Genomic DNA, 55,653 nt, shown 5'->3' with positions numbered 1-55,653 from the left:
GATTGCGCGATGCGTTCCGCGCTTTCGACCTGGTGCGGGATGGGGAAGCGCGCCAGCAGGTCGGGATGCAGCCCGTCGAAGCCCTGGAAGGGCCGCTGCCCCAGGGTCAGGTCCAGGAACATCGGCACCCGGCTCATGCTCTCGACCCCGCAGCCGATGGCGAAATCCGCGTCGCCGCAGGCCACGGCCTGCGCCGCGGCGTGGACGGCGTACTGGCTGGAGCCGCACATCCGGTTGATCGTGGCCGCCGGGACGGCGGCCGGCAGGCCGGCCAGCAGCACGGCCTGCCGGGCGATGTTGCCACCCTGTTCGCCGGCCTGGCTGACGCAGCCTGCCAGCACGTCGCCCACCCGGTCGGCGGGCAGCCCGGACCGGACCAGGGATTCGCGCAGGACCGCGGCCAGCAGTTCGTCGGGGCGCATGTCGCGCAAGGCGCCGTTGCGCCGGCCGAACGGCGTGCGCACGGCCGCCAGGATGACGGCTTCGTCGGGAGAGGCGGGGCGTGGGGTCATGAGCGTCCTTGGGCGTGCGCGCGTTGCAGTTCGCGGGCGATGATGTTGCGCTGGATTTCGCTGGTGCCTTCGTAGATCTGCAGCACCTTGGCGTCGCGGAAAAGTTTTTCCACCGGGTATTCGGTCGAATAGCCCATCCCGCCGAAGATCTGGATGGCTTCCGTGGCGGCCCACATGGCCGCGTCGGCGGCGAAGGCCTTGGCCGCCGACGCTTCCAGGGTGCCGGGCAGGCCCTGGTCGAGGCGCCAGGCGGCCTGGTAGGTCAGCAGTCGGGCGGCTTCGAGCTTCATGCGCATTTCGGCGAGCTTGTGGGCGATGGCCTGGTGCTCGATCAGGCGCTTGCCCATGCTGGCGCGCTGGCAGGCGTAGGCCAGCGATTCGTCCAGGCAGCGTTCGATCAGCCCCACGCCGAAGGCGGCCACCATGGGGCGGGAATGATCGAAGACCTGCATGGCCAGCGCGAAGCCGCCGCCTTCCTCGCCCAGGCGCTGGTCCGGCGCCACCGGGACCCGGTCCAGGAAGACTTCGCAGGTGGGCGCGCAGCGCTGCCCGAGCTTGCCCAGGGGCGGGCCCACGGTCAGCCCCGGGCTGTCGCGGGGCACGATGAACGCGCTCAGGCCGCGATGCCCGGGTTCGGGGCCCGTCCGGGCGAAGACGACGAAGAATTCCGCCAGGTTGGCGTTGGAGATCCAGGTCTTGGTCCCCGAGAGCCGATAGCCGTCCGCGGTCCGTTCGGCCCGGGTCCTGATGCCGGCCACGTCCGATCCGGCGTCAGGCTCGGTCAGGGCGAAGCTGGCGCGCGCCCCCCGGGCCGCGGCGCCCAGATAGCGGTCTTGCTGGGCCTGGGTGCCGGCCAGCAGGATGGGCGCCGTGGCCAGCGCGTCGATGCACAGCGCGGTGCCGATGCCCAGGCAGCCGTGGCAGAGCGCTTCGGTGACCAGCACGAGCTCCAGGCATCCCAGGCCGCCGCCGCCGGCCGATTCCGGCAGGGTGACGCTCGTCAGCCCCAGCGCCCGGGCCTGCTGGTGGACGGTTTCGGGGAATGTCCGGCTGCGGTCGGCCTCGGCGGCGCGCGGCGCGATTTCCCGGGCCGCGAACGTGCGGGCCAGGGTCCGGATCGCCTCCTGTTCGGGACTGAGCTGAAAGTCCATCGGGTCGCCTCCTTGCGTCCGGTCGTCTGTTTTTCTCCCGGAATGGGTTCCCGGGCCGAGGGTGCGGATAGGAATTCCGGCCGGCCCGCGATCCATCCCCGATGTGCCTGAATTGCCAATGCACGGAATCCGTTTCCGGCGGGCCCGCGGCCCGATGGCCGGCCGCTGGAACTCAATCGGTTCCCTTGAATCAGGGGAACATGGGGGTCATGCTAATGGACGAAACCTGCCTTGTGGATGGCAAAATCAGTCTGTTTATTGATGATTTCTGCCAATCCAGCGGATCGGTTCGCCGGGGTCATGCCCAGGCGGATCGGCCGTGCCGACAGGACGATGGCCATGACCTCCCCGACGATGACGGTGCCGATCGGCATGATCACCCAGATGCTCGACCGGCTGGGGCATCCGCCCGGCGCCGCGTCCGAGGCCGTCGCGCGCGCGGGCATCGCTCCCGCCTTGCTGGCGCGTCCCTCCGCCCGGGTGACGGTGGAACAATTCGCCGTGTTCTACCGGGCGCTCGTGGTCCAGATGGACGACGAGACGCCGGGCCTGTTCTCGCGGCCGCTGCGGGGCGGGACCCTGAAGTTCCTGTGCCTGGGCCTGGTGGGCGCGCCCAGCCTGCGGGTGGCGCTGCACCGTTTCTGCTGCTTCTTCCGCCTGGTGCTCGACGACCTGGCGTTCCGGATGACGGCCTGCGAGGGCGTCGAGGGCATCGTGATCGAGGAACGCCGGGACCTGGGCGCGCAGCGCGTGCTGATCCTGGAATTGATGCTGCTGCTGATCCAGGGCATCGCCTCGTGGATGGCGGAGCGCCGGCTGCGGTTCGTCCGGGTGGATCTGGCGTATCCGCCGCCGCCGCACGCGGACGAATACCTGAACATGTATGCCGGGCCGGCCGTTTTCGGGCGGCCGGCGACGATGCTGGTGTTCGAAGCCGGGACCCTGGATCTGCCGGTCCGTCAGGACAAGGCCGCCGTGTCCGCCTTCCTGAGGCGCGCGCCGACGGACTGGATCCGTCCTCCGGCCGGCGAGCGCCTGCTGACCCACCGGGTCAGGGATCTGTTCGAGGCCCGGCTGAGCCGGCCGCCCTCGATCCCGGAAGTCGCGCGTGCGCTGCACCTGTCGCCGCGCACGCTGGCCCGGCGGCTGGATGCGGAAGGCACGCATTTCCAGGCGATCAAGGGCGCGGTGCGCCGGGACGCGGCCATCGTCCGGCTGCTGTGCACGGACCTGCCCATCGCGACGATCGGCGCGCAACTGGGCTTCGAGGATCCGGCCGCCTTCAACCGGGCCTTCCGCCAGTGGGCGGGGATGCCGCCCGGGGGATACCGCAAGGGCCGGCCCTGAACCGCGCTTCACGCGCCGCCCGCCCGTGGACTACACTAGGCGGCAGAACTTCCCAATCCCGCGGGCGTGCGCCCGAACACCATGAATACCTGGCTATCCTTCCTGCAGGGCGGCGTCCTGCAGCTGGGCCCATGGGCCTTGCTGGCGGTCACGCTGGCGCTGACCCACGTCACCATCGTGGCGGTGACCCTGTACCTGCACCGCAGCCAGGCGCACCGGGGGCTGGACCTGCATCCCGCCGTGGCGCATTTCTTCCGTTTCTGGCTGTGGCTGACCACCGGCATGGTGACCCGCGAATGGGTCGCCATCCATCGCAAGCACCACGCCCGCTGCGAGCGGGAAGGCGACCCGCATTCGCCCGCCGTGTTCGGCCTGGCCCAGGTCTTCTTCCGCGGGGCGGAACTCTATCGCGACGAGGCCCGCAACGCCGAAACCCTGGCGCGCTACGGCCACGGCACGCCCGACGACTGGATCGAGCGCACCCTGTACAGCCGCCACAACCTGCTGGGCGTGGGCCTGATGCTGGTCCTGGACCTGGTCCTGTTCGGCGTCGTGGGCCTCACGGTCTGGGCGGTGCAGATGGCCTGGATCCCCTTCTGGGCGGCCGGCGTGGTCAACGGTCTGGGCCACGCCTGGGGCTACCGCAATTTCGTCTGCCCGGACGACAGCACCAACGTGGTGCCCTGGGGCCTGCTGATCGGCGGGGAGGAACTGCACAACAACCACCATGCCTACGGGACCTCGGCGAAATTTTCCTCCCGCTGGTACGAGTTCGACCTGGGCTGGGCCTACATCCGCATCCTGCAGGCCCTGGGCCTGGCCCGGGTGCGCCGGGTCGCGCCCCGGCTGCGGCTGCGGGCGCCGGAAGCCGCCGGTCCGCTCGGACTGGACCAGCTCCAGGGCATCATCGTCCACCGCTACGAAGTCCTGGCCTGCTATTCCGGGGTGGTCAAGGCCGCCGTCGCGCACGAACTCAAGGCCCTGAAGCTGCGCCACCGGCGCGGCGAGCGCCTGTTGCTGCGGCGCTGCCGCAAATGGCTGGTGCGCGACGCCGCCGCGCTGGCGCCCCGCGAACAGGCCCAGGTGGAGCGCGCCCTGTCGCTGGCGCCCGCGCTCTCCACCGTGGTGCAGATGCGCCGCGAACTGGCCGCCCTGTGGGAATCTTCCAGCGCCAGCAGCGAGCAGTTGCTGGCCGACCTGCGCGCCTGGTGCCTGCGCGCCCGCGCCAGCGGCATCGAAGGCCTGGAACAGTTCGCCCTCCGGCTTGGACGCTACGCCGCATGACCCCTGCAATGCTCGAAGGACTGAATCCGCAGCAGCGGGCCGCCGTCACCTTGCCCGCCGAACACGCCCTGGTGCTGGCCGGCGCGGGCAGCGGCAAGACCCGCGTTCTGACCACCCGCATGGCCTGGCTGATCCAGACCGGGCAGGTCGGCCCCCACGGCCTGCTGGCCGTCACCTTCACCAACAAGGCCGCGCGGGAAATGCTGACGCGGCTGTCCGCGCTGCTGCCCATCAACACCCGGGGCATGTGGGTCGGGACCTTCCACGGCCTGTGCAACCGGCTGCTGCGCGCGCACCACCGCGAAGCCGGGTTGCCGCAGGCCTTCCAGATCCTGGACAGCGCCGACCAGCTCTCGGCCATCAAGCGCATGCTGAAGGCCGCCGGCATCGACGACGAGCGCTTCCCGCCGCGCGACGTGCAGCGCATGATCAACGGCGCCAAGGAAGACGGCCTGCGCCCGGGCGACCTGGACGCGCGCGACGCCCACGCCCGGCGGCTGGCGGACCTGTACCAGCGCTACCAGGACCAGTGCGAACGCGAGGGCGTGGTCGACTTCGGTGAACTGCTGCTGCGCGCCTACGAACTGCTGCAGCGCGAGGCGCCGATCCGCGAACATTACCAGCGCCGCTTCCAGCAGATCCTGGTCGACGAATTCCAGGACACCAACGTCCTGCAGTACCGCTGGCTGATGCTGCTGGCGGGCGCGCATACGCCGGTGTTCGCGGTGGGCGACGACGACCAGTCCATCTACGCCTTTCGCGGGGCCAACGTCGGCAACATGGCCGACTTCGAACAGCGCCACGCCCAGGGCCGAGTCATCCGGCTGGAACAGAACTACCGTTCGCACGGCCACATCCTGGACTCGGCCAACGCCCTGATCGCGCACAACAGCAACCGCCTGGGCAAGAACCTGTGGACCGACGCGGGCGAGGGCGAGCCCCTGCGCGTGGTCGAGCAGGCGTCCGACGCGCTGGAGGCGCAGTGGCTGGTGGACGAGGTCCGCGCCCTGATCCGCGAGGGCCGCCCGGCCCACGAGATCGCCATCCTGTACCGCAGCAATGCCCAGTCGCGCCCCATCGAGCACGCCCTGTTCTCCGCCCGCGTGCCGTACCGGGTCTACGGCGGCCAGCGCTTCTTCGAGCGCCAGGAGGTCAAGCACGTCCTGGCCTACCTGCGCCTGATCGACAATCCGAACGACGACACGTCCTGGATGCGGGTGGTGAACTTCCCCACGCGCGGGATCGGCGCGCGCACCCTGGAACAGCAGGCCGACATGGCCGCGCAGCAAGGCACCAGCCTGGCCGGCGCGGTCGCCTTCGTGCCGGGCAAGGCGGGCGCCAGCCTGGCGCGTTTCGCCACCCTGATCCGCGAACTGGCCGAGGAGGCCCGCACGCTGGACCTGCCCGAACTGATCGGCCACGTGGTGCACCACAGCGGCCTGGAAGCCCATTACCGGGCCGACCGCGAAGGCCAGGACCGCCTGGAAAACCTGCAGGAACTGGTCAACGCGGCCGCCGCCTTCGTAGCCGAGGAAGGTTTCCAGGGCCTGCCCGCCGGCCGGATTCCCGAGAGTGCGGCCATCGCCGCCGAGCCGGCGTCCGGCCCGGATCAGGATCCGGACCCGGCCTTCGGCGCCGGCGCGCAGCCATCGCCCGCCGTCATGTCGCCCCTGGGGGCCTTCCTCAGCCACGCTTCGCTGGAGGCCGGCGACAACCAGGCCCAGGCCGGCGAGGACGCCGTGCAGCTCATGACCGTGCACGCGGCCAAGGGCCTGGAATTCGACGCGGTGTTCATCACCGGGCTGGAAGAGGGCCTGTTCCCCCACGAAAACAGCCTGCTGGACCCGGGCGGCCTGGAAGAGGAACGCCGCCTGATGTACGTGGCCATCACGCGGGCGCGCGAACGCCTGACGCTGACCCTGGCGCAAAGCCGCATGCTGCACGGCCAGACGCGCTACGGCATGCGCTCGCGCTTCCTGGACGAGATCCCGGAAGAACACCTGAAATGGATCACCCCGCGCCAGCGTCCGGCCGCCGCCCAGCCGCCCTGGAGCGGCGCCTTCCGGCGCGGCCTGGGCGGCTGGCAGGGCGAGGCGGGCAGCACCTTCGCGCCGCGCGCGCCCCGCGCCCAGGCGGCCGGCGTCACGGTGGGCGAGCAGTGCTTCCGGATCGGCATGGGCGTGCGCCATGGCCGCTTCGGCGAAGGCACCGTGGTGGCGCTGAGCGGCAGCGGCGCCGACGCCCAGGCGCGCATCGAATTCCGCGACGCCGGCACCAAGACCCTGGCCCTGGGCGTGGCGAAGCTGGAAGTCATGGACTGAAACCGGGCTTCCTCGGCCGTCGCCGCCGGACTGGCGGTTTTCCTTGCGGGTGGACCCAATGACTAGGGAAATCCCCAGGGCGAGGTCTATACTGATCCTGGAAATTCGACTGCGGATTCGCCATGGGGTCTTTCAAGTTCGAACAGCATCCAGCGATGTATTTTGCGGATTTCGTGCTGTATCCGCTGGCGATCGCGGGCGGGTCGGCCGTGCTGGTCTGGCATTCGCACGGTTCGGCCGGGGCGCTGCTGGCGGCCGCGGTCCTGGGCTTCCTGGCCTGGAGCCTCGTCGAGTACGCCCTGCATCGATTCATCCTTCACGGGCTGCGGCCCTTCAAGAACTGGCACGAGACGCACCACGAACGTCCCTTCGCGCTGATCGGCTCTTCCACGCCGGTCAGCATGGCGGCGTTCGCCGTATTGGTGTTCTGGCCCTTGTCCGCCGCCGCCGGGCTGTGGATCGCCCTGGCGGCGACGCTGGGCATGACGGCCGGCTATCTGCTGTACGTGGTCGTCCACCACGCCACGCATCACTGGAAGGCCCGGCCGGGTTCCTGGATGCTGGCCCGCAAGCGCGACCATGCCCGGCACCATCGGCCGGGCGCCGAGGGCTGGTACGGCGTCACCACGCCGTTCTGGGACCATGTCTTCGGGACCGATGAATCCGCGGGCAAGTCCTGACGCACCGTCCCGGACCGGCGCGCACCGGGCGCTTCCACGGCCGTTCCGGATCCTCGGGGCCGGGCTTGCCCGGCCGGCCGGTCAGCGCCGGGCCCAGCGCCGGTGCAGCCGCTGCGCGGTGGCGTCCAGCAGGAAGCCCAGCGCCCCGATCAGCACGATCACGGCCATCAGTTCGGAATAGGCCAGGCGATCGCGCGTGTCCAGGATGAAATAGCCCAGGCCGGAACTGACGCCCAGCATCTCGCAGGGCACCAGGATGATCCAGACGATGCCGATGGCCAGGCGCAGTCCGGTCAGCATGTGGCCCAGGGAGCCGGGAATCACGATCTTCCAGAGGATCTCCGAACGCGTGGCGCTCAGGCTGCGCGCCAGCATCAGCCAGCGCGGATCCAGCTGCCGCACGCCCGCGCTGGTGTTCAGGATGATGGGCCAGACGGCGGCGAAGCTGAGCAGGAAGTAGATCGGCGCGTCGCCGATGCCGAACAGCATCACCGCGACCGGCATCCAGGACAGGGGCGAGACCATGCGCAGGAACTGGAAGGCGCCGCTGGTGGCCAGCTCCAGCTTCTGCGAGGCGCCGATGGCCAGCCCCAGGGGGATGCCGAACACCAGCGCCCAGAACAGGCCCACGGCCACGCGCCGCAGGCTGACCAGGGTGTGCATCGTCAACTGATTGTCCAGCACCAGGTGGACCAGGCTGGGCAGGGCCTTGAGCGGCGAGAACAGGCCGGCCATGGCCGTTTCCTCGCCGATCATGCCGATGCCGGCGGCCCAGAGCAGCAGCAGGACCAGCAGCCCGCCCAGGCTCAGGGCCAGGCGTCTGTGGGCGGGCAGCGGAGAGGTGCGCGTTTTCATGGGCTCGGGGTCCGTTCGGGCCGGTCTAGGCGACCGAGAAGGTTTCCGTGCGCGTGTAGCCCTCGATGCCGAAGGCGGCCGGCCCGCCCTGGGCCTCGATGGCCTTGCGCACGTAGCGGTCGTCCACCAGGTCGCGGGCGACCTCGGCGGGATCCAGGTCCTTCAGGAAGGCGTTCTCGCCCAGCACGTAGGTGGTCTTCAGCAGCTCCACCAGCTTTTCCGTGTAGCTGGGGAAGGGATAGGGCTGGAAGTCGATGCGCTGCTCCTTCCAGCCGGTGTGGCGGATCGCGCCGCTGCGGGCGTATTCCGCATCGCGCTCGGGCGAGGCCAGCAGCACTCGCGCCAGCGTCGAATGCTCGTGCGGAGTGTAGTCGGCGGGGTTGCCGCGTTCCAGGATCTTCACGGTCTCTTCGCGGTGGCCGCGCGTCCAGGCTTGCGCCTCGACGATGGCGTCGACGACCTTCTGCGACCATTCGGGGCGTTCCTGCAGGTCGCGCTCGTGCATCGTCACCACGCAGCAGGCGTGGTTGCGCCAGACGTCGCCGGTGAAGCGCCAGACCTTGCCCACGCCCAGCTCCTCGGCCTTGGCGTTGAACGGCTCGGCCACGATGTAGCCGGAAATCCGCTTCGAACCCAGGGCGGGCAGCATGTCGCCGGGCGACATGACCACCAGCTTGACCTGCTGCTTCGTCGGCTCGCCGTCGCTGATGAATTCCAGCCCGGCCTCGCGCAGCATGGCCTGCAGGACGATGTTGTGCACCGAATACCAGAACGGGATGGCGACCGTGGTGCCGCCCAGGTCGGCGAGACCGCCGATGTCGGGCCGCACGGTCAGGCAGGAGCCTTCCATGTGGTTCCAGGCGACCACCTTGGCCGGGGATTTGCTGCCGTAGCGCGACCAGATGGTCATGGGCATGAGCAGGTGGACCACGTTCACCTGGCCGCTCAGGAAGGCCTCGACGATCTGCGACCAGCTGCGGAAGCGGCGCGGCTTTTCCACCCGCAGTCCGCGCTTCTCGAACAGGCCGTTGTGATGGGCCACCAGCAGCGGCGTGGCGTCGGTGATCGGCAGATAGCCGATGCGCACCGGCGCGTCGGGCTCGGCGGCGCGGGCCGCCCGCCCCGCCTGCAGCAGCGGCAGGGCGCCCGCCATCGTGAACAGCGAGGACAGTTTCAGGAACTGCCGGCGGCCGGCCAGGGCGCTGGCGGCGGCGCCGCAGCAGGGATCGATCGGTTTCAGGGTCATGATGCCAGGTTGGGTTTGGGAGGGCGGGCGGCGCGCAGGGCCTGCAGGATCTCGACGCGCAGCGCGGTGAGGCGGGGATCGGTTTCGTCGCGGGGGTGGGGCCGGCCGGGCCGCCATTGGCCGATCAGGCGGCCCGGCTGGCCGCCCAGCAGCAGGATGCGGTCGGCCAGCAGCAGGGCCTCGTCGATGTCGTGGGTCACCAGGATCGCGGCGGCGTGGTGGCGTGCGCTGATTTCCAGCAGCAGGGTCTGCATTTCGCCGCGGGTGACTTCGTCCAGGGCGCTGAAGGGCTCGTCCAGCAGCAGGATCTCGGGCGCGCGCGCCAGGCTGCGGGCCAGGGCGGCGCGCTGGGCCATGCCGCCCGACAGCTCGTCCGGATAGCGCGTCCGGGCCTGCGCCAGGCCGACCTCGGCGATGGCCTGCTGCACGCGCTGGCGGCGCAGCGCCTCGTCCAGCCGGGGCTGGTGGTGGAAATCCAGGCCGAAGGCGACGTTCTCCTCCAGCGTCAGCCAGGGCAGCAGGCAGGGATCCTGGAAGACGAAGCCGACGTCGGGGGCGGGGCCGGCCAGGTGCCGGCCGCGCAGGCGGACCTGTCCGGCCAGCGGCCGCTGCAGGCCCGCCAGCACCCGCAGCAGCGAGGACTTGCCGACGCCGCTGGGGCCCAGCAGGGCGACGATCTCGCCCGCCTGGAGCTCCAGGGAGAAATCCTGCAGGATGCGATGGGAGCCGGCGCCCGGCCGCGCGTAGCCCAGGGCCACGCCCTCGGCGCTGAGCACGCCGGCCTCGGCGGTGGCGGGCTCGGTGATCGGGTCGGGAAACGCCGTGGCGAGGCTCATCGTTCAGGCCGCCTGCTGTTCGAGCGCATGGATTTCCTTGCGCAGGTGCTTCAGGGCCGGCGTCACGATGGCGACGAACAGGGCTTCGCGCAGGCGGCGCTGGGCGGGATGGCTCATCAGGTAGCCGGCGGCGCCCGCGTGCAGGGCGGCCGACTGCGTGGCCCGCAGGCCCAGTTCGGACGCCCGGGCGCGGGCGCGCAGGATGTCCAGGAGCAGCGCGTCCCGGTCCAGGCGGGCCAGGCGCGCGGTTTCCGCCAGCAGGGCCTGGAGATCCCGTTCCAGCGTGTCCTCCTGGTCGTCCAGGTAGGTGTTGACGTGGCTCAGGCGCTGGTTGGTCGCGCGGATGGTTTCCAGGCTGGCCCGGACCAGCCCCAGGCCCATGCCGATCTGCATCAGCAGGAAGCCGGGCTTGATGCGGCCGATGTAGTCCTCGAAGGCCGCGGGCTCGGCCAGCACGTCCTGCGGAGGAATCCAGGCGTTCTTCAGGTGCACGCCGTAGGTGCCGGTGCCTTCCATGCCGGCGAAGGCCGGGCAGGGGCGCAGCGTGAGCGCGGGCGAACCCGGCGGCACGGCGAACATGATGTAGCCGCCTTCTTCCACGGCCGCGGCGGCGATGACCAGGTGGTCGGGCCCCAGGTTCGAGACCCAGGGCAGGGCGCCGCTCACGCGGTAGCCTTCGCCGTCGCGCCGCGCGCGCAGGTTGATGCGTTCGATGCCGGCGAGATGCTTGACGCAATTGGACATGCCGGTGCCGGCCAGGACCTCGCCCCGCGCGATGGGGGCCAGGTAGCGTTCGCGCGCGGCGGCATTGTCCGTCTGCTGGAAATACCAGGCGCAGGCCGACTGGCACCAGGCCAGGAAGGCGGTGGAGCCGCAGACGCGCCCGACTTGGGCGATGATCTCGATCTGGGCCGCGAGGTCCAGGCCCAGACCGCCCGATCCGGCGGGCAGCGCGGCGCCGAAGCCGCCCAGGCGGCCCAGCGCGCGCATGAAGTCGCCCGGATACCGGCCCTGGTCGATGGCTTCCGCCTGGGGCGCCAGGGCGTCCCGGATCAGGGCGTCGATGCCATCGCCATGGACGGCGGGCAGCAGGTCGGTGGACATGCGGGCCTCCAGGATCAGGCGTAGGCCTGCAGTTCCGGGTTGATGGGGGTGCGGGCCAGGTTGTTGGCGTAGTTGCACAGCGTGGCCAGGCTCACGCCCAGCACCACGTCCAGCGCCTGGGCGTCGCCGTAGCCGGCCGCGCGCAGGTCGGCCAGGGCTTCGTCGGGCACCTGGCCGCGGTGTTCCAGGACCTGCAGCGTGAATTGCGCCAGGGCGTTGAGCCTGGGGTCGGACAGGGCCTGGGTGCCGCGCAGGGCCTCGACCAGTTCCTGGGGCAGCTGCAGCTTCTTGTAGGCGAGCTTGGTGTGGCCGGCCACGCAGAAGCCGCAGCCGTTGTAGGCGGCGGCCGTGATCTGCACGACTTCGCGTTCGGTGGGGGTGAGGCTGTTGCGGCCGTTGATGGCGCCGACGACCTGGTAGGTTTCCAGGGCGGTGGGCGCGTTGGCCAGGACGCCCAGCAGGTTGGGCAGGAAGCCGTTGGCCTGGGCGGCGGCGCGCAGGCGGTCCTGGGCTTCGGCCGGGGCGGATTCGACGGATTGGATGGGGAGGCGGCTCATGGCGGCGGATCTTCTGAACGGGAAGTTATAAGACCCGTCCATTCTAAGGATCGCCGTTCACATGCCGAACGAATATAAGAGTATTAAATTATTCAGCCTTGGAATATGTAGGAAATCAGGGCTTCCCGGACTCGCCCAGCGCCTCGATCTCCGTCTGCAGGTCCAGCCAGTCTTCCTCGTGGCCTTGCAGGGCCTTGCTCAGTTCGCCGTGCTCGGCCATGAGGCCGGGGCGGGCGTCCTTGTGGGCGTCGGTGTAGAAATCCGGATCGGCCATCAGCGCGTCCAGTTCCGCCAGCCGGGCCTGGGCCTGGGCCATCGCGTCCTCGACCCGCTTCAGGCGCGCCTCCAGCGGCTTGCGGCGGGCGGCCAGTTCCTGCCGCGCCTGGGCCTGCTCGCGGCGCTGCGCCTTGCGGTCCTGGCTCGGGGCCGGCGCCGCCGCGCGCGCGACCTGGTTGCGCTGCGTCTGGCGCTGCTGCAGCCAGTCGCGGTAGTCCTCCAGGTCGCCGTCGAAGGGCTGGACCCGGCCGTCGGCGACGATCCAGAAGCTGTCCACGGTGGTGCGCAGCAGGTGCCGGTCGTGGGACACCAGCAGCACGCTGCCGGGGAATTCCGCCAGCGCGCGCGCCAGGGCCTCGCGGGTGTCCACGTCCAGGTGGTTGCTGGGCTCGTCGAGCAGCAGCAGGTTGGGCTTGCGCCAGACGATCAGGGCCAGGGCCAGGCGCGCCTTCTCGCCGCCGGAAAAGGGCGCCACCGGCTGGCTGACCATGTCGCCGCCGAAGCCGAAGCCGCCCAGCATGTTGCGCAGTTCCTGCTCGCGCGTGTCGGGGGCGATGCGCACGAAGTGCTGCAGCGGGCTCAGCTCCGGGTCCAGCACGTCCAGCTGCTGCTGGGCGAAATAGCCGATCTCCAGGCCCTTGGCCGGGCGGTAGCCGCCCGCCAGGGGCGCGAGTTCGCGGGCCAGGGTCTTGACCAGGGTGCTCTTGCCGGCGCCGTTGACGCCCAGGATGCCGATGCGGCTGCCGCCGCGCACCATCAGGCTCACGTCCTCCAGGATGGTGCGCGCCGCGCCGCCGCCGTCCGCCGGGTAGCCGAGGGCGGCGTCCTCCAGCGTCAGCAGCACGTCGGGCGTCTGCGCGGGTTCGGGCAGGCGGATGTCGATGCCCGATTCCACAGCCAGCGGCGCCAGGGTCTGCATGCGCGCCAGGGCCTTGACCCGGCTTTGCGCCTGCTTGGCCTTGGTGGCCTTGGCCTTGAAGCGGTCGATGAAGGACTGCAGGTGGGCCGCCTCGCGCGTCTGGCGCTGGATCGCCAGGCGGTTCTGGCGCAGGCGCTCGGCGCGCTGTTCCAGGAAGGATTCGTAGCCGCCCTTGTAGCGCACCAGCGACTGCTGCTCGAAATGCAGGATGACGCGCGCGACCGCGTCGAGGAATTCGGTGTCGTGGGAAATCAGCAGCACCGTGCCCGGATAGCCGGCCAGCCAGCGCTCCAGCCACAGCATGGCGTCCAGGTCCAGGTGGTTGGTGGGCTCGTCGAGCAGCAGCAGGTCGGACGGCGCCATCAGCGCGCGCGCCAGGGCGATGCGCATCTGCCAGCCGCCGGAAAAACTGGCGACCGGACGGGTCCATTCGTCGGGGGCGAAGCCCAGGCCGGCCAGCAACTGCTCGGCGCGCGAGGGCGCGCTCCAGGCCTCGGCCTCGACCAGGGCGGCCTCCAGCTCGGCGATCGCCTGGCCCTGGTCGGGGCCCAGGGCGGCGCGGCGCGCCTGCAGTTCCCGCAGGTGATGGTCGCCGTCGATGACGAACTCGCGCGCGGGGCGGCCGGTGTCGTGCAGGATCTGCTCGACGCTGGCCAGCCGCCAGGATGCCGGGATGTCCAGCGTGCCGGCGTCCGGATCGATCTGTCCCTGCAACAGCGAGAACAGCGAGGACTTGCCCGCGCCGTTCTTGCCGACGATGCCGACGCGCTCGCCGGGATGGACGACGAATTCGGCGTTTTCCAGCAGGACCTTGACGCCGCGCCGCAGGGTCAGGCCGGCGGCGCGGATCACGGGGCCAGCTGCGCGCGGCGCAGCAGCAGGATCTGGCCGGTGGTGGCCGCGGTGTCCAGCCAGACGGGGTCCAGTTCGGGGAAGGCGGCCTCGAAGTGCGCCCGCTCGTGGCCGATTTCCAGCACCAGCAGGCCCTCGGCCGTCATGAAGCGGGGCGCATCGGCCAGGATGCGGCGCACCAGGTCCATGCCGTCGGCGCCGCCCGCCAGCGCCAGCCGGGGCTCGTGCCGGTATTCGGGCGGCAGCGCCTTCATCGACTGCTCGTTGACGTAGGGCGGATTGCAGACGATCAGGTCGTAGCGGCGGTCCGCCGGCACCTGGGCCAGCAGATCGCTGCGCAGCGCCTGGACGCGGTCCCCCAGGCCGTGCAGTTCGATGTTGGACTGCGCGACCGCCAGGGCGTCGGCGGACACGTCCACCGCGTCCACGGCGGCGTTGCCGAAGGCGTGGGCCGCCAGGATCGCCAGGCACCCCGAGCCGGTGCACAGGTCCAGCACCCGGCCGACCGCGTCCGGATCGTCGATCCAGGGCGCCAGGCCCTCGGCCAGCAGCTCCGAGATGGGCGAGCGCGGCACGATCACGCGCTCGTCCACCAGGAAGCGCTCTCCCTGCAGCCAGGCCTCGCCCGTCAGGTAGGCCGCGGGCTTGCGCGTGTTGATGCGCTCGTGGATCAGGTCGACGCAGCGCAGCCGCTCGCGTTCCAGCAGGCGCGCGTCCAGGAAGGGGTCGAGCGTGTCGGGCGGCAGGTGCAGGCCGTGCAGCAGCAGGTAGGCGGCCTCGTCCCAGGCATTGTCGCTGCCGTGGCCGAAGACCAGGCCGGCGGCGTGGAAGCGGCTGATGGACCAGCGCAGCAGGTCGCGCAGGGTCAGGAGTTCGGTGTGTGGGGAGGGCATGGTGTGCGTGAGGGAGATGATCGGCCGCGCCCGTCCGGCGCGCGGACCGGGACGGACGAGGGTCAGGCCAGCAGCTTTTCCAGCGTGCGGCGGTAAATGTTCTTCAGCGGCGCGAGGCTGTCCAGGGGGATGTGCTCGCCCGTCTGGTGGATGGTCCGGTTCAGCGGGCCGAATTCGACGACTTGCGGACAGATCCGGGCGATGAAGCGCCCGTCCGAGGTGCCGCCCGTCGTGGACAGTTCCGCCTGGACGCCGGCTTCCTCGGCGATGGCGGCCCGCAGGGCGTCGCACAGTGTACCCCGGGGGGTCAGGAAGGGCAGGCCGCCGATCGTCCAGTCGATGCCGTAGTCCAGGCCGTGGCGGTCCAGGATCTCCGCCACTCGCGCCCGCAGCCCCTCGGGCGTGCTGGCGGTCGAGAAGCGGAAGTTGCAGTCGATCGTCGCGGCGCCGGGGATGACGTTGCCCGCCCCGGTGCCGGCGTGCAGGTTCGAGACCTGGAAGGTGGTGGGCGGGAAGTATTCGTTGCCTTCGTCCCAGCGGGCGGCGGCCAGCTCGGCCAGGGCGGGCGCCAGTTCGTGGATCGGATTGCGGGCCAGGTGCGGATAGGCCACGTGCCCCTGGACGCCGCGCACCGTGATCCGGGCCGACATCGAGCCCCGGCGGCCGTTCTTGATCGTGTCGCCCAGCGCCTTCGCCGAGGTCGGCTCGCCGACGACGCAGAAGTCGGGCCGCTCGCCGCGCGCTTCCAGGACGCGGCAGACGTGGACGGTGCCGTCGGTCGCCGGGCCTTCCTCGTCGGAGGTGAGGAGCAGGGCGATCGAGCCCGGATGGCCGGGATGGGCGGCGATGAATTCCTCGACCGCGACCACGAAGGCGGCGATCGAGGTCTTCATGTCGGCGGCGCCCCGGCCCGTCAGCATGCCGCCGGCTTCCGTGGGGACGAAGGGCGGGCTGGGCCATCCGGCTTCGGGCCCCGGGGGCACGACGTCCGTGTGGCCCGCGAACACCAGCAGCGGCGCCCCGGCGCCGCGCCGCGCCCAGAGGTTGCTCACCGGGCCGCTGGGCAGCGATTCGCAGGCGAAGCCCAGCGGCCGCAGGCGTTCGGCGATCAGGTCCTGGCAACCGGCGTCGTCCGGCGTGACGGAGGGGCGGGCGACCAGGGCGCGGGCCAGGTCGAGGACGTCGGTGTCGGCCATGCGTGCGATTCCTTGAACCGTGTGGACGGGCCTCAGGCCCGCAGCAGGTCGTTGATGCTGGTCTTGGCGCGGGTCTTCGCGTCCACCCGCTTGACGATCACCGCGCAGGCCAGGCTGTGGCTGCCGTCGGCGGCGGGCAGGGAGCCGGGTACCACCACGGACCCGGCCGGGACCCGGCCGTAGTGGATCTCGCCGGTGGCGCGGTCGTAGATGCGCGTGCTCTGGGAAATGAAGACCCCCATGGCCAGCACGGAGTTTTCCTCGACGACGACGCCCTCGACGATCTCGGAGCGCGCGCCGATGAAGCAGTTGTCCTCGATGATGGTGGGGCCGGCCTGCAGGGGTTCCAGCACCCCGCCGATGCCCACGCCGCCCGACAGGTGGACGTGGCTGCCGATCTGCGCGCACGAGCCCACCGTCGCCCAGGTGTCCACCATCGTGCCTTCGCCCACGCGCGCGCCGATGTTGACGTAGGAGGGCATCAGCACCGCGTCGGGCGCGATGTAGGCGCCGCGCCGCACCGTGGCGGTCGGCACCACGCGAAAGCCCCCGCGCTGGAAGTCGTCCGGGCCGTAGTCCTGGAATTTCAGCGGCACCTTGTCGTAGTACAGCTGGGGCGCCTGCCCCATGACGCGGTTGTCGGCCAGGCGGAAGGACAGCAGCACGGCCTTCTTGATCCATTGATGGACCCGCCACTGGCCGTCGATCTTTTCCGCCACGCGCAGCGTGCCGTCGTCCAGGCCCCGGATCGCTTGTTCGACCGCGTCGGCCAGGTCGGAGGGGAACTGGCCGGGACGCAGCGATGCCCGGTCTTCCCAGGCGGTTTCGATCAGGTTCTGGATGGCGGTCTGCATGGTGGGCGGCTCAGGAAAAAAATTGAACCGGAAATTTTAACAGCGTGCGGTCCGCCCGTCGCAAGACCCGTTCAACCGCCTGTCAACAGGCTGGATTTGAATCGGTGGTCCATATTGCATGGTGTGCCGCGCGGAAGCGGCGGCCGTGGGTCCGGCGGCGCGCGGAAGCGGCTTGATGTAGGATGGGGGGGCGCAAGGGCCCGCGGCGCCGTGGTGCGAACGGAGAGACTTGAACTCTCATGCCTTGCGGCGCCAGAACCTAAATCTGGTGCGTCTACCAATTCCGCCACGTTCGCCAGGCAAGCTGATCATTATAACGTGATTCGACCGGGCGCCCTTGGGGCCGGGCGGAAAGCGGGCGCGGCCGGCGCGGAGGATCCCGGGACTTCCCGGGCTTCTACGGGGCGCCCCACTTTCCGCTAAAATACCCCGTTTACTATTCATCTTTCAATAGGTTCCGAATGCAGCCCGTGGTTGAAAAATTGTCCGGCCTGGAGCGCCGCGTTGATCTGACCGTCTCGGTCGCCGACATCGAAAAGGAAGTCCAGGCGCAGCTCAAGCGCGTCGCCAGGACGGCGAAGGTGCAGGGCTTCCGTCCCGGCAAGGCGCCGCTGTCCGTGATCGAACGCAGCCATGGTCCGTCGGTTCGCTATGACGTGATCAACACCCAGATCGGCAAGTCCCTGGACAAGGTGATCGCCGACGCCAACCTGCGCGTGGCCGGCACCCCCAGCCTGGAGCCCAAGGTCGAAGGCGCCGAAGACGGCGTGATGGCGTTTTCCGCCACCTTCGAAGTCTATCCCGAGATCCAGCTGCCGGACCTGTCGTCCCTGAAGATCACCCGCAACACCGTCCAGGTGGGCGACGCCGAAGTGCAGCAGACCATCGACATCCTGCGCCGCCAGCGCACGGTCTTCAAGCCGGCCGCCGACCGCGCCGCCCAGAGCGGCGACCGCGTCACCCTGGACTTCGTCGGCACCATCGACGGCGTGGCCTTCGAGGGCGGCTCCGCCCAGGACTTCCCCTTCGTGCTGGGCCAGGGCCGCATGCTGCCCGAATTCGAAGCCGCCGCCACCGGCCTGAAGGCCGGCGAGACCAAGACCTTCCCGCTGGCCTTCCCGGAAGACTACGGCAGCCCCGCCGTGGCCGGCAAGCAGGCTGAATTCACCATCACCGTGAAGGAAGTCGCCGAACCCGAACTGCCCGAGATCGACGCCGACTTCGCCCGCGCCCTGGGCCAGGCCGAAGGCGACGTGGACGCCCTGCTGGCCGACGTGCGCGCGAACGTGGAACGCGAAGCCCAGGCCCGCGCCAAGAACCGCACCAAGGCCAGCGTCATGGACGCCCTGGCGGCCGCCTGCGATTTCGACCTGCCCAAGGCCCTGGTGGACAACGAAGTGGCCAACCGCACGGCCGCCGCGCGCGAGGAACTGAAGCAGCGCGGCCTGCCCAACGCCGACAGCATCCCCATCCCGGAAGACACCTTCCGCCCGGAAGCCGAGCGCCGCGTGCGCCTGGGCCTGCTGGTGGCCGAGCTCATCAAGTCCGCCGACCTGAAGGCCAAGCCCGAACAGGTCCGCGCGCGCATCGAGGAATTCGCCAAGAGCTATGAGCAGCCCGCCCAGGTCGTGGCCTACTACCTGTCCGACCGCCAGCGCCGCGCCGAGATCGAATCGCTGGTCCTGGAGGACAATCTCGTCGAGCACGTCCTGGCGTCCGCCCAGGTCACCGACGAAGCCGTCGATTTCGATACTTTGATGGGTGCCCGCTGACATGAACCGGTTCACCGATTTCTACGCGTCGATGTACGGCGGGGACTCGGTCGTCCCCACCGGCCTGGGCTACGTGCCCATCGTGATCGAGCAGTCCGGCCGCGGCGAACGATCCTACGACATCTATTCGCGCCTGCTGCGCGAACGGGTGATCTTCTTCGTCGGCCAGGTCAACGACCAGTCGGCCAACCTGGTCGTGGCGCAGCTGCTGTTCCTGGAATCGGAGAACCCTGACAAGGACATCTCGCTCTACATCAATTCCCCGGGCGGCTCGGTCTACGCCGGCATGGCGATCTTCGACACCATGCAGTTCGTCAAGCCCGAGGTCTCCACCCTGTGCACCGGCCTGGCCGCCAGCATGGGCGCGTTCCTGCTGGCCGCCGGCGCCAAGGGCAAGCGCTACGCGCTGCCCAACTCGCGCATCATGATCCACCAGCCCTCGGGCGGCGCCCAGGGCCAGGCTTCGGACATCCAGATCCAGGCCAAGGAAATCCTCAGCCTGCGCGAGCGCCTGAACGGCATCCTGGCCGAGCGCACCGGCCAGGACATCGAGCGCATCGCCGTGGACACCGAACGAGACAACTTCATGTCCGCCGACGACGCGCGGGAATACGGACTGATCGACAAGGTACTGGTTTCGCGCACCGACGAAGCCAAGTGATTGGATAGCCATGACCGAAAAAAAGGGTTCCAGCGAGGACAAGGCGCTGCACTGCTCCTTCTGCAACAAAAGCCAGCACGAAGTCCACAAGCTGATCGCCGGGCCTTCCGTCTTCATCTGCGATGAATGCATCAGCCTGTGCAACGACATCATCCGCGAAGAGTCCCAGGACGCGGCGCGGGCCGCCGTGCGCAAGGAACTGCCCACGCCGCAGGAAATCAAGTCCTTCCTGGACGGCTACGTCATCGGCCAGGAAACGCCCAAGCGCAACCTGGCGGTGGCGGTCTACAACCACTACAAGCGCATCCGCTATCAGGACGCCAAGGACGGCGACGTCGAGCTCTCCAAGAGCAACATCCTGCTGATCGGGCCCACCGGCTCGGGCAAGACCCTGCTGGCCCAGACCCTGGCGCGCATGCTGGACGTGCCTTTCGTGATGGCCGACGCCACCACCCTGACGGAAGCCGGCTACGTCGGCGAGGACGTCGAGAACATCATCCAGAAGCTGCTGCAGAACTGCAACTACGAAGTCGAAAAGGCCCAGCGCGCCATCGTCTACATCGACGAGATCGACAAGATCGCGCGCAAGTCCGACAATCCGTCCATCACCCGCGACGTCTCGGGCGAGGGCGTGCAGCAGGCCCTGCTGAAGCTCATCGAAGGCACGGTCGCCTCGGTGCCGCCGCAGGGCGGGCGCAAGCATCCGAACCAGGATTTCGTCCAGGTCGACACCACCAACATCCTGTTCATCGTGGGCGGCGCCTTCGACGGGCTGGAAAAGATCATCCGCGACCGCAGCGAACGTTCCGGCATCGGCTTCGCCGCCACGGTGCGCGCGCGCTCCGAGCGCGGCGTGGGCGAACTGTTCGCCGAGGTCGAACCGGAAGACCTGATCAAGTTCGGCCTGATCCCGGAACTGGTCGGCCGCCTGCCGGTGGTCGCCACCCTGGAAGAACTGACCGAGGAAACGCTGGTGCGCATCCTCACCGAACCGCGCAACGCCGTGGTCAAGCAGTTCCAGAAGCTGTTCGAGATGGAGGACGTCGAGCTGGACGTGACGCCCGAGGCCCTGACGGCGATCGCCCGCCGGGCCATCAAGCGCCGCACCGGCGCCCGGGGCCTGCGCTCCATCATCGAGCAGGCGCTGCTGGGCACGATGTACGAACTGCCTTCGCGCCAGGACATCAACCGCGTGGTCCTGGAAAAGGACGCGGTCGAAGGCCGGACCACGCCGACCCTGATCAAGGGGCCCCGGCCCGACCGCCAGACGGAAGACAAGCCCCTGCGCTCCGCCGCCGCCTGACCGCGCACCGGGGCGCGGGTCCCGCTCCCTCGGGAGGGCGCTGGGCCGGGCGCGGCGGCTCGCGGAATGCTCCGGACCCGTCCGGGGACCGGTTCCCGTATACTGGCGATGTGCCCCCGGCTCTTGAAAAGTACCCGCGCGGCGCCATATTCATCAGCAGGCACTATGCGAAAAAGGAAGCCCGCGCTTCCTTTTTCTTTCAGATTCAATCGCTTGAGGAATCAACCATGTCTGCTAGCCAGATTCTGACCCAGGAACCTGTGGAACTGCCGCTGCTGCCGCTGCGCGACGTCGTGGTCTTTCCCCACATGGTCATCCCCCTGTTCGTGGGACGGCCGCGTTCCATCAAGGCGCTCGAGCTGGCGATGGAAGCCGGCAGCAGCGTGATGCTGGTGGCCCAGAAGTCCGCCGGCAAGGACGAGCCCACGCCCGACGACCTGTACGAAATCGGCTGCGCGGCCAACATCCTGCAAATGCTGAAGCTGCCCGACGGCACCGTCAAGGTGCTGGTCGAAGGCCTGCAGCGCGCCCGCGTCCATGAAGTCACCGACGCCGAATCGCATTTCTCGGCGCGCGTGTCCGGCATCGACGAGGACCAGTCCGACCAGGCGGAAGCCGAGGCCCTGCGCCGCGCCGTCGTGGCCCAGTTCGAGCAGTACGTCAAGCTGAACAAGAAGATCCCCCAGGAAATCCTGACTTCGCTGTCCGGGATCGAGGACGCCGGACGCCTGGCCGACACCATCGCCGCCCATCTGCCCCTGAAGATCGAGCAGAAGCAGTCCCTGCTGGACATGCCCGGCGCCGCGCGCCGCCTGGAAGCCCTGCTGGCCCAGCTGGAATCGGAAATCGAGATCCTGCAGGTCGAGAAGCGCATTCGCGGCCGCGTGAAGAAGCAGATGGAGAAGAGCCAGCGCGACTACTACCTGAACGAGCAGGTCAAGGCCATCCAGAAGGAACTGGGCGAGGGCGAGGAAGGCGCCGACATCGAAGAGCTCGAACGCCGGATCGCCGCGGCGCACCTGCCCAAGGAAGCCCGCAAGAAGGCCGACGCCGAGCTGAAGAAGCTCAAGCTGATGTCGCCCATGTCGGCCGAGGCCACCGTGGTGCGCAACTACATCGACACGCTGGTGGGCCTGCCGTGGCGCAAGAAGAGCCGCGTCAACAACTCCCTGAAGAACGCCGAGGAAGTTCTCGACGCCGACCACTACGGCCTGGAAAAGGTCAAGGAGCGCATCGTCGAGTACCTGGCGGTGCAGCAGCGCGTGGACAAGCTCAAGGCCCCGATCCTGTGCCTGGTCGGGCCCCCGGGCGTGGGCAAGACCTCGCTGGGCCAGTCCGTGGCCCGCGCGACCAACCGCAAGTTCGTGCGCATGGCGCTGGGCGGCGTGCGCGACGAGGCCGAGATCCGCGGCCACCGGCGCACCTACATCGGCTCCATGCCGGGCAAGATCCTGCAGAACATGGCCAAGGTCGGCGTGCGCAATCCGCTGTTCCTGCTCGACGAGATCGACAAGCTGGGCGCGGATTTCCGCGGCGACCCGTCCTCGGCCCTGCTCGAAGTGCTCGATCCGGAACAGAACCACACCTTCCAGGACCACTACATCGAGGTCGATTTCGACCTGTCGGACGTGATGTTCGTGGCTACCAGCAACACGCTGAACATTCCGCCGGCCCTGCTGGACCGGATGGAGGTCATCCGCCTGTCCGGCTATACGGAAGACGAAAAGGTCCACATCGCCTTCGACCACCTGCTGCCCAAGCTGATGAAGAACAACGGCGTCCAGGAAGGCGAGCTGAGCATTTCCGAAGACGCCATCCGCGACATCGTGCGCTACTACACGCGCGAGGCCGGGGTGCGCGCGCTGGAACGCGAAATCTCCAAGATCTGCCGCAAGGCCGTCAAGCGCCTGCTGGCCGCCAACCCGGTCGAACGGGGCCGGAAGGCCAGCATCCAGGAAACGATCGTGGTGAATGCCGCCAACCTGAATGATTTCCTGGGGGTGCGCCGCTTCAGTTTCGGCGTGGCCGAAAAGGAAGACAAGGTCGGCCAGGTCACCGGCCTGGCCTGGACGGAAGTCGGCGGCGACCTGCTGACCATCGAGGCGGCCGACATGCCGGGCAAGGGCGTGGTCCTGCGCACGGGCTCGCTGGGCGACGTGATGAAGGAATCGGTCGAGGCCGCCCGCACGGTGGTGCGCGCCCGCGCCCGCAAGTGGGGCATCGCCGACCAGGCCTTCGAGAAGCGCGACCTGCACATCCACTTCCCGGAAGGCGCCACGCCCAAGGACGGCCCCTCGGCCGGGGCCGCGATCACCACCGCCATGGTGTCGGCGCTGACGGGCATTCCGGTGCGCGCCGACGTCGCCATGACGGGCGAGATCACCCTGCGCGGCGAGATCCTGGAAATCGGCGGCCTGAAGGAAAAGCTGCTGGCGGCGCATCGCGGCGGCATCAAGACCGTGATGATCCCCGAGGAAAACGTCAAGGACCTGGCGGAAATCCCGGACAACGTGAAAAACCACCTGGAGATCATCCCGGTGCGCTGGATCGACCGGGTGCTGGAAGTCGCCTTGCAGCGCATGCCCGTGCCCCTGTCCGACGAGGAAGTCGCCCGCCTGGCGGCCGAGGCGGTCGCCGCCGCCAAGCCGGCCGAGGCCGGCAGCGGCGGGGTGATGAAGCACTGAGACGGACCTGGCCTCGGGCCGGTCCCCGCGCGGACCGGCCCGTGCCCGGCGGGTCGGAACGACTTCTTATCCGTGCGCGGCGCGGTCCAGTGGCCGGCGAAACGACCAAGGGCTCCCCGAAAGGGAGCCCTTGTCGCTTCTGGCTCGGATGAACGCAGGGAGGGGCGCCGGCGTTTCAGTGCAGCGCGGTGGTGCGGATCAGGCCGACGGCGATGCCTTCGATGGCGAAGTCGTCGCCCGGTCCCACGTCGATGGGCTGGAAGTCGGGGTTTTCGGGCAGCAGGCGGATGCGGCGGCCCTGGTGGTCCAGGCGCTTGACGGTGACGTCGTCGCCCAGGCGGGCGACCACGATCTGGCCGTGGCGCGCCTGGGGCGTGCTGCGCACGGCCAGCAGGTCGCCGTCGAGGATGCCCGCGTCGCGCATGCTGCTGCCGCGCACGCGCAGCAGATAGTCGGGCGCCGCTTCGAACAGGTGGGGGGCCAGGGGGATTTCGCGTTCGACGTGCTCGGCCGCCAGGACGGGGCTGCCGGCGGCTACGCGGCCGACCAGCGGCACCAGGCGGCTGTCGGACGGCGCGATCCAGGCCGGGGCGCCGGGCAGGGGGCCGGGCGCGTGCGCCGGGGCGCCGCCTGACGCGGGAGGCTGGCCGGCGGCGCGAGCGCCCGACGGATCGGTGTCGGCGGCGACCGCCCGGGCCTGCTCGGTGAGCTGGATGCCGCGCGAGGTGGCGGCCGACAGGCGGATGTAGCCTTTGCGCTCCAGCGCGCGGAGGTGGTCTTCGGCGGCGTTGGCCGAGCGGAACCCCAATTGACGGGCGATTTCGGCCCGGGTGGGGGGGCGGCCCGCCTGCTGGACAGCCTGCCGGATGATGTCCAGGATCTGGGATTGCCGGGCGGTGAGTTTCAGGGCCATGTCGCGTTACTGGATGGAAACACAGCCCGTATTGTGACGGAAGGGCGCGGACGGCGCAAGCGGAAAAGGCCGTGCGCCGGCGGAAAACCGCGGCGGCGCCGAAACGGCGGCGCCGAAAAACGGCGACGGGGCCCGAAGGCCCCGCCGCATGCCGGTCCGGAACGCCTTCCGGTGGAAGGCGGCGCGGACGGGATCAGTTCTTGATCACGTCGGCCACCGCGCGGGCGACGTAGTCGATGTTGCCGCTGTTCAGGGCGGCCACGCAGATCCGGCCGCTGCCGACGGCATAGATACCGAAGTCCTCGCGCAGGCGTTCCACCTGGGGCTTGGTCAGGCCGGAGTACGAGAACATGCCGCGCTGGGCCTTGACGAAGCTGAAGTCCTGGTCCACGCCCTGGGCCTGGATCTTTTCGACCAGCTGGTGGCGCATGGCGCGGATGCGGTCGCGCATGCCGGCCAGTTCCTCGGCCCACAGCTTGTACAGTTCAGGCGTGTTCAGCACGGTCGAGACCAGGGCGCCGCCATGGGTGGGCGGGTTGGAGTAATTGGTGCGGATGACGCGCTTCAGCTGGCTGAGCACGCGGGTGCTTTCCTCGTCGCCGCCGGTCACCAGGGTCAGGGCGCCGACGCGCTCACCGTACAGCGAGAAGGACTTGGAGAACGAGGAACTGATGAACATGGTCATGCCCAGATCCGCGAACAGGCGCACCACGGCGGCGTCTTCCTCGATGCCGTCGCCGAAGCCCTGGTAGGCGATGTCCAGGAAGGGCACCAGCTGGCCGGCCTGCAGCGCGCGGGCGATTTCCTGCCATTGATCCAGGGTGGGATCGACGCCGGTGGGGTTGTGGCAGCAGGCGTGCAGCACCACGATGGTGCCGGCGGGCAGGGCGCGCAGCGAGGCCAGCATGCCGCCGAAGTCCAGGCCATGCGTGGCGGCGTCGTAGTAGTCGTAGCTGACGACCGGGAAGCCGGCGGCGGAGAACAGGGCTTCGTGGTTGGCCCAGCTGGGGTTGCTGATGGCGACCTTGGCGTCGGGCAGGATCTGCTTGAGGAAGTCGGCGCCGACCTTCAGCGCGCCGGTTCCGCCCAGGGTCTGGACCGTCAGCGAGCGGTGCTCGGCGATCAGCGGCGAGCCGGCGCCCAGCAGCAGGGTGCGGGCGCCGGTGTTGTAGCCGGGAATGCCGTCGATCGGCAGGTAGTTGCGCGGCTCGGCCTGCTCGAACAGGCGGGCTTCGGCCTGGCGGACGGCCTTCAGCAGGGGGATGTGGCCCGCGTCGTCGTAGTAGACGCCGACGCCGAGATTGACCTTGGTGGTCCGGGTGTCGGCCTTGAATTGTTCGTTCAGGCCCAGGATGGGGTCGCGCGGAGCGAGTTCGACGGATGCGAAGATGGAGGACATGGTTACCGGGAGGACGATAAGAGGGGAGTCTTGGGAACCTCTGAACCAGTCATCGCGCCGCGTGCATCTGCGGATTCGGGCGGCCTGCTGCGTTGCTCATCCTCGCGATAGCTACGGCTATCGCTGCGGTTCGCGCCTTGCATTCCATCCCGAACCACAGCGCCCGCTTTCCGCTTGACTGGTTCAGAGGTTCCCTTGGTCACGTGGGCCAACAGTGTGATAATAAGGGGTTTACCCGAACAGTGTCCAGTTGAGTCCCATGTCCAGTCAGGTCAAATTGCAGACCGAATCCGCGCAGGCCGCGCCCGCGTCCGGGCCGGGGTTCGTCCAGTATCCGGACAGTCCCTTCCAGCTCTTCCAGCCCTATCCGCCGGCCGGCGACCAGCCGGCCGCGATCGACGCGCTGGAAGAGGGCGTGCGCGACGGGCTCATGTGCCAGACGCTCCTGGGCGTGACGGGCTCGGGCAAGACCTACACCATGGCCAACCTGATCGCCCGCACCGGGCGGCCGGCCATCGTGCTGGCGCCCAACAAGACCCTGGCCGCCCAGCTCTACGCGGAAATGCGCGAATTCTTCCCCCGCAACGCGGTGGAATATTTCGTGTCCTACTACGACTACTACCAGCCCGAGGCCTACGTGCCTTCGCGCGACCTGTTCATCGAGAAGGACTCGTCCATCAACGAGCACATCGAGCAGATGCGCCTGTCGGCCACCAAGAGCCTGCTGGAGCGCCCCGACACCATCATCGTGGGCACGGTGTCCTGCATCTACGGGATCGGCAATCCGGGCGACTACCATGCGATGGTGCTGACGCTGCGCACGGGCGACCGGGTCGGCCGCCAGGAGATCCTGGCGCGGCTGGTGTCCATGCAATACGAGCGCAACGACACGGAGTTTTCCCGGGGGACGTTCCGGGCGCGCGGCGAGGTCATCGACGTCTTCCCGGCCGAGCACGCCGAACATGCCCTGCGCATCACGCTGTTCGACGACGAGATCGAGTCCCTGGACCTGTTCGATCCCCTGACGGGCAAACCGGTCCAGAGCCTGGTGCGCTTCACGATCTTCCCCAGTTCGCACTACGTGACGCCGCGCGAGACCGTGCTGCGCGCCATCGAGACGATCAAGGAGGAATTGCGCGACCGCCTGGCCGAACTGACGGCGGCGGGCCGGCTGGTCGAGGCCCAGCGGCTGGAACAGCGCACCCGCTTCGACCTGGAAATGCTGCAGGAACTGGGTTTCTGCAAGGGCATCGAGAATTATTCCCGGCACCTGTCGGGCGCCCTGCCGGGCGAGCCGCCGCCGACGCTGATCGACTACCTGCCGGCCAACGCCCTGATGTTCATCGACGAAAGCCACGTCACGATCGGCCAGCTGGGCGGCATGTACCGGGGCGACCGTTCCCGCAAGGAAACCCTGGTCCAGTTCGGCTTCCGGCTGCCCTCGGCGCTGGACAACCGGCCCCTGCGGCTGGAAGAGTTCGAGGCGCGCATGCCGCAATGCGTGTTCGTGTCCGCCACGCCGGGCCCCTACGAGGCCCAGCATGCGGACCAGGTGGTCGAGCAGGTCGTGCGCCCGACCGGCCTGGTGGACCCGGAGGTCGAACTGCGTCCGGCCGCCACCCAGGTCGACGACCTGCTGGGCGAGGCCAAGCTGCGCATCGCGCGCCACGAGCGGGTGCTGGTCACCACCCTGACCAAGCGCATGGCCGAGGACCTGACCGAATACCTGGGGGAAAGCGGCCTCAAGGTCCGCTACCTGCATTCCGACATCGACACGGTGGAACGGGTCGAGATCATCCGCGACCTGCGCCTGGGCACCTTCGACGTGCTGGTCGGGATCAACCTGCTGCGCGAAGGCCTGGACATCCCGGAAGTCTCGCTGGTGGCGATCCTGGACGCCGACAAGGAAGGCTTCCTTCGTTCGGAGCGCAGCCTGATCCAGACCATCGGCCGGGCGGCGCGCAACCTGAACGGGCGCGCCATCCTGTATGCCGACCGGGTGACCGATTCCATGCGCCGGGCGATGGACGAGACGGCCCGGCGCCGGGAGAAGCAGCAGGCCTTCAACATCGAGCACGGCATCACGGCCCGGGGCGTCAGCAAGGCGGTGCGCGACCTGATCGACGGGGTGGCCGTGCCGGCGGCCTCGGCGCCCGCCGCGGCCGGGTACGACGAATCGGCCCTGCACGACGAGAAATCCCTGGCGCGGGAGATCCGCCGCCTGGAGCAGCGCATGAACGAGCACGCCCGCAACCTGGAATTCGAGCAGGCGGCCTCGGTGCGCGACGCCCTGCGCGCCCTGAAGGCCCGCGCCTTGATGGAATGAGCCCTGGTGGAATGAATCCTGGCCGCCGGCCGGGTTCCCGCCCCGGGCGGGCGCATCCGGGCCTGTTGTCCGACCGCTTCGGAAGTGCTTCAGATGTCAGGTTTTTTTGCGGTTTTCCACAGAAAATGCTTGCCAATTTCCGGGTTTTCCCGCACACTTTCACCCATCATGCATAAGGTACTTTTTGTCTGTACGGGCAATATCTGCCGTTCCCCCACCGCCCAGGGTGTGTTCCAGCATCTCGTCGACGAGGCCGGGCTGTCCGACGCCATTGCCGTCGATTCCGCCGCGACCCATCACTTCCACGTGGGCGAGGCCCCGGACGCGCGCGCCCAGACCGCCGCGCGCAAGCGCGGCTACGACCTGTCGGCGCTGGTGGCCCGGCAGATCCGCGCCGACGACTTCCGCGACGCCGACCTGATCCTGGCCATGGACTGGGAAAACCTGTCCGCGCTGCAGCAGCAGTGCCCCAAGATCTACCAGCACAAGCTCATGCTGCTGATGCGCTTCTCGAACGAGTTCGAGGAAGCCACGGTGCCCGATCCCTACTACGGCGGTCCCGAAGGTTTCAACAAGGTCCTGGACTACATCGAAGATTCCTGCCAGGGCGTCCTCGAACTGGTGCGCAAGCGCGCGCTGCAATACCAGGCCGCCTGATTCCTTCCTTCTTCATGCCGGGGCGCCCACGGGGCGCCCCTTGCATTTCTGGCGGGGGGTGGGGCGGGGCGATGTCCCTGCAATGCGGTCGGAATTGACAACCATCAAGTTCCGTCGATTTTCCCGATCTAAAACCGAGTGTTTTAGTCGGGTAAAGGGGTACACTTGACTCAAATAGTCGGGTATTAGCCATGCCCGGGAATTCTCCGCACCCACAGAGGACTTCACCATGCGTTTGACGACCAAGGGACGTTTCGCCGTCACGGCAATGATCGATCTGGCCCTGCGCCACCACAGCGGGCCGGTCACGCTGGCCGCCATCAGCGCCCGCCAGAACATTTCCCTGTCCTACCTGGAACAGCTGTTCGGCAAACTGCGCCGGCACGAGCTGGTCGACAGCGTGCGCGGTCCCGGGGGCGGCTACACGCTGGCCCGGCATGCGCGCGACGTTTCCGTCGCCGACATCATCTTCGCCGTCGACGAGCCGCTGGACGCCACCAGCTGCGGGGGCAAGGAAAATTGCGACATCGGCCGCAACGGCCACAGCGGCAAGTGCATGACCCACGACCTGTGGGCGACTTTGAGTCGTAAAATGCTGGAATACCTGGACTCGGTCTCGCTGCAGGACCTGGTCGATCAGCAGCGCTTGCGCGAATGGCAGGAATCCGGCCAGATGCGCAATGGGCGCGCGACGATCCCGATCACGCCGGTGGCGGCCGATTCCCGGGCCCAGGAGCCCGTATCGGCCTGATTTACCGGAGTTTCGATGCCACAGGATCCGTCCCCGATCTATCTGGACTATTCCGCCACCACGCCCGTCGACGAACGCGTCCTCCAGGTTCTGCTGCCCTGGCTGACGGAACGCTTCGGCAACCCCGCCTCGCGCAGCCACGCCTGGGGCTGGGACGCCGAGGAAGCCGTGGAACGGGCGCGGGCCCAGGTCGCGGGGCTGATCCACGCCGATCCGCGCGAGATCGTCTGGACCTCCGGCGCCACCGAGTCCGATAACCTGGCGATCAAGGGCGCCGCCCATTTCCATGCCGGCCGGGGCAGGCACGTCGTCACGGTCCGCACCGAACACAAGGCGGTGCTGGATCCCTGCCTGGAACTCGAACGCCAGGGCTTCGACGTCACCTGGCTGGACGTGGACGCCAACGGCCTGGTCGATCCGGCCGCCCTGGCCGCCGTCCTGCGCCCCGACACGATCCTGGTATCGGTGATGCTGGTGAACAACGAAATCGGCGTCATCCAGGACATCGCCGCGCTGGCGGCGCTGTGCCGCGAACGCGGCATCCTGTTCCATACCGACGCCGCCCAGGCCACCGGCAAGCTGCCGATCGACGTCCAGGCGCTGGGCGTGGACCTGATGTCCCTGTCGGCGCACAAGACCTACGGCCCCAAGGGCGTCGGCGCACTGTACGTGCGCCGCAAGCCGCGCGTGCGCCTGGAGGCCCAGATCCACGGCGGCGGCCACGAACGTGGCCTGCGCTCGGGCACGCTGCCCACCCACCAGATCGTCGGCATGGGCGCGGCCTTCGCCCTGGCGGGCGAGCTGATGGACACTGAAATTCCCCGCATCCGGGCGCTGCGCGACCGCCTGTGGGACGGCCTGCGCGACTTGCCGGACGTCTATCTCAACGGCGATCCGGACCGGCGCGTGGCGCACACCCTGAACATCAGCGTGGCCCACGTCGAGGGCGAGGCGCTGCTGATGTCGGTGCCCGAACTGGCCGTGTCCTCGGGTTCGGCCTGCACCTCGGCCAGCCTGGAACCGTCCCACGTGCTGCGCGCCCTGGGGCGCAGCGACACTCTGGCGCACAGCTCGCTGCGTCTGACCCTGGGACGCTACACCACGCAGGACGAGGTGGACCGCGCCGTGCGGCTGCTGCGCGCCCAGATCGGGCGGCTGCGCGAACTGTCCCCCCTGTGGGAAATGCGCCAGCAGGGCACCCTGGGCGCCTGGGCGGAGCATTGCTGATGGCGGGTCCGTCGTACGGGCCGCAGGTCCTGGAACACTACCTGCATCCGCGCAACGTCGGCTCTTTCGATGCCGACGACCCCCGGGTGGGCACCGCGCTGGTGGGTTCGCCCGAGCTCGGTCAGATCCTGAAACTGCAGATCCGCCTGGATGGCGCTACCATAGAAGCCGCCCGCTTCCGGGCCTTCGGCAGCGGCGAGGCCATCGCGGCCGGATCGCTGGCGACCGAATGGCTGCGGGGGCGCGATCTGGACCAGGCGCTGGCCATCGCCAGCCAGGACATCGTCCAGGCCCTGGATCTGGCGCCCGACAAGCTGCACTGCGCGCTGCTGGCCCAGGACGCCATCCGCGCGGCCGTGGCCGACTACACCGGCAAACATCCGTCTACACCGACCAACACCGTTCCTGAGGCACATCATGGGAATCACGCTGACACAACAGGCCGCTGAGCACATCCAGCGCCATCTGGCCAAACGCGGCAAGGGCCTGGGCCTGCGCCTGGGGGTCAAGCCCTCGGGCTGCTCGGGCATGTCCTACCACCTGGAATACGTGGACGATCCCGTCGCCGGGGACCAGGTCTTCGAGCAGTTCGGCGCGCGCGTGTACGTGGCGCCCGACAGCCTGCCCTACCTGCAGGGCACGGAGCTGGACTACGCCCGCGAAGGCCTGAACGAGGGCTTCCGCTTCAACAATCCCAACGAAAAGGCCGCCTGCGGCTGCGGGGAATCGTTCTCCGTGTGACGTCCGGCCGCGCGGATATTCTCCGCGCGCGCAGCACGCAAAACGAAGAAGGCCGGTTCGTGTCCCGAACCGGCCTTCTTCGTTGCGGCGCCCGAGCGGGCGCGTCCGCGTCCTAGTCCTCGCGCCGCAGGTGCGGGAACAGGATCACGTCGCGGATGTTGGGGCTGTCGGTCAGCATCATCACCAGCCGGTCGATGCCGATGCCGCAGCCGCCCGTGGGGGGCATGCCGTATTCCAGGGCGCGCACGTAGTCCGCGTCGTAGTACATGGCTTCTTCGTCGCCGGCGTCCTTGGCGGCCACCTGGGCCTGGAAGCGCGCGGCCTGGTCCTCGGGATCGTTCAGCTCGGAAAAGCCGTTGGCGATCTCGCGTCCGCAGGCGAACAGCTCGAAGCGTTCCGTGATGCCGGGCTGGGCGTCGGAGGCCCGCGCCAGCGGCGAGACTTCCACCGGATAGTCGATGATGAAGGTCGGGTGCCAGAGCTTCGCTTCGGCGGTTTCCTCGAACAGCGCCAGCTGCAGCGCGCCCAGGCCCGCGTGGGCCAGGGTCGGACCGTCCACGTCCGCGCCCAGGCGGCGCAGCTCGCCGCGCAGCCAGGCTTCGTCCTGGAGCTGGGCGGGGGTGTAGCCGGGAGCGTGCTTCAGGATGGCCTCGGCGATGGTCAGCCGGTCGAAGGCGCGCTCCAGGTCCAGGGGCTGGCCCTGGTAGGTCAGGGAAGCGGTGCCGCACACGCGCCGCGCGGTCTCGCGGATCAGGGACTCGGTGTAGTCCATCAGCCAGCGGTAGTCCGTATACGCCGCATAGAATTCCATCATCGTGAATTCGGGATTGTGGCGCGGGCTGACGCCCTCGTTGCGGAAATTGCGGTTGATCTCGAACACCCGCTCGAAGCCGCCCACGATCAGGCGCTTCAGGTAGAGTTCCGGCGCGATGCGCAGGTACATCTGCATGTCCAGCGCGTTGTGGTGGGTGATGAAGGGCTTGGCCGCCGCGCCGCCGGGGATGGGGTGCAGCATCGGAGTCTCGACTTCCAGGAAATCGGCCTCCGACATGATCTGGCGGATCGCGGTGATGATGCGGCTGCGCGCCAGGAAGGTATCGCGCGTGCCCTCGGTCATGATCAGGTCCACGTAGCGCTGGCGGTAGCGCAGTTCCTGGTCGGCCACGCCGTGGAACTTGTCGGGCAGGGGGCGCAGCGACTTGGACAGCAGGCGCAGGGACTCCACGCGCAGGGACAGCTCGCCCTTGCGCGTCTTGAAGATCTCGCCCTCGGCACCGACGATGTCGCCGATGTCCCAGGACTTGAAGGCGGCGTAGGCCTCGTCGCCCAGCACGCCCCGGTCCAGGTACAGCTGCAGGCGGCCGGTGGCGTCCTGCAGCGTGGCGAAGCTGGCCTTGCCCATGATCCGCTTGAGCATCATGCGTCCGGCGACGCGGGCGCGCCGGCCCAGGGCCTGCAGGGCGTCCTCGTCCAGTTCGCCGAAGTTCCGGTGGAGTTCGGCGGCGCGCGCGTCGGGGCGGAAGTCGTTGGGGTAGGCGGGGCCGGCCTGGCGCAGCGCATCCAGCTTGGCGCGGCGTTCGGCGATCAGGCGGTTCTCGTCGGGGGCTTGGGGTTCGGTCGAAGTCATGTCGTGCGATCGGTGATGGGAAGGCGGGGGCTCCGGCCGCGGACGCCCCCGCGCCGGGGCTAGACGCCCTGCTTGAGGCTGGCCGTGATGAAGGGGTCCAGGTCGCCGTCCAGGACCTTCTGGGTGTTGGAGATTTCCACGCCGGTGCGCAGGTCCTTGATGCGGCTCTGGTCCAGGACGTAGGATCGGATCTGGTGGCCCCAGCCGACGTCGCTCTTGGCGTCTTCCAGCTTCTGCTGCTCGGCCATGCGCTTGCGCATCTCCAGTTCGTACAGGCGCGACTTCAGCATCTGCATGGCCTCGGCGCGGTTGCGGTGCTGGGAGCGGTCGTTCTGGCACTGCACGACGATGCCGGTGGGCTGGTGGGTGATGCGCACGGCCGAGTCGGTCTTGTTGATGTGCTGGCCGCCGGCGCCGCTGGCGCGGTAGGTGTCGATGCGCAGGTCCGCCGGGTTGATGTCGATCTCGAAGGAGTCGTCGATCTCCGGGTAGACGAAGACGCTGGCGAAGGACGTGTGCCGGCCGTTGGAGGAATCGAAGGGGCTCTTGCGCACCAGGCGGTGCACGCCGGTCTCGGTGCGCAGCAGGCCGTAGGCGTATTCGCCCTCGAACTTGATGGTGGCCGACTTGATGCCGGCGACTTCGCCTTCGGATTCTTCCAGGATCTCGGTCTTGAAATCCTTGCGTTCGCCGTAGTGCAGGTATTGGCGCAGCAGCATGGAGGCCCAGTCCTGGGCCTCGGTGCCGCCGGCGCCGGCCTGGATGTCGACGAAGCAGTTCAGGGGATCGGCCGGGTTGTTGAACATGCGGCGGAATTCGAGCGCCTCCAGGCGCTCGCCCAGGGCGGCGCAGTCCTGCTCGATGGCGAGCAGGGTGGCGTCGTCGTCATCGGCGCTGGCCAGCTCGAACAGATCGCGCGCGTCGTTCAGACCGTTTTGCAGGTCGGTCAGCGTGCCGACGACGGTTTCCAGGGATTTCTTTTCGCGGCCCAGTTCCTGGGCGTGCTGCGGATCGTTCCAGACGTCCGGGCTTTCCAGTTCGGCGTTGACGACGAGCAGGCGTTCGGCCTTGGCATCGTAGTCAAAGATACCTCCGGAGCAGGCCCTGGCGCTCGGCGTAGTCGTCGATGCGGGCGATGATCTGGTTCTGGCGTTCGGCTTCCATGGAAATGTCCTGTGTCTGTGCGGCGCGGCGGGACGCACGCCGCCTCAGCCGGCGGGAGCGCCCCGATTTCATTCGCGTCGAATTATGAGGATAATCTGGCATTTTAACGCGGTCGCGCAAACGGACATGGGTCCGGGGACCGCATGGGGGAGGACGGGCATGGACAGGACTTCTTCGGACGACGCGCGCCGGGTGCCGGCGTCGGCCGCGGCCACCGCGCTGCGGGCCGGCGGCACGGCGCCGCCGGAAGGTTGGCGCGCCGCCCTGGCCGGCTTGTCGCCCGCCTACTTCGGCCTGGTGATGGCGACCGGGATCGTCTCGCTGGGCGCGGGCATGATGGGCCTGCCGCTGGTGTCGCGGCTGCTGTTCCTGCTGAACGTGGCGCAATATGCCGTGTTGTGCGTGCTGTACGCGCTGCGGGCGTTCCACCATCCCCGCCGCTTCTTCGGCGACATGGTCGACCACCTCAAGGGGCCGGGGTATTTCACCACGGTGGCCGGCACCGGCATCCTGGCGAGCCAGTTCATCGTGCAGACCGACAGCGTCCGGATCGGTTTCGTCCTGTGGGCCGTGGCGGTGGTGCTGTGGCTGGGGCTGACCTACACCATTTTCACCGCCTTCACCGTCAAGCCGGACAAGCCCACGCTGGACAAGGGGATCAGCGGCGCCTGGCTGCTGGCGGTGGTGGCGACCCAGTCGCTGGCGGTGTCCAGCGCGCTGCTGGCCGCGCGCATCGGCCAGCCCTTCCGGCTGGAACTGAATCTGATGGCGCTGTCGATGTGGCTGTGGGGCGGGATGCTGTACATCTGGATGATGTCGCTGATCTTCTACCGCTACGTGTTCTTCCGCTTTTCGCCCGACGACCTGTCGCCGCCGTACTGGATCAACATGGGCGCCATGGCGATCTCCACCCTGGCCGGTTCGCTGCTGATCCTGAACGCGCCCGACGCCCCGTACCTGGTGTCGCTGCTGCCGTTCCTGAAGGGTTTCACGGTGTTCTACTGGGCCACAGGCACCTGGTGGATCCCGATGCTGCTGCTGCTGGGGATCTGGCGCTACGTCTTCCAGCGCTTTCCGTTCCAGTACGATCCCCTGTACTGGGGCGCGGTGTTCCCGCTGGGCATGTACGCGGCCTGCACCTGGCAGATGGACCACGCCATGGGGTTCGGTTTTCTCGCCGCGCTGCCCCGGGGATTCCTGTACGTCGCGCTGTTCGCCTGGGTGCTGACGTTCGCCGGGATGGTCCGCCAGGTGGCGCGGATCGCGCGCGCCCCGGGACGCGCCGGACCGGCCTGAGGCCGCGGGGCGAAGGCGGCCTCAGGCGGCCAGCCGGGACGGAACGTCCAGGGCTCCGGCGGCCTCCAGCCTGAATTGCGTCAGCGTCCGGCGCAGGTCCGTGACGCGGGAACGCTGCTCGGCCACCACCTGCGACGCGGCCTGGGCCTGCCGCGCGCCGCGCGCGCCGATGGCTTCCAGGCGGCGCGCCGCCTGCGCCGTTTCGTGGATGGCCAGGGCCTGGGATTCGGTGGCGGCGGCGACCTCGTCCATGATCTGGCGTCCGCGGCCGGTGGCCTGGACGACCCGGTCCATGGCCTGGCGGGCCTCGGCGGCCAGTTCGGCGCTCCGGCGGCTGTCGTGGATGGCTTCCTCGATCGTGGACTGGATGAGTCCGGCGGTCTGGTCGCAGCGCTGGGCCAGCGACCGGACCTCGGCCGCGACGATGGCGAAGCCGCGCCCATGGGCGCCCGCGTGGGCGGCCTCGACGGCGGCGTTCAGGGCGAGGATGTTGGTCTGGAACGCCAGTTCGCCGATCTGGCGCGCGGCCTCCTCGACGCGCAGGCCGCCTTGCGCGATGCCGTCCATGGCCCGCGCCAGCCGCGCGACGGCCTCGGCGCCCGTCCGGGCCTCGCGGTCGCTCTGTTCGCTCAGGCGGCGGGCCTCGACCGCCCGGCCGTGGTTGAGGCGGACGGTGTCGTCTAGGCCGTCCATGGCCGAGGACATCTGCGCCGCCATGGCGCATTGGTCGTGACTGTCCCCGAGAGCCTCCTCCTGGCCGGAGGACAGGACGTCCACGCCGGCGTTGACGTGCGCGAAGTGGTCCGCGACCCGGCAGAGGGTGCGGTTCAGGCCCTGGCGGATCCCCTCCAGGGCGTGCATCAGGCGTCCCATCTCGTCGCGGCCCCCGCCTTCGATGGGGATGGACAGGTCGCCCGCCGCCAGGTGGCCGGCCAGCGCCACGCCACGGTCCAGGGGCCGCTTGACCGAGCGGTACAGGCTGCGCAGGGCCAGCATGCCGCACAGCAGCAGCGCCAGCACCGCGCCGATGGCGATGCGTCCGGCCATCGCGCCGTCCGCCGAGGCCTGGTCGACCCGCTGCTCCATGCGCAGGGCCTGGCGGGCGTCGAAGGCGTCGATCAGGGCGCTGATGTCCGCTTCCGCCCGGGCGTACTGCTGGCTGAAGACCAGCGCCTTGGCGAGCAGGGCGTTGGGCAGGGCGATGCGCACGCCGCCCTGGCCGTCGTCCAGCTCGCCCTTGGCGGTGCCGATGGCTTCGCGCTGGGTGGCCGCCAGGGCCAGCAGCCGCGCGTGGGCGTCTTCGAACAGGGCCAGTTCGTCTTCGTCGAGGCCCGCCTGCCGGAAACGGGCGCGGGCATCGGCCCGGATGCCGCGGGCGTCGGGCGCGCGGCCTTCCAGGACGGCCAGGTGCTCCTGGTAGCGCTGCTCGAATTCCGGCTGTTCGCTGGCGACGAAGGCGGCGGCGTCCCGGGACAGGGCGGTGGCCTGCGCCCGGTACCAGCCCGCGAGCTGGCTGGCCCGGTAGCGCGCGGCCTCCGCGTCGCGCAAGGTATCGGTCGTGCGCCGCAGATGGGCGACGGCGCCCATGACCAGGCCGGCGCACAGCGCCAGCACGGTCATGAACAGGATGAAACGGGTCTTGAATGTGAACGCGAACCGCATGCGGCAAATCCCCCGGGTCGAAGCGTCCGGGCCTGGCGGCCCGGGCTTGCGCGGGGATTATGGCGGCCGCGTGTGACAGCCGTGTGTCGGCTCGGGGGTGTGCGTCATCGGGCGCCGGCACCGAGCCGGGCGCAGTCGGCCGCCAGTTCGTCCAGGGCGGCGTCGTCCAGCAGGCGGGCGGCCATGGGCAGCAGTTCCTCGTCGGCGCGCGCCAGCCAGGCCAGATAGTCGCCGGTCCAGGCGGCGAGGGCGCCTTGGGCGGCCGGGTCGGCGGGCCCTTCCAGCGCGGGGCGGACGGCCTGGCGCCAGCGCCGGTCCAGATCGGCGCGGCCCCGGGCCAGGCCGCCGGTCATGCCTTTCAGGCACACGGCGTCGGACCCCGCCATGGATTCGATCAGCGCGGGAAACAGGCGCCGCTCCAGGATGTCGTGCGCGCCGCGCGCCGGGCCGTCGATCCAGGCGATGGCGGCGGGCGAGGCGGACGCCTGGCCGGCGGCGAGCGCCTGGAGATGCCGCCGGGTCTCGGCGTGGACGGCCAGCAGTCGGGCAACCGGGTCCGGGAAGGAAGGACTGGACATGGAGGCTCCGGAGTGGGGGATGCCCTATCGTAGCGCTCCGGCCCGGTGCCCTTCCAGCCCGGGCCCATTCTTTATATTTCTAAAAGAAATAAAGAAATGGTTAACTAATTGTTGTTGCTCATTAAGCAGGATCGTTAAAGTATCGAACATCCTTGATACCGATTTCTTTCCCGCCGGCCCCGCATATGAATCTCTCTTTCAAACAGGTTGAAAAGCATTTCGGCGACTTGCGGGTGGTCGAAAGCTTCGAGCGCGACATCGCGCCGGGCGAGCTGGTGGCGCTGGTCGGGCCGTCCGGCTGCGGCAAGTCCACCCTGCTGCACATGGCCGCGGGCCTGGAAAAGCCTTCGTCCGGCCAGGTGCTGGCCGACGGCCGGCCGGTGCGCAAGCCCGATCCCAGCCGCATGCTGATGTTCCAGGAAAACGCGCTGTATCCCTGGCTGACCCTGGCCCAGAACGTGGCCATGGCCCTGGAGCTGCAGAAGGTCGGCCGGGCCGAGGCCCGGCGCCAGGCGCTGCTGTGGCTGGACAAGGTCCGGCTCAAGGGCTTCGAGGACTATTTTCCGCACCAGGTCTCGGGCGGCATGCGCCAGCGCTGCGCCCTGGCGCGCGCCTTCATCACGCACCCCGAGGTGCTGCTGCTGGACGAGCCCTTCGGCGCGCTGGACGCGCTGACGCGCATGACGCTGCAGGACGCCCTGCGCACCCTGATCCGCGAAACCCGGCCCACGGTGCTGCTGGTGACCCACGACGTGGACGAGGCGCTGTTCCTGGCCGACCGCATCCTGGTCTTCAGTGCCCGGCCGTCGCGCGTGCTGAAGGAATTCCACCTGTCGGACACCGAAAAGACCCACGACCTGTCGAACTTCGCCGCCATGCGTCGGGAAATCCTGGGCCTGCTGGGCATCGTCGACGACACCGAACATCCCACTTCCATCCCCGAGGAACTCGCAGCATGAAATTTCTGATCCCCCTGCTTGCCGCGCTGACGCTGGCGTCCCAGGCGCAGGCCGCCGAGCCCTTCAAGGTCGGCTACATCCGCGTCATGGACGACGCCCAGGCCATCGCCGCCTACGAGGGCAAGTTCTATGAAAAGCAGGGCCTGGACGTGCAACTGGTCGAGTTCAAGTCGGGCACCGACCTGATCAAGGCCATCGTCGGCGGCCAGCTCGACACCGGCGTGCTGGGCTTCACCAACGCCGCCTCCTGGTCCTCGCGCGGCGCGGACTTGAAGGTCGTCGGCGGGGCGCAGCGCGGCTTCCATGCGCTGGTGGTGCGCGAGGACACGGGCATCGAGGACGTGGCCGGCCTGAAGGGCCATACGCTGGCCTCGCAGAAAGAGGGCAGCACGGCCGATACGGTGCTGCGCGGCGTGGTGCTGAAGAACGCCGGCCTGGCCCCCGAGGACGTGACGGTCCTGGGCGTGAGCCCGCAGGTGGCCGTGCAGTCCCTGGTCGGCAAGCGCGTGGACGCGGCCTTCCTGTTCGAGCCCCAGGCCAGCATCGCCCAGCTGATCGCGCCGGTGAAGCAGATCTACGAGATCGGCGAAGTCTGGCCCTTCCCCTGCATGGTGACGATCACCTCGGGCGAAACCCTGAAGAACAGGAAGGAACTGGTCTGGAAGTCGCTGGACGCCCAGCGCGAGGCCATCGAGCTGCTGCAGAAGAAGCCCGACGAGGCCGCCAAGCTGATCGCCGGCTACTTCATCTCCGAGCCGACCCTGAAGACGCTGAAGCAGGGCGACGTGCCGCGCGAGCAGGTCATCAGCAAGGCGATCCAGACCCAGACCTTCAGCGCCGCGCTGACGCCGCAGGACCTGTCGCGCATGCAGGAAGTGGCCGACATCATGCAGGCCCAGGGCGCATTGAAGACCAAGGACGGCAAGCCCTACGAGGTGAAGTCCATCGTCGACCTGGACTGGCAGAACGCCCGCAAGCTTTGAGGGCGCGGCCGGGTGCGATAATGGCGCCCCGCTCCCAGGGCCTTTGACGCGGCCCGCGGTTCGCCGCGGCGCGTGAACAGGCTGAAATCCTGATGGCCGGGCTTGCGCTCGGCCATGCCATGTCCGGAATCCATGAGTAAGAAACGACGCCTTTCCCCGGCCGCGCGCAAGCTGGCCATGCTGATCGCCATCGCCGCCATCCTGCTGTTCTGGCAGATGGCCGCCTGGACCCTGCCGGACTTCCTGATGCCGGGCGTGCCCATCGTGCTCGAGCGCGTGTGGCACGACATCCAGACCGCCGAATTCCGCGCCATCCTGGCAGGCAGCATGGGACGGCTGGGCGTCGGCTACGGCTTCGCGCTGCTGTTCGGCATCGGCTTCGGTCTGGCCGGGGGACTGCTGGTGTTCTTCCGCGAAGTCCTGAAGTCCGCCATCATCGTGCTGCAGTCGATTCCTTCGATTGCCTGGGTGCCGCTGTTCCTGATCCTGATGGGCTTCGGCAACGTGCCCATCATCGTGGTGATCGCCCTGGCCGCGTTCTTCCCGGCGGCCCTATCGGTCATGAACGCGACCGAGAGCGTGCTGCAGACCCACGTATCGGCCGCCCGGGTCATGGGGGCCAATCCCTGGGACATGCTGCGGCGCGTCTACCTGCCCGCCGTCATGCCGGAACTGATCACCGGCGCCCAGCTGGCCTTCGGCAACGCCTGGCGGGCGCTGATTTCGGCCGAGATGCTGATCGGCTTCGGCCAGGGGCTGGGCCGTTCGCTGGCCTATGCGGGCGAGACCGCGGACATGGTGGGCGTGATGGCCAACATCCTGACCATCGCCATCCTGGCCACGCTGATCGACCAGGTCTTCCTGGAAAACATCAAGCGCAAGGTGCTGCGCTATCAATACGTGTGAGGCCCGGCGGACGGCCGGGGCGTGCAAAGCCATGAAGGACACTTCGCATCCATTCCTCCGGACCGGCCCGCTGGCCGTGCTGCTGGCCGGGGCGCTGGCGCTCCCCGGGACCGGCGCGGCCGCCGCCGGGAGCGCGCCGGGATCGGCCGCCGCGGGCGATGGCTGGATCCTGGGCGTGGAGGATGTGCCGGCGCCTCAGGCGCCGGGCGCCAAGGTCCGCACCACGGCCCGTATCGAAGTCCTGGCGGGACGCACGGGGCGGGGCGCCGCGCCCCTGCGGGCGGTGGACGCCGGGCAGGCCGCGCGGCAGGTCGCCGGGGGCGAACTGGATGCCTGGGTGGGGGTCTGGCTCGGCGAAGGCGCCGCGCCGCCGGAGGGCGTGCGCGCCACGGCGCTGGCCTGGTCGGCCGGCCCCATGGCGATCATGCGCACCGATACCGACATCCATGCATGGTCCGACCTGGGCGGACGGACCGTGTGCCTGAGCGCGGACGGCCGCGTGTCCGGTGAGCTGTCGGCCCGGTTCGGCGCGATCGAGCAGATCTACGCCTCGGCGGCCGACGCCCTGCTGGCGCTGCGGATCGGCCAGTGCGACGCGGCCGTGCAGGACGAGGACTTCATGAAGCAGCTGCTGGCGTTTCCCGAGTGGAAGAAGTTCTCGGCGCGGCTGGCGCCCTATCGGACGCAGGCGTTGACGCGCCTGGTGCGGGAGGACCTGCCGGCGCCCCGGAAGGCGGCCGTGCGCCAGGCCACGTCACCGGAGCGGCTGCGTGAACTGGCGCGCGGGCAGGCCCGCGACGTCGCGTTCGAAGTCTACCTGGACCAGACGGTGCCGGACTGCCACTGAAGTCTTGGGAAGAGGGGGGGCGGGCTGGCGCCGCGGCGCCGCCCGGAGTCGCCGGTGCGAGGCCGGGATCGGCCGCGCCGGACGGGACCGGTCAGTGCGAGCGTCGGCGGGGCGCCGGCGCGCTGCCGGCGCCGGGGCCGCGGTTCAGGTGGCGGAAGGTGATGCGGCCCTTGCTGAGGTCGTAGGGCGACATTTCCAGCGTGACCTGATCGCCCGCCAGGATACGGATGTGGTGCTTGCGCATCTTGCCGCCGGTGTAGGCGATGACCGGGTGCCCGTTGTCCAGGGTCACGCGGAAACGGGAATCGGGCAGGACTTCCGTCACGGATCCATGCATTTCGAGCAGTTCTTCTTTGGCCATTGTGGTGCGCTCCGGTGAGTGGGACAAAGGATCAGCGGGCATGCGCCGCTTCTGAGGCGCTACATGCGGGTGGGGTCGCAGGGGCGATCGAAATCCGGGCAGGGGCGCGAAACCCCCGAGGGGACGGCGGAACGAATACCGCGTAGACTGGCAAGAGATGCAGCCAGAATTGAAAACCGCTGATTATCAAGCACTTATATGGTAGTGCTTGAAGCATCTTATGTCAAGAACGAAAGACCCTCGATTTCGTCCCGTGCCGGGATGCGCGGCCGGTGCGGTTAGAATCCCCCGCTGACCTCCCGTTTTCCGATCTCGAATGAACGAACGACTGAGCCCCGGCACGGTGGCCCTGCTGCTGATTCCGCCCCTGTTGTGGGCGGGCAACGCCGTCGTCGGCCGGGCGGTGGCCCAGATGGTTCCGCCCCTGACCCTGAATTTCCTGCGCTGGGCCCTGGCCCTGATGCTGCTCTTGCCCCTGGGCTACCGGGTGCTGCGCGCCGGCAGCGCCGTCTGGCGGGAATGGCGGCGCTATGCCGTGCTGGGACTGCTGGGGGTGGGGCTCTACAACTCGCTGCAATACCTGGCGCTGCATACTTCGACGCCGGTGAACGTGACGCTGGTGGCGGCCAGCATGCCCGTCTGGATGCTGATCGTGGGCCGGGTGTTCCACGGCGCGGCGATCCGGCCGGCCCAGGTGGCGGGTTCGGCGCTGTCGCTGGCGGGGGTGGCCGTGGTGCTGTCCCAGGGCGAATGGGGCAAGCTCATGGCCCTGCATTTCGTGGCCGGGGACCTGCTGATGGTGCTGGCCACTATCCTCTGGGCCTTCTACAGCTGGCAACTGACCCGGGTGCCGGCCGATGCGCCGGTGCGGGCCCATTGGGCCGGCTTCCTGCTGGGGCAGGTGGTCTACGGGGTGGCCTGGTCGGGCCTGTTCGCCGCGCTCGAGTGGAGCCTGACGGACTGGCGGATCGACTGGGGCTGGCCCCTGGCGCTGACCATCGCCTTCGTCGCGGTGGGGCCGGCGGTCATCGCCTTCCGCTGCTGGGGCGCCGGGGTGCAGCGCGTCGGCCCTACGCTGGCGGGCTTCTTCAACAACCTGACGCCGCTGATCGCGGCCCTGCTGTCGCTGGGGCTGCTGGGCGAAAGCCCCCGGCTCTTCCATGCGCTGGCCTTCGCCCTGATCATCGGCGGCATCGTGTTGTCGTCGCGGCAGCCGCGGGCATGAGCCAGGGCGCGCAAGAGGGCGGGGCGCCGCCGCTGCTGTCCTACGGCAGCCTGGCGGCCAGCATGTTCGTGGTCGGCGCCTGCGTGGCCCTGAGCAAGCCGCTGGCCGCCGTGTTCCCCGTGTTCCTGCTGGGCTGGCTGCGCTTCGGGATCGGCGGCGCCGGCATGCTGCACTGGCTGCGCCGGCCGGCCGCGGAGCCCCCGCCCACCCCGCGCGTGCGCCTGCTGGTGTTCCTGGAAGCCTTCATCGGCAGCTTCCTGTTCACGGTCTTCATGGTGCTGGGCGTCAGCTACAGCGGCGCCGTGGCGGCCGGGGTCGTGATGTCGGCCATCCCGGCCGTGATCGCGGTGCTCAGCCGCGTCGTGCTGCGCGAGGCGATCCGCCCCCGGGTGCTGGCGGCCATCGTCTGCGCCGTGTCCGGCATCGCCCTGCTGGCGCTGGTCCGGCCGGGGCCCGGGGAAATCCCGGCGGACGGCGGCGGGGGCGACCGCTGGCTGGGCTACGCGCTGCTGGGCGGCGCGGTCCTGTGCGAGGCCTGCTATGCCGTGATCGGCAAGCGCCTGACGGCCGTCCTGTCGTCGCGGCGCATCAGCGCCCTGATGAACCTGTGGGGTTTCGCGCTGATGCTGCCGGCGGGGGCCTGGGCCGCCCGGGGTTTCGATTTCGGCGCGGTGTCCTGGCCGGTGTGGGGGCTGCTGCTGTTCTACGGGCTGGCATCGAGCTGGACCGTCTGGCTGTGGATGACGGGCCTGCGCCGGGTGCCGGCCTCGCGCGCGGGGGTGTTCACCGTGATGCTGCCGGTCGGGTCCGCCTGCGTCGGCGTCTGGATGCTGGACGAGCCCTTCGGCGTTCCGCAGGCCCTGGCCTTCGGCCTGGCCCTGGCGGGCCTGCTGCTGGCGGCGTGGCCGACGCGCTCCGGAGCCGCGCGGGGCTGAACGGGGCGCCGCCGGCGGCCTTGGCCGTGGCACGGTCCGCGCCGTCCTCAGGCCGCGTCCCGGGCGTCCTCGATCAGCAGCTGTACGCTGCTGCGTCCTCCCCAGGTGTTGCAGTCCAGCCGGTAGACGGCCTCGATGGCGTCGGACAGGGGTTCCGCGTGATTGAACCAGATGGCGTCCAGGCGCAGGCCGTCGCGCTCCAGGAACAGCTTCAGGTGCCGGTCCTTCAGCAGGCGCTGGTGCAGGACGCGGAAATGGTCCTGGAACAGCGGCGGCGGAAATCCGGCGCCCCAGATCTGGTCGGCCAGTAGGCTGGCCGTTTCCACGGTCAGGTAGTCCGGTTCCAGCGATCCGTCGGTGTCCAGGCGCGGCTCGAAGGATTCGCGCCCGCCCAGGATGCGCACCGCGTCGTCGAATTGCGCCGAAAAATCGTCGAAGGCGGAGGCCCTGAGGGTCAGTCCGGCCGCCATGGCGTGGCCGCCGAACTGCAGGATGGCGCCCGGCAGGCGCTTGCTGACCAGGTCCAGCGCGTCGCGCAGGTGGACTTCGGGGATCGAGCGGCCCGAGCCGCGCAGGGTGTCGCCATCGTCCGGCGCGAAGGCCAGGGCGGGACGCCAGTAGGTTTCCTTCAGGCGCGAGGCCACCAGGCCGATCACGCCCGGGTGCCAGCCGGGCTGCCAGACGCAGACGCTGGCGGCGCGGGCCTGGGCGTGCGCGTCCAGGTGCGCCAGGGCTTCGTCGCGCATCACGGTTTCCCGGGCGCGGCGTTCGCGGTTGATCTCGTCCAGCGCCCGGGCCAGCTCCAGGGCGCGGCCGGGGTCGTCTTCCAGCAGGCAGTGGATGCCCAGGCTCATGTCGGCCATGCGGCCGGCGGCGTTGATGCGCGGCCCCAGGGCGAAGCCCAGGTCGTCCGTGCCGGCCCGCGCCGGATCGCGGCCGGCGATCTCGAACAGGGCGGCCAGCCCGGCCTGCATCCGTCCCTGGCGGATGCGCCGCAGCCCCTGGCCGACCAGCAGCCGGTTGTTGGCGTCCAGGCGCACCACGTCGGCCACCGTGCCCAGGGCCACCAGGTCGGCGTAGGCCTCGAGTTTGGGTCCGCCCTTGGGGGGCAGGGCGCCGCGCGCCCGCAGCGCGGCGCGCAGGGCCAGCATGACGTAGAAGATCACCCCCACGCCGGCCAGGTGCTTGGAGGGAAAGCCGCAGTCCGCCTGGTTCGGGTTGACGATGGCCAGGGCGTCGGGCAGGTCGGGGCCGGGCAGGTGGTGATCGGTGACGATGACCTCGATTCCGGCCGCGCGCGCGGCCGCGACGCCTTCGATGCTGGCGATGCCGTTGTCCACCGTCACCAGCAGGTCCGGCTTGCCGGACGGATGGCGGCAAGCCAGTTCGACCACGGCCGGCGACAGGCCGTAGCCGGTCTCGAAGCGGTTGGGAACCAGGAAATCGACCCGGGCGCCCATGTCGCGCAGGGCGCGCACGGCCACGGCGCAGGCCGTGGCGCCGTCGCAGTCGTAGTCGGCCACGATCAGCAGCCGCCGGCCGGCCTGGATGGCGTCGGCCAGCAGTTCGCCCGCCCGGTCGACGTGGCTGAGCCGGTTCGGGGGGATGAGGGCGGCCCATTCGGTCGGACCGGCCTGCTCCAGCCCGCGGGCGGCCCACAGACGGGCCAGCAGGGGATGGGCGCCGGCCGCCACCAGGGCCCGGGTCCGGGCCGGATCGGCGGCGCGCGCGAGGATCAGCGGCCGCACCACCAGCGCCTCCAGTCGAGTGGCCGCAGGCGGCGCAGCCAGCCCGCGCGCGCGTCCAGTTCCACGGTGCGCTCGCGCCCGGTCAGCACCAGCGTGGGCGCGGCGCCGGCCAGGGGCGCGAAGCAGCGCCGTTCCAGGTCCGCCAGGGCTTCGATCCAGCCGCCCCAGTCCTGGGCGACGGCGTGGGCTTGCAGCGCGGCCTCGATGCGCAGGTCGTCCGGCAGCGGACGGCCCAGCTGGCTGCGGCGCGCGCCGCCGTACAGCCACAGGCTGTTGACCGGGGCGAGGCCATCCCGCTGGCGCCGCTGGTTGACCGGGTGTTCGTGCCAGGCCATCTGCAGGCCGTTGACCAGGCGCCGCCAGGGCCTCGCGGCCGGGTCCTGCGGCCACCAGTCGTTGACGGCGCTGACGGCGACCAGCGCCGGGCTGGCGCAGGCCAGGCGGACGGGTTCCGGCCAGCGCACCCGCCAGGTGTCGGGGGTTTCCGGCGTCAGTTCGATGCCGCTTTCGGCGATCAGCTCGCGGGCGGCTTCCATCAGGGCGGCGGACTGCCCGGCCGTGATCGCCAGCGTGTCGGCCGGCAGCAGGGCCGCGCCGTCGCGCGAGGGCGCCATGTGGATCAGTTCGGCCAGCCAGACGGGTTCGTCGTCCGCGCCGGGCAGGCGCAGCGGCCCCAGACCTGCGCTAATATGCTCGTCTTGTGCCGGCGTGAATTCGCTTGCGCGGAGCAGCCAGTGCTCCAGCGGCGTGCACCAGGCGTCCGAGGCCGGACAGGCCGCCGTCCGGGGCGTTCCAAGGCCCAGCCAGCGGGCCAGGGTGGGGGCGCGTTGCGCCAGATGGGGCGCCAGTTCGGCGGCCACCTCGGGTTCGGGCAATGCCCCGGGAATCACGATGTGCATGGCGGAATTGTAGGATCAATCGGACGAGGATGACGATTCGCATGGCGTATGAATGGTGGATAGGGGCGCGCTACGCGGGCCTGGCCCGAGCGGGGCGGGGCGGACGCCGGGGCGACCGCTTCGTGTCCTTCGTGGCGGCGAGCTCCATGGCCGGCATCGGCCTGGGGGTGGCGGCCCTGATCATCGTCCTGTCGGTGATGAACGGCTTCCAGACCCAGGTGCGCGACCGCATGCTGTCGGTGCTGCCGCACATCGAGCTGTACGTGCCGGGCTCGGACCACGAGCAGGTGCTGGAGCACTGGCGCGACCTGGCCGACGCCGCCCGGCGGGATCCGGAGGTCCGGGGCGCGGCCCCCTTCGTCGCGGCCCAGGGCATGCTGGCGCGCGGCCAGGGCCTGAGCGGCGTGCAGGTGCGCGGCATCGACCCGGCCATCGAGCCCGAGGTGTCCGACCTGGCCGGCCAGATGGCCTCGGGCAAGCTCGACAGCCTGACGCCGGGCTCCTTCCACATGGTGGTGGGCAGCCAGATCGCCCAGTCCCTGGGACTGATGGTGGGCGACACGGTCCTGCTGCTGGCGCCTCAGGGGTCGATCTCGCCGGCCGGTTTCACGCCGCGCATGCGCCAGTTCACGGTGTCGGGGATCTTCTCCTCCGGTTATTACGAATACGACGCCTCGCTGGTGTTCATCGACGTGCAGGACGCCGCCCGGGTGTTCCGCGACAGCGGCGTGAGCGGCGTGCGCCTGCGCATCGCCGACATGCAGCGCGCCCCCCAGGTGGCCCATGCCTTGCTGGGCCGGATGCCGGCGGGCGTGCGGGCCACGGACTGGACCCAGAACAACCGCACCTGGTTCGCCGCCGTGCAGACCGAAAAGCGCATGATGTTCCTGATCCTGACCCTGATCGTGGCGGTGGCGGCCTTCAACCTGCTGTCCTCGCTGGTGATGGCGGTCAAGGACAAGCGCTCGGACATCGCCATCCTGCGCACCCTGGGGGCCACGCCGGCCGAGATCGCGCGCATCTTCCTCATCCAGGGCGCCCTGATCGGCGTGGTGGGCACGCTGGGGGGCGTGGCGCTGGGCACGCTGGTGGCCTACAACGTGGATGTGATCGTCCCCTGGATCGAGCATTTGCTGGGCATCCAGTTCCTGCCTCAGCAGATCTATTTCATCAGCGAGCTGCCGTCCAATCCCCAGTTGGACGACATCGCCGTGATCGGCGGGACGTCGCTGGTCCTGTCCCTGCTGGCCACGCTGTATCCCAGCTGGCGGGCCTCCCGCCTGCAACCCGCCCGAGTGCTGCGCCATGACTGATCCCGCCGCTCCCGCCGACGCCGTGCTGCGCGCCGAGCACCTGGCCAAGACCTATGACGAGGGCGCCGGGCGGGTCGAAGTCCTGCGGGACGTCAGCCTGTCGGTCCATGCCCACGAAATGGTCGCCGTCGTCGGCGCCTCGGGCTCGGGCAAGAGCACGCTGCTGCACGTGCTGGGCCTGCTGGACGAACCGGACGCCGGGCGGCTGTGGATCGCCGGCCAGGCCGCCACGGGGCTGGACGAGCGGCGCCGCAGCCGGCTGCGCAACCAGGCCCTGGGCTTCGTCTACCAGTTCCATCATCTGCTGCCGGAATTCACCGCGCTGGACAACGTCGCCATGCCGCTGATCGTGCGCCGCTGCACGCGGGCGCAGGCCCGGGAGCAGGCCGCCGCGATCCTGGACCAGGTCGGCCTGGCGGACCGGGCCGCGCATTTCCCGGGCCAGCTCTCGGGCGGCGAGCGCCAGCGCGTGGCCCTGGCGCGGGCCCTGGTGACCCGGCCCGCCTGCGTGCTGGCCGACGAACCGACCGGCAACCTGGACCGCCACACGGCCGACGCCATGTTCGCGCTGCTGGCGCGGATCAACCGCGAACTGGGGACGGCCTTCGTCATCGTCACCCACGATCCGGCGCTGGCGGCCCTGGCGCACCGGCGCTTCCACATGCAGGCGGGGTTGTTGGCCGAAGACACGGAAGAGGCCGGCTGACGCGCCGCATTCGGCCGCTTGCGGGGCCGCGCGGCGGCTCCCCGGCCGAGCGACCGCCAGGCGGACGTTCGAACGGAGGATCCATGCTGATCGACACCCACTGCCACCTGGATGCGCCCGAGTTCGACGTCGACCGGCCGGCCGTGATCGAGCGGGCGCGCCAGGCGGGCGTGCGGAGCATCGTGATCCCGGCCGTGGCGCGCGCCAATTTCGCGGCCGTGCGGGATCTGGCGCATGCCACGCCGGGCGCCTGCTATGCCCTGGGCATCCATCCGCTGTACGTCGACCGGTCCGGCGAGGAAGACCTGGACGCGCTGGATGCCGCGCTGGCGGCGGCGCGGGACGATCCCCGGTTGGTGGCCATCGGCGAAATCGGACTGGATTTTTTCGTGCCGGCCGTGAACACGCCGGAACTGCGCGCGCGCCAGGAGCGGTTCTACACGCGCCAGCTCGACCTGGCGCGGCGCCATGACCTGCCGGTCCTGCTGCACGTGCGCCGGTCCCAGGACACCCTGCTCAAGCACCTGCGCCGCCGCCCGCCCATCGGCGGCATCGCCCATGCCTTCAACGGCAGCTTCCAGCAGGCCGGACAGTTCATCGCCCAGGGCTTCGCGCTGGGCATGGGCGGGGCCATGACCTTCGAGCGTGCCTTGCAGATCCGCCGCCTGGCGGCTGAATTGCCGGCCGAAGCCCTGGTGCTGGAGACCGATGCGCCCGACATCCCGCCCGCCTGGCTGGGGCGCGGCCCCGGCGACCAGCCGCAACCGGCGCGCAACGAGCCGGCGGAAACGGCCGGCATCGCCCGCGTCCTGGCCGGACTGCGCGGCCTTGATGCCGAGGCGCTGATCGCGCAGTGCGCCGTCAATGCCCGCCGGGTGCTGCCCCGGCTGGCGCGCGCCTTGGGTGAGGCGGATGGCGCGTAGCTATTCGTGCTGAAGAATATTGACGAGCGTACCGAGCGGGTCCCTGACGTAGAACCGGCGGACGCCCCACGGCTCGTTGGCGGGACCGTATTCCACCCGGATCCCGCCTTTCCGCACGCGTTGCAAGGCCTCATCGAGGTCATCCACCTCGATGGACAGGTCCGGTACGGGCGTGTCGGAACCGCCCTGGCTTGCGAAGCTGACCTGGACCGTCATCTTGCCGGGGCCGGCGTACGTGCGAAGCCAGCCGTGGTCCATGGCGAGTTCGAGATCCAGAATGTCCCGGTAGAACGCATCCACCGCGGCGGGTTCGGGTGTCGGGATGTTGGCGACGATTCGTTTGACCTTCATGGGATCTCCGGATGTGCGGGTTGCCAATCCGACAGCTTATTGAAGCCGGACGCTTTTCCACAAGCGGGTCTTGCCAGGCACTACGTGGTTTCCCGCCTGGACCGGAATGCGCGTGAGGCGTTCCGGCGGCCCATTCACCCCCTAAGCTGAAGGATGATTCGTTTTCGGGGGAAGGCATGCTCGGGCGTGCGATGGTGGCGGCGGGACTGGGCGGCGTGCTCGGCGTCCATGGTCTGGCCGATCTGCCGGGGAGCGGTAAGCTGGCGCTGGCATCCGGTGTGCTGGGGCTGGCGGGGTGGGGGGTGTGGCGTGCGAGCGCGCGCGGGGCGGGACGGTCCGGTGCGGCCGGTCATCGCGATGTGTTGGCGGGGACGGGCCGGACGCGTGCCGCCACCCTGTTGCGCGGCGCGGCGCTCTGCCTGCTGGGCGCCTGGGCCGGCTTCACGTTCACCGTGCTGTGCGCCCAGGCGCGCCTGGGCCAGACGCTGGCCGACGGCAATGTGGACCGGGTGTCGCGCGTCACGCTGCGTGTCGACGGCCTGCCCCGGCTCCAGCCGGACCGTCTGGCTTTCGAGGCCGTGGTGCTGGATGCGCGTCCCGGCGGCGTGCCGGAACGCATCCGGGTGCGCTGGCCGGCCGGCGGCTGGCGCGGTCCCTATGCGCCCGCGCGGCCGCCCGATCCGCCGTTTCCCGAAGTGCGCCCCGGCCAGGTCTGGCGCATGGCCCTGGTGCTGCGGCCGGTCCGCGCCGCGCAGAACCCGCATGCCTTTGATTACGAGGCCCATGCCTTCGCCGCGGGCATCCGCGCGCAGGGCACGGTGCGGGGCACGCCGGAATGGCTGCGCGACGAGGACTGGGCGGGCCTGTCCGTGATCGCCGGGCGCGCGCGCCATGCGGTGCGCGAGGCCATGGCGCCTTACCTGGAGGACATGCGCTACGGACCGGTGCTGCGGGCGCTGGCCATCGGCGACCAGGACGGAGTGGACGACGCCGACTGGGCCGTCTTCAACCGCACCGGCATCACTCACCTGGTCTCCATCAGCGGTTCGCACATCACCATGCTGGCCGGCGCCGGCGCGCTGGCGGTCTCGGCCCTGTGGCGCCGCCTGCGCTGGCGCGGCCGCTGCCTGGCAGAACGCTGGCCGGCCCGCCGGGCGGGCGCCGTCGCGGCATTGCTGGTCGCCTGGCTGTATTGCCTGCTGGCCGGCTGGGGCGTGCCCGCGCGGCGCACCTTCATGATGCTGGCCGTGGTGGCGGGCGCCCAGGCCTTGCAATTGCGCATCAGCGGTTCGCGGGTACTGGCCTTGGCGGCCGTGGCCGTCGTCGCGACGGACCCCTGGTCGGTACTGGCGGGCGGGTTCTGGCTCTCGTTCCTGGCGGTGGCCGTGCTGCTGGCCGTGGGGGCGCGGACGGGGGATGCCGGCGAGGGCGGGGCGGCCGAGGACCGGGCCGCGGCTTCCCGCGCCGGCCCGCCGCGGGAAGCGCCGGGCAACATGGTGGCCGCGCCCCGTTTGGCGGCCGCTGTCCATCCGGCCGGGCGGCGGCGCGACCGCTGGCTGCGCGGCCTGAAGCTCGCGGCGCGCCTGCAATGGGCCGTCACCTGGGCCCTGGCGCCGCCCTTGGCCTGGATCTTTCACGAAGTCTCGCTGGTGTCCCCGCTGGCCAACGCCTACGCCATTCCGGTCGTTGAACTGCTGGTCACGCCGCTGTCGCTGTTGCTGGCCGCCGTGGCGCTGGTGCCGGGGCTGGATTTCGCGGCCGCCGGCCTGGCCTGGCTGGCGCATGGAGTCCTGGCGCTGATGATGCGGCCGACCGCATGGCTGGCCGCCTTGCCCGCCTGGCCCGTGCCGGCCGGTCCGGCGTGGCTGTATGCGCTGGCCATGGCCGGCGTAGTCGTGGCGCTCTGGCCGGGCGGCGGGGCCGGGCCGGCGGACTTCGCCGGCCGGACGCGGGACCGGCATGGGGTGGCGAGGCGTTGGGTGGACTCGCCCGGCCGCCGCCGCGCCTGGGCCTGGTTCGCGCTGCTGCCCATGCTGCTGTGGCCGCCGGACCGCCCCGGCGACGGGGAATGGGATCTACACGCGCTGGATGTGGGGCAGGGCAGCGCCCTGTTGGTTCGCACGGCGCGGCACACGCTGCTGTTCGACGCGGGCGCGCGCCATGCGCGGGACGCGGACGAGGGCGCCCGCACCGTCGTGCCGGCCCTGAAGGCCCTGGGCGTGCGCCGCCTGGACGCGCTGGTCGTGTCCCACGCAGACCTGGATCACGCCGGCGGGGTCCGCGGCGTGCTGGCGGCGGTGCCGGTGGCGCAGGCCTTCGCGTCCTTCGACCTGGAATCCTGGCTGCGCGCCGAAACCCGCAAGCTGGGTGCCGAAACCACGCCGCTGCCGCAGGCGGCCGCCCCATGCCGCTTTGGCGACCGCTGGCGCCTGGACGGGGTCGAGTTCGAATTCCTCTGGCCGCTGGACGTGCGCGCGCGCCGCAAGGGCGCGGAGGCCAACGCCAATAGCTGCGTGTTGCGGGTGCGGGGCGCGCACCACAGCCTGCTGCTGACGGGCGACATCGAAATCCGCGCCGAATCGGTCCTGGTCGAACGCGGGTTGACGCCGGCGGACGTGGTCGTGGCGGCGCACCACGGCTCGCGGACCTCGTCGTCGGCCGCTTTCGTCGATGCCGTGGCGGCGCGTCACGTGGTCTTCCAGGCCGGCGCCTGGAACCGGCATGGGCATCCGGATGCCGCCGTGCTGGAACGCTGGCACGCGGCCGGTTCCACCCTGTGGCGCACGGATGCGCAAGGCGGGGTAAATGCCCGGTCGCGCGGCACCGGCCTGTCGTTGTACAGTGTCCTGGAGTCGTCCCGTCGTTATTGGCACGGGCGGCGCCCGTAGGGATCGCCTGAATCCGCAGCGCCTGCTTTCCGCTCGACTTGTCCAGGGGCTCCCTAGTGGTTTTCGCGGTCTTGCGCGATCGTGCGGGATCGGCGATGATCCGGCAGCCGTCCACAAGACGACTGTGGTCCTTTCGAGAATGTCCGTGCATATCCGCCCGGCCATGCGAATCCGTCCGGCGGATTCGTCAGGCGCCGGCCCGGGATTCGGGGATTCTCCTGCGGGCTTGTGAAAAATCCAAAAGATTTTTGCGACCATGACACAGACACCTCTGAAGTTCTACGTGCCCGAGCCCTCGGGGCGTCCCGGTCAGGCGACCGACTTTTCCTACCTGCGCCTGCAGCCCGCCGGGGCGGCGCGCAAGCCTCCCATCGACATCGCGCCCTACGACACCCGTGACCTGGCCATGGGGCTGATCCGCGTGCTCGACGACCAGGGCGATGCCCAGGGCCCCTGGGCCGAAGACCCTCCCGACGACGAATTGCTGCGCCGCGGCCTGCGCGCCATGGTCAAGACGCGCATCTTCGATGCGCGCATGGTCATCGCCCAGCGCCAGAAGAAGACCTCGTTCTACATGCAGTGCCTGGGCGAGGAAGCCATCGCCATCGGCCAGTCGCTGGCGCTGCGCGAGGGCGACATGCATTTCCCGTCCTACCGCCAGCAGGGCCTGCTCATCGCGCAGGACTACCCCCTGTTCGACATGATGTGCCAGATCTTCTCCAACGACCAGGATCCGCTCAAGGGCCGCCAGTTGCCGGTGCTGTATTCGGTGCCGGAAAAGGGCTTCTTCACCCTGTCGGGCAACCTGGGCACGCAGATGCCCCAGGCGGTGGGTTGGGCCATGGCCTCGGCCATCAAGGGCGACACCCGCATCGCCTGCGGCTGGATCGGCGACGGCGCCACGGCCGAATCCGACTACCAGGCGGCGCTGCTGTTCGCGCACGTGTACCGGGCGCCGGTGATCCTCAACGTGATCAACAACCAGTGGGCGATCTCCACCTTCCAGTCGGTCGCGGGCGGCGAGGGCATCACGCTGGCGGCGCGCGGCATCGGCTCGAACCTGGCCTCTCTGCGCGTGGACGGCAACGATTTCCTGGCCGTCCACGCCGTGTCCCGCTGGGCCGCCGAACGGGCGCGCAACAACCACGGCGCCACGCTGATCGAGTGGGTCAGCTACCGGGCCGGGCCGCACTCCACTTCCGACGATCCGTCCAAATACCGGCCGGCCGACGACTGGTCGCGCTTCCCGCTGGGTGATCCGATCGCGCGGCTGAAGGACCACATGCTCAAGCGCGGCATCTGGTCCGAACAGGAACACCAGGAACTGCAGAAGGCCTGCGAGGCCGAGGTCGTCGCCGCCCAGAAGAAGGCCGAGGCCCACGGCACGCTGGCCACGGGGCGCACCAGCAGCGTGGCGACCATGTTCGAGGACGTCTACAAGGACATGCCGGAGCATCTGCGCCGGCAGCGCCAGGAATTGGGGGTGTGAGCATGGCACAGGAAAAAACCAAGACCCGTCCCATGACGATGATCCAGGCCCTGCGCTCGGCCATGGACGTCATGCTGGAGCGGGACGAGAACATCGTCGTCTTCGGCGAGGACGTCGGCTATTTCGGCGGCGTGTTCCGCTGCACCGAAGGCCTGCAGGCCAAGTATGGCCCCTCGCGCGTGTTCGACGCGCCCATTTCCGAAAGCGGCATCGTGGCGGCGGCCATCGGCATGGGGGCCTACGGCCTGCGGCCGGTGGTCGAGATCCAGTTCGCCGACTACTTCTATCCGGCGGCCGACCAGATCTTCTCCGAGGCGGCGCGCCTGCGCTACCGCTCGGCGGGTGGCTACACCGCGCCGCTGACGATCCGCATGCCCTGCGGCGGCGGGATCTTCGGCGGCCAGACCCACAGCCAGAGCCCGGAGGCCCTGTTCACGCACGTCGCCGGCCTGCGCACCGTCATGCCCTCCAATCCCTACGACGCCAAGGGCCTGCTGATCAGCTCCATCGAGAACGACGATCCGGTCATCTTCCTGGAGCCCAAGCGCCTGTACAACGGCCCCTTCGACGGCCACCACGACCAGCCCGTCGTGCCCTGGTCCAAGCATCCGCTGGGCAACGTGCCCGAAGGCTACTACACCGTGCCGCTGGATTCGGCCTCGGTCTACCGCGAAGGCCGGGAGCTGACCGTGCTGACCTACGGCACCATGGTGTATGTGGCCGAGGTCGCCGCGCGCGAGGCCGGCATCGACGCCGACATCCTCGACCTGCGCAGCCTCTGGCCGCTGGACCTGGACGCGATCCTGGCCTCGGTGCGCAAGACCGGCCGCTGCGTGGTGCTGCACGAGGCCACCCGCACCAGCGGGTTCGGCGCTGAACTGTGCGCCCTGGTCCAGGAGCATTGTTTCTATCATCTCGAAGCCCCGGTCGAACGCATCACGGGGTGGGACACGCCATATCCCCATTCGCACGAATGGGCTTATTTTCCCGGCCCCAAGCGGGTCGCGGAGGCGTTCAAGCGCGTGTTCCGGGAGGCATAATGGGTATTCACATCATCAAGATGCCGGACATCGGCGAAGGCATCGCGGAAGTCGAACTGGTCGAATGGCACGTCCAGGCGGGCGACGCCGTCGTCGAGGATCAGGTCCTGGCCGACGTCATGACCGACAAGGCCACCGTCCAGGTGCCGTCCCCGGTGCACGGGCGCGTCGTGTCGCTGGGCGGCAAGGTCGGCGACGTCATGGCGGTGGGCTCCGAGCTCATCCGCCTGGAGGTCGAGGGCGAAGGCAACGAGCACATGGTCGGGGCGACGTCCCGGGCGTCCGCGGCGCCCGTCGCGTCCGCGTCGGCGCCCGCGGCGCCGGTACCCGGGCCCGAACCCGTTCCGGCCGCCGCATCCCCGCCCGCCGCCCGCGCGGCGGCCGGGACGCCCGAGCCGGAGCCCGAACCCGCGCCGGCCCCGGCCGCCGCCGCGCC

Annotated in this window: 50 protein-coding genes and 1 tRNA gene (1 of these 51 only partly in view); 28 read left to right on the top strand and 23 right to left on the bottom strand. The window is 69.8% G+C overall.

Features of this window, described 5'->3' with window-relative positions; genetic code table 11:
* From ACFO27_RS05755 to ACFO27_RS05745, 3 genes are all read right to left on the bottom strand, one after another.
* Nucleotides 1–512: the 5' end (the start) of a thiolase family protein gene (locus ACFO27_RS05755; RefSeq protein ID WP_376816473.1), read on the bottom strand. The gene continues 685 nt to the left of window position 1, outside the view; the window shows 512 of its 1,197 coding nt (coding positions 1–512); the start codon lies at nt 510–512; its stop codon lies beyond the left edge, outside the window.
* On the bottom strand, nt 509–1,663 hold the full coding sequence (locus tag ACFO27_RS05750) for an acyl-CoA dehydrogenase family protein (protein ID WP_376816472.1): 1,155 nt from the start codon (nt 1,661–1,663) through the stop codon (nt 509–511). Before ACFO27_RS05750 ends, ACFO27_RS05755 begins: the two co-directional genes overlap by 4 nt.
* Nucleotides 1,664–1,875: 212 nt before the next feature.
* On the bottom strand, nt 1,876–2,004 hold the full coding sequence (locus ACFO27_RS05745) for a hypothetical protein (protein WP_376816471.1): 129 nt from the start codon (nt 2,002–2,004) through the stop codon (nt 1,876–1,878).
* Here ACFO27_RS05745 and ACFO27_RS05740 point away from each other — a divergent pair.
* The 4 genes from ACFO27_RS05740 (at nt 2,003) to ACFO27_RS05725 (ending at nt 7,295) form a co-directional block, all read left to right on the top strand.
* Nucleotides 2,003–3,010, top strand: a complete 1,008-nt coding sequence (locus ACFO27_RS05740; RefSeq protein WP_376816470.1) for an AraC family transcriptional regulator — start codon at nt 2,003–2,005, stop codon at nt 3,008–3,010. The genes ACFO27_RS05745 and ACFO27_RS05740 overlap by 2 nt on opposite strands.
* Nucleotides 3,011–3,091: 81 nt before the next feature.
* Nucleotides 3,092–4,294: a DesA family fatty acid desaturase gene (locus tag ACFO27_RS05735; RefSeq protein ID WP_376816469.1), complete on the top strand. Its 1,203-nt coding sequence runs from the start codon at nt 3,092–3,094 to the stop codon at nt 4,292–4,294.
* Between the two features lie 8 nt (nt 4,295–4,302).
* Complete coding sequence (locus tag ACFO27_RS05730; RefSeq protein WP_376816529.1) at nt 4,303–6,615, top strand: UvrD-helicase domain-containing protein; 2,313 nt, start codon at nt 4,303–4,305, stop codon at nt 6,613–6,615.
* A gap of 122 nt (nt 6,616–6,737) precedes the next feature.
* The gene (locus tag ACFO27_RS05725; protein ID WP_376816468.1) at nt 6,738–7,295 is read left to right on the top strand and encodes a sterol desaturase family protein; all 558 of its coding nucleotides are present in this window, start codon (nt 6,738–6,740) and stop codon (nt 7,293–7,295) included.
* Nucleotides 7,296–7,376: 81 nt separating this feature from the next.
* On the opposite strand, the gene ACFO27_RS05720 is transcribed toward ACFO27_RS05725, so the two are convergent.
* The 10 genes from ACFO27_RS05720 to ACFO27_RS05675 all read right to left on the bottom strand — a co-directional run bounded on the left by ACFO27_RS05720 (nt 7,377) and on the right by ACFO27_RS05675 (nt 17,179).
* The gene (locus tag ACFO27_RS05720) at nt 7,377–8,150 is read right to left on the bottom strand and encodes an ABC transporter permease (RefSeq protein WP_376816467.1); all 774 of its coding nucleotides are present in this window, start codon (nt 8,148–8,150) and stop codon (nt 7,377–7,379) included.
* Between the two features lie 25 nt (nt 8,151–8,175).
* The gene (locus ACFO27_RS05715) at nt 8,176–9,396 is read right to left on the bottom strand and encodes an ABC transporter substrate-binding protein (RefSeq protein WP_376816466.1); all 1,221 of its coding nucleotides are present in this window, start codon (nt 9,394–9,396) and stop codon (nt 8,176–8,178) included.
* A complete protein-coding gene (locus tag ACFO27_RS05710) occupies nt 9,393–10,232 on the bottom strand; it encodes an ABC transporter ATP-binding protein (RefSeq protein ID WP_376816465.1) in 840 nt (279 codons plus the stop codon). Before ACFO27_RS05710 ends, ACFO27_RS05715 begins: the two co-directional genes overlap by 4 nt.
* 3 nt (nt 10,233–10,235) lie before the next feature.
* Nucleotides 10,236–11,336, bottom strand: coding sequence for an acyl-CoA dehydrogenase family protein (locus tag ACFO27_RS05705; RefSeq protein ID WP_376816464.1), 1,101 nt, complete (start codon nt 11,334–11,336; stop codon nt 10,236–10,238).
* Between the two features lie 14 nt (nt 11,337–11,350).
* Nucleotides 11,351–11,893 carry a carboxymuconolactone decarboxylase family protein gene (locus ACFO27_RS05700; protein ID WP_323025636.1) on the bottom strand — a complete coding sequence of 181 codons (543 nt, stop codon included), beginning with the start codon at nt 11,891–11,893 and terminating at the stop codon, nt 11,351–11,353.
* 115 nt (nt 11,894–12,008) lie between these two features.
* Complete coding sequence (locus tag ACFO27_RS05695; RefSeq protein WP_376816463.1) at nt 12,009–13,940, bottom strand: ABC-F family ATP-binding cassette domain-containing protein; 1,932 nt, start codon at nt 13,938–13,940, stop codon at nt 12,009–12,011.
* Entirely contained in the window at nt 13,937–14,833 is an 897-nt protein-coding gene (gene prmB, locus ACFO27_RS05690; RefSeq protein ID WP_376816462.1) for a 50S ribosomal protein L3 N(5)-glutamine methyltransferase, read from the bottom strand. Before prmB ends, ACFO27_RS05695 begins: the two co-directional genes overlap by 4 nt.
* Before the next feature lie 62 nt (nt 14,834–14,895).
* Nucleotides 14,896–16,029: a succinyl-diaminopimelate desuccinylase gene (dapE, locus tag ACFO27_RS05685; RefSeq protein ID WP_376816461.1), complete on the bottom strand. Its 1,134-nt coding sequence runs from the start codon at nt 16,027–16,029 to the stop codon at nt 14,896–14,898.
* 32 nt (nt 16,030–16,061) lie between these two features.
* A complete protein-coding gene (gene dapD, locus ACFO27_RS05680) occupies nt 16,062–16,883 on the bottom strand; it encodes a 2,3,4,5-tetrahydropyridine-2,6-dicarboxylate N-succinyltransferase (RefSeq protein WP_376816460.1) in 822 nt (273 codons plus the stop codon).
* A gap of 211 nt (nt 16,884–17,094) precedes the next feature.
* Nucleotides 17,095–17,179, bottom strand: a tRNA-Leu gene (locus ACFO27_RS05675).
* Between the two features lie 165 nt (nt 17,180–17,344).
* On the opposite strand from ACFO27_RS05675, the gene tig reads away from it, so the two are divergent.
* The 4 genes from tig to lon all read left to right on the top strand — a co-directional run bounded on the left by tig (nt 17,345) and on the right by lon (nt 23,303).
* Nucleotides 17,345–18,655, top strand: a complete 1,311-nt coding sequence (gene tig / locus ACFO27_RS05670) for a trigger factor (RefSeq protein ID WP_376816459.1) — start codon at nt 17,345–17,347, stop codon at nt 18,653–18,655.
* Nucleotide 18,656: 1 nt separating this feature from the next.
* Nucleotides 18,657–19,316 carry an ATP-dependent Clp endopeptidase proteolytic subunit ClpP gene (gene clpP, locus ACFO27_RS05665; RefSeq protein ID WP_323025642.1) on the top strand — a complete coding sequence of 220 codons (660 nt, stop codon included), beginning with the start codon at nt 18,657–18,659 and terminating at the stop codon, nt 19,314–19,316.
* 10 nt (nt 19,317–19,326) lie between these two features.
* The gene (clpX, locus tag ACFO27_RS05660) at nt 19,327–20,619 is read left to right on the top strand and encodes an ATP-dependent Clp protease ATP-binding subunit ClpX (protein WP_376816458.1); all 1,293 of its coding nucleotides are present in this window, start codon (nt 19,327–19,329) and stop codon (nt 20,617–20,619) included.
* A gap of 227 nt (nt 20,620–20,846) precedes the next feature.
* Nucleotides 20,847–23,303 carry an endopeptidase La gene (gene lon / locus ACFO27_RS05655; protein ID WP_376816457.1) on the top strand — a complete coding sequence of 819 codons (2,457 nt, stop codon included), beginning with the start codon at nt 20,847–20,849 and terminating at the stop codon, nt 23,301–23,303.
* A 175-nt stretch (nt 23,304–23,478) separates the two neighbouring features.
* On the opposite strand, the gene lexA is transcribed toward lon, so the two are convergent.
* The gene (lexA, locus tag ACFO27_RS05650) at nt 23,479–24,216 is read right to left on the bottom strand and encodes a transcriptional repressor LexA (RefSeq protein WP_376816456.1); all 738 of its coding nucleotides are present in this window, start codon (nt 24,214–24,216) and stop codon (nt 23,479–23,481) included.
* Nucleotides 24,217–24,409: 193 nt separating this feature from the next.
* Nucleotides 24,410–25,615, bottom strand: coding sequence for an amino acid aminotransferase (locus ACFO27_RS05645; RefSeq protein ID WP_376816455.1), 1,206 nt, complete (start codon nt 25,613–25,615; stop codon nt 24,410–24,412).
* Nucleotides 25,616–25,874: 259 nt separating this feature from the next.
* Here ACFO27_RS05645 and uvrB point away from each other — a divergent pair, with 259 nt between their 5' ends.
* From uvrB to iscA, 6 genes are all read left to right on the top strand, one after another.
* Entirely contained in the window at nt 25,875–27,941 is a 2,067-nt protein-coding gene (gene uvrB, locus ACFO27_RS05640; protein WP_376816454.1) for an excinuclease ABC subunit UvrB, read from the top strand.
* Nucleotides 27,942–28,106: 165 nt separating this feature from the next.
* The gene (locus ACFO27_RS05635) at nt 28,107–28,598 is read left to right on the top strand and encodes a low molecular weight protein-tyrosine-phosphatase (protein WP_323025660.1); all 492 of its coding nucleotides are present in this window, start codon (nt 28,107–28,109) and stop codon (nt 28,596–28,598) included.
* Between the two features lie 229 nt (nt 28,599–28,827).
* On the top strand, nt 28,828–29,349 hold the full coding sequence (iscR, locus tag ACFO27_RS05630) for a Fe-S cluster assembly transcriptional regulator IscR (protein ID WP_376816453.1): 522 nt from the start codon (nt 28,828–28,830) through the stop codon (nt 29,347–29,349).
* A gap of 15 nt (nt 29,350–29,364) precedes the next feature.
* Complete coding sequence (locus ACFO27_RS05625; protein ID WP_376816452.1) at nt 29,365–30,576, top strand: IscS subfamily cysteine desulfurase; 1,212 nt, start codon at nt 29,365–29,367, stop codon at nt 30,574–30,576.
* Nucleotides 30,576–31,025: an iron-sulfur cluster assembly scaffold protein gene (locus ACFO27_RS05620; protein ID WP_376816451.1), complete on the top strand. Its 450-nt coding sequence runs from the start codon at nt 30,576–30,578 to the stop codon at nt 31,023–31,025. Before ACFO27_RS05625 ends, ACFO27_RS05620 begins: the two co-directional genes overlap by 1 nt.
* The gene (gene iscA, locus ACFO27_RS05615) at nt 30,994–31,317 is read left to right on the top strand and encodes an iron-sulfur cluster assembly protein IscA (RefSeq protein ID WP_376816450.1); all 324 of its coding nucleotides are present in this window, start codon (nt 30,994–30,996) and stop codon (nt 31,315–31,317) included. The genes ACFO27_RS05620 and iscA overlap by 32 nt, the downstream gene beginning before the upstream one ends.
* Before the next feature lie 112 nt (nt 31,318–31,429).
* Here the strand turns inward: iscA and lysS are convergent, their stop codons facing one another.
* Together lysS and prfB are read right to left on the bottom strand one after the other, a co-directional pair.
* Entirely contained in the window at nt 31,430–32,944 is a 1,515-nt protein-coding gene (gene lysS / locus ACFO27_RS05610; RefSeq protein WP_376816449.1) for a lysine--tRNA ligase, read from the bottom strand.
* Between the two features lie 59 nt (nt 32,945–33,003).
* Nucleotides 33,004–34,108, bottom strand: a protein-coding gene (prfB, locus tag ACFO27_RS05605; protein ID WP_376816448.1) for a peptide chain release factor 2 whose coding sequence is annotated in 2 segments (ribosomal slippage) — nt 33,004–34,026 and nt 34,028–34,108 — 1,104 coding nt in all. Because the reading frame shifts where the segments join, the coding sequence is not laid out codon by codon here.
* Between the two features lie 159 nt (nt 34,109–34,267).
* Between prfB and ACFO27_RS05600 the strand changes: the two genes are divergently transcribed.
* Entirely contained in the window at nt 34,268–35,404 is a 1,137-nt protein-coding gene (locus ACFO27_RS05600) for a tellurite resistance/C4-dicarboxylate transporter family protein (RefSeq protein WP_376816447.1), read from the top strand.
* A 21-nt stretch (nt 35,405–35,425) separates the two neighbouring features.
* Here the strand turns inward: ACFO27_RS05600 and ACFO27_RS05595 are convergent, their stop codons facing one another.
* Nucleotides 35,426–37,066, bottom strand: coding sequence for a methyl-accepting chemotaxis protein (locus ACFO27_RS05595; RefSeq protein WP_376816446.1), 1,641 nt, complete (start codon nt 37,064–37,066; stop codon nt 35,426–35,428).
* 104 nt (nt 37,067–37,170) lie between these two features.
* Nucleotides 37,171–37,644, bottom strand: coding sequence for a hemerythrin domain-containing protein (locus ACFO27_RS05590; protein WP_376816445.1), 474 nt, complete (start codon nt 37,642–37,644; stop codon nt 37,171–37,173).
* A gap of 185 nt (nt 37,645–37,829) precedes the next feature.
* On the opposite strand from ACFO27_RS05590, the gene ACFO27_RS05585 reads away from it, so the two are divergent.
* The 4 genes from ACFO27_RS05585 to ACFO27_RS05570 all read left to right on the top strand — a co-directional run bounded on the left by ACFO27_RS05585 (nt 37,830) and on the right by ACFO27_RS05570 (nt 41,339).
* Nucleotides 37,830–38,603: an ABC transporter ATP-binding protein gene (locus ACFO27_RS05585; RefSeq protein WP_376816444.1), complete on the top strand. Its 774-nt coding sequence runs from the start codon at nt 37,830–37,832 to the stop codon at nt 38,601–38,603.
* Entirely contained in the window at nt 38,600–39,586 is a 987-nt protein-coding gene (locus tag ACFO27_RS05580) for an ABC transporter substrate-binding protein (protein ID WP_376816443.1), read from the top strand. Before ACFO27_RS05585 ends, ACFO27_RS05580 begins: the two co-directional genes overlap by 4 nt.
* A 177-nt stretch (nt 39,587–39,763) precedes the next feature.
* Nucleotides 39,764–40,492, top strand: coding sequence for an ABC transporter permease (locus ACFO27_RS05575; protein ID WP_376816528.1), 729 nt, complete (start codon nt 39,764–39,766; stop codon nt 40,490–40,492).
* A 31-nt stretch (nt 40,493–40,523) separates the two neighbouring features.
* Entirely contained in the window at nt 40,524–41,339 is an 816-nt protein-coding gene (locus ACFO27_RS05570) for a type 2 periplasmic-binding domain-containing protein (protein WP_376816442.1), read from the top strand.
* Nucleotides 41,340–41,430: 91 nt separating this feature from the next.
* On the opposite strand, the gene infA is transcribed toward ACFO27_RS05570, so the two are convergent.
* Nucleotides 41,431–41,700 carry a translation initiation factor IF-1 gene (infA, locus tag ACFO27_RS05565; protein ID WP_323026302.1) on the bottom strand — a complete coding sequence of 90 codons (270 nt, stop codon included), beginning with the start codon at nt 41,698–41,700 and terminating at the stop codon, nt 41,431–41,433.
* 316 nt (nt 41,701–42,016) lie between these two features.
* On the opposite strand from infA, the gene ACFO27_RS05560 reads away from it, so the two are divergent.
* Complete coding sequence (locus ACFO27_RS05560; RefSeq protein ID WP_376816441.1) at nt 42,017–42,925, top strand: DMT family transporter; 909 nt, start codon at nt 42,017–42,019, stop codon at nt 42,923–42,925.
* Nucleotides 42,922–43,860: a DMT family transporter gene (locus ACFO27_RS05555; protein ID WP_376816440.1), complete on the top strand. Its 939-nt coding sequence runs from the start codon at nt 42,922–42,924 to the stop codon at nt 43,858–43,860. Before ACFO27_RS05560 ends, ACFO27_RS05555 begins: the two co-directional genes overlap by 4 nt.
* Nucleotides 43,861–43,907: 47 nt before the next feature.
* Here the strand turns inward: ACFO27_RS05555 and recJ are convergent, their stop codons facing one another.
* Both recJ and ACFO27_RS05545 read right to left on the bottom strand, forming a co-directional pair.
* A complete protein-coding gene (gene recJ, locus ACFO27_RS05550) occupies nt 43,908–45,611 on the bottom strand; it encodes a single-stranded-DNA-specific exonuclease RecJ (RefSeq protein WP_376816439.1) in 1,704 nt (567 codons plus the stop codon).
* Nucleotides 45,596–46,507: a hypothetical protein gene (locus ACFO27_RS05545; RefSeq protein ID WP_376816438.1), complete on the bottom strand. Its 912-nt coding sequence runs from the start codon at nt 46,505–46,507 to the stop codon at nt 45,596–45,598. Before ACFO27_RS05545 ends, recJ begins: the two co-directional genes overlap by 16 nt.
* A 41-nt stretch (nt 46,508–46,548) precedes the next feature.
* Here ACFO27_RS05545 and ACFO27_RS05540 point away from each other — a divergent pair, with 41 nt between their 5' ends.
* The 3 genes from ACFO27_RS05540 to ACFO27_RS05530 all read left to right on the top strand — a co-directional run bounded on the left by ACFO27_RS05540 (nt 46,549) and on the right by ACFO27_RS05530 (nt 49,449).
* On the top strand, nt 46,549–47,820 hold the full coding sequence (locus ACFO27_RS05540) for a lipoprotein-releasing ABC transporter permease subunit (RefSeq protein WP_376816527.1): 1,272 nt from the start codon (nt 46,549–46,551) through the stop codon (nt 47,818–47,820).
* Nucleotides 47,813–48,526, top strand: a complete 714-nt coding sequence (locus tag ACFO27_RS05535; RefSeq protein WP_376816437.1) for an ABC transporter ATP-binding protein — start codon at nt 47,813–47,815, stop codon at nt 48,524–48,526. Before ACFO27_RS05540 ends, ACFO27_RS05535 begins: the two co-directional genes overlap by 8 nt.
* Nucleotides 48,527–48,609: 83 nt before the next feature.
* A complete protein-coding gene (locus ACFO27_RS05530) occupies nt 48,610–49,449 on the top strand; it encodes a TatD family hydrolase (RefSeq protein ID WP_376816436.1) in 840 nt (279 codons plus the stop codon).
* On the opposite strand, the gene ACFO27_RS05525 is transcribed toward ACFO27_RS05530, so the two are convergent.
* A complete protein-coding gene (locus ACFO27_RS05525; protein WP_376816435.1) occupies nt 49,450–49,800 on the bottom strand; it encodes a VOC family protein in 351 nt (116 codons plus the stop codon).
* Nucleotides 49,801–49,976: 176 nt separating this feature from the next.
* Here ACFO27_RS05525 and ACFO27_RS05520 point away from each other — a divergent pair, with 176 nt between their 5' ends.
* The 4 genes from ACFO27_RS05520 to ACFO27_RS05505 all read left to right on the top strand — a co-directional run.
* Nucleotides 49,977–52,688, top strand: a complete 2,712-nt coding sequence (locus tag ACFO27_RS05520; RefSeq protein WP_376816434.1) for a ComEC/Rec2 family competence protein — start codon at nt 49,977–49,979, stop codon at nt 52,686–52,688.
* Nucleotides 52,689–52,944: 256 nt separating this feature from the next.
* Entirely contained in the window at nt 52,945–54,177 is a 1,233-nt protein-coding gene (locus ACFO27_RS05515) for a 3-methyl-2-oxobutanoate dehydrogenase (2-methylpropanoyl-transferring) subunit alpha (protein WP_376816433.1), read from the top strand.
* A 2-nt stretch (nt 54,178–54,179) separates the two neighbouring features.
* A complete protein-coding gene (locus ACFO27_RS05510; protein WP_376816432.1) occupies nt 54,180–55,217 on the top strand; it encodes an alpha-ketoacid dehydrogenase subunit beta in 1,038 nt (345 codons plus the stop codon).
* On the top strand, nt 55,217–55,653 hold a 437-nt coding region (locus tag ACFO27_RS05505; protein WP_376816431.1), incomplete at its 3' end, for a biotin/lipoyl-containing protein. The genes ACFO27_RS05510 and ACFO27_RS05505, both read left to right, overlap by 1 nt.

The sequence above is a fragment of the Castellaniella denitrificans genome (genome assembly GCF_042653765.1).
In the GTDB taxonomy this organism is placed as follows: domain Bacteria; phylum Pseudomonadota; class Gammaproteobacteria; order Burkholderiales; family Burkholderiaceae_B; genus Castellaniella; species Castellaniella denitrificans.
This window is presented reverse-complemented; position numbering and strand designations above follow the sequence as displayed.

What these genes read in the sequence shown, in the direction of transcription:
- ACFO27_RS05750 (WP_376816472.1), bottom strand. Translation starts at nt 1,663, where the DNA reads ATGGACTTTCAGCTCAGTCCCGAACAGGAGGCGATCCGGACCCTGGCC.
- ACFO27_RS05740 (WP_376816470.1), top strand. Translation starts at nt 2,003, where the DNA reads ATGACCTCCCCGACGATGACGGTGCCGATCGGCATGATCACCCAGATG.
- ACFO27_RS05745 (WP_376816471.1), bottom strand. Translation starts at nt 2,004, where the DNA reads ATGGCCATCGTCCTGTCGGCACGGCCGATCCGCCTGGGCATGACCCCG.
- ACFO27_RS05735 (WP_376816469.1), top strand. Translation starts at nt 3,092, where the DNA reads ATGAATACCTGGCTATCCTTCCTGCAGGGCGGCGTCCTGCAGCTGGGC.
- ACFO27_RS05730 (WP_376816529.1), top strand. Translation starts at nt 4,303, where the DNA reads ATGCTCGAAGGACTGAATCCGCAGCAGCGGGCCGCCGTCACCTTGCCC.
- ACFO27_RS05725 (WP_376816468.1), top strand. Translation starts at nt 6,738, where the DNA reads ATGGGGTCTTTCAAGTTCGAACAGCATCCAGCGATGTATTTTGCGGAT.
- ACFO27_RS05720 (WP_376816467.1), bottom strand. Translation starts at nt 8,150, where the DNA reads ATGAAAACGCGCACCTCTCCGCTGCCCGCCCACAGACGCCTGGCCCTG.
- ACFO27_RS05715 (WP_376816466.1), bottom strand. Translation starts at nt 9,396, where the DNA reads ATGACCCTGAAACCGATCGATCCCTGCTGCGGCGCCGCCGCCAGCGCC.
- ACFO27_RS05710 (WP_376816465.1), bottom strand. Translation starts at nt 10,232, where the DNA reads ATGAGCCTCGCCACGGCGTTTCCCGACCCGATCACCGAGCCCGCCACC.
- ACFO27_RS05705 (WP_376816464.1), bottom strand. Translation starts at nt 11,336, where the DNA reads ATGTCCACCGACCTGCTGCCCGCCGTCCATGGCGATGGCATCGACGCC.
- ACFO27_RS05700 (WP_323025636.1), bottom strand. Translation starts at nt 11,893, where the DNA reads ATGAGCCGCCTCCCCATCCAATCCGTCGAATCCGCCCCGGCCGAAGCC.
- prmB (WP_376816462.1), bottom strand. Translation starts at nt 14,833, where the DNA reads ATGCCCTCCCCACACACCGAACTCCTGACCCTGCGCGACCTGCTGCGC.
- dapE (WP_376816461.1), bottom strand. Translation starts at nt 16,029, where the DNA reads ATGGCCGACACCGACGTCCTCGACCTGGCCCGCGCCCTGGTCGCCCGC.
- dapD (WP_376816460.1), bottom strand. Translation starts at nt 16,883, where the DNA reads ATGCAGACCGCCATCCAGAACCTGATCGAAACCGCCTGGGAAGACCGG.
- tig (WP_376816459.1), top strand. Translation starts at nt 17,345, where the DNA reads ATGCAGCCCGTGGTTGAAAAATTGTCCGGCCTGGAGCGCCGCGTTGAT.
- clpP (WP_323025642.1), top strand. Translation starts at nt 18,657, where the DNA reads ATGAACCGGTTCACCGATTTCTACGCGTCGATGTACGGCGGGGACTCG.
- clpX (WP_376816458.1), top strand. Translation starts at nt 19,327, where the DNA reads ATGACCGAAAAAAAGGGTTCCAGCGAGGACAAGGCGCTGCACTGCTCC.
- lon (WP_376816457.1), top strand. Translation starts at nt 20,847, where the DNA reads ATGTCTGCTAGCCAGATTCTGACCCAGGAACCTGTGGAACTGCCGCTG.
- lexA (WP_376816456.1), bottom strand. Translation starts at nt 24,216, where the DNA reads ATGGCCCTGAAACTCACCGCCCGGCAATCCCAGATCCTGGACATCATC.
- ACFO27_RS05645 (WP_376816455.1), bottom strand. Translation starts at nt 25,615, where the DNA reads ATGTCCTCCATCTTCGCATCCGTCGAACTCGCTCCGCGCGACCCCATC.
- uvrB (WP_376816454.1), top strand. Translation starts at nt 25,875, where the DNA reads ATGTCCAGTCAGGTCAAATTGCAGACCGAATCCGCGCAGGCCGCGCCC.
- iscR (WP_376816453.1), top strand. Translation starts at nt 28,828, where the DNA reads ATGCGTTTGACGACCAAGGGACGTTTCGCCGTCACGGCAATGATCGAT.
- ACFO27_RS05625 (WP_376816452.1), top strand. Translation starts at nt 29,365, where the DNA reads ATGCCACAGGATCCGTCCCCGATCTATCTGGACTATTCCGCCACCACG.
- ACFO27_RS05620 (WP_376816451.1), top strand. Translation starts at nt 30,576, where the DNA reads ATGGCGGGTCCGTCGTACGGGCCGCAGGTCCTGGAACACTACCTGCAT.
- iscA (WP_376816450.1), top strand. Translation starts at nt 30,994, where the DNA reads ATGGGAATCACGCTGACACAACAGGCCGCTGAGCACATCCAGCGCCAT.
- lysS (WP_376816449.1), bottom strand. Translation starts at nt 32,944, where the DNA reads ATGACTTCGACCGAACCCCAAGCCCCCGACGAGAACCGCCTGATCGCC.
- ACFO27_RS05600 (WP_376816447.1), top strand. Translation starts at nt 34,268, where the DNA reads ATGGACAGGACTTCTTCGGACGACGCGCGCCGGGTGCCGGCGTCGGCC.
- ACFO27_RS05595 (WP_376816446.1), bottom strand. Translation starts at nt 37,066, where the DNA reads ATGCGGTTCGCGTTCACATTCAAGACCCGTTTCATCCTGTTCATGACC.
- ACFO27_RS05590 (WP_376816445.1), bottom strand. Translation starts at nt 37,644, where the DNA reads ATGTCCAGTCCTTCCTTCCCGGACCCGGTTGCCCGACTGCTGGCCGTC.
- ACFO27_RS05585 (WP_376816444.1), top strand. Translation starts at nt 37,830, where the DNA reads ATGAATCTCTCTTTCAAACAGGTTGAAAAGCATTTCGGCGACTTGCGG.
- ACFO27_RS05580 (WP_376816443.1), top strand. Translation starts at nt 38,600, where the DNA reads ATGAAATTTCTGATCCCCCTGCTTGCCGCGCTGACGCTGGCGTCCCAG.
- ACFO27_RS05575 (WP_376816528.1), top strand. Translation starts at nt 39,764, where the DNA reads ATGCTGATCGCCATCGCCGCCATCCTGCTGTTCTGGCAGATGGCCGCC.
- ACFO27_RS05570 (WP_376816442.1), top strand. Translation starts at nt 40,524, where the DNA reads ATGAAGGACACTTCGCATCCATTCCTCCGGACCGGCCCGCTGGCCGTG.
- infA (WP_323026302.1), bottom strand. Translation starts at nt 41,700, where the DNA reads ATGGCCAAAGAAGAACTGCTCGAAATGCATGGATCCGTGACGGAAGTC.
- ACFO27_RS05560 (WP_376816441.1), top strand. Translation starts at nt 42,017, where the DNA reads ATGAACGAACGACTGAGCCCCGGCACGGTGGCCCTGCTGCTGATTCCG.
- ACFO27_RS05555 (WP_376816440.1), top strand. Translation starts at nt 42,922, where the DNA reads ATGAGCCAGGGCGCGCAAGAGGGCGGGGCGCCGCCGCTGCTGTCCTAC.
- ACFO27_RS05545 (WP_376816438.1), bottom strand. Translation starts at nt 46,507, where the DNA reads ATGCACATCGTGATTCCCGGGGCATTGCCCGAACCCGAGGTGGCCGCC.
- ACFO27_RS05540 (WP_376816527.1), top strand. Translation starts at nt 46,549, where the DNA reads ATGGCGTATGAATGGTGGATAGGGGCGCGCTACGCGGGCCTGGCCCGA.
- ACFO27_RS05535 (WP_376816437.1), top strand. Translation starts at nt 47,813, where the DNA reads ATGACTGATCCCGCCGCTCCCGCCGACGCCGTGCTGCGCGCCGAGCAC.
- ACFO27_RS05530 (WP_376816436.1), top strand. Translation starts at nt 48,610, where the DNA reads ATGCTGATCGACACCCACTGCCACCTGGATGCGCCCGAGTTCGACGTC.
- ACFO27_RS05525 (WP_376816435.1), bottom strand. Translation starts at nt 49,800, where the DNA reads ATGAAGGTCAAACGAATCGTCGCCAACATCCCGACACCCGAACCCGCC.
- ACFO27_RS05520 (WP_376816434.1), top strand. Translation starts at nt 49,977, where the DNA reads ATGCTCGGGCGTGCGATGGTGGCGGCGGGACTGGGCGGCGTGCTCGGC.
- ACFO27_RS05515 (WP_376816433.1), top strand. Translation starts at nt 52,945, where the DNA reads ATGACACAGACACCTCTGAAGTTCTACGTGCCCGAGCCCTCGGGGCGT.
- ACFO27_RS05510 (WP_376816432.1), top strand. Translation starts at nt 54,180, where the DNA reads ATGGCACAGGAAAAAACCAAGACCCGTCCCATGACGATGATCCAGGCC.